Origin of the sequence: Lysinibacillus sp. RS10, from assembly GCF_041956855.1 — a bacterium.
Taxonomy (GTDB): Bacteria; Bacillota; Bacilli; order Bacillales_A; family Planococcaceae; genus Lysinibacillus; species Lysinibacillus xylanilyticus_A.
The window spans coordinates 4,666,325-4,723,995 of the sequence record NZ_CP167122.1 but is presented as its reverse complement, the minus strand read 5'-3'; the positions used below and the strand labels follow the sequence as shown (position 1 = coordinate 4,723,995).

Annotated in this window: 44 protein-coding genes, 17 tRNA genes, 3 rRNA genes, 1 pseudogene and 3 riboswitches (2 of these 68 running past the window's edge); of the genes and pseudogenes, 51 read left to right on the top strand and 14 right to left on the bottom strand. The window is 38.8% G+C overall.

Annotated features, from left to right (window positions below; all coding sequences use genetic code 11):
- Window positions 1–283: the 3' portion of a phosphomethylpyrimidine synthase ThiC gene (gene thiC / locus ACB089_RS23645; protein WP_374964171.1), read on the top strand. The gene continues 1,496 nt to the left of window position 1, outside the view; only the last 283 of its 1,779 coding nucleotides appear in the window; the start codon falls outside the window, past its left edge; the stop codon is at window positions 281–283.
- Window positions 284–446: 163 nt separating this feature from the next.
- On the opposite strand, the gene ACB089_RS23640 is transcribed toward thiC, so the two are convergent.
- Together ACB089_RS23640 and ACB089_RS23635 are read right to left on the bottom strand one after the other, a co-directional pair.
- Window positions 447–1,952: a catalase gene (locus tag ACB089_RS23640; RefSeq protein ID WP_374964170.1), complete on the bottom strand. Its 1,506-nt coding sequence runs from the start codon at window positions 1,950–1,952 to the stop codon at window positions 447–449.
- Window positions 1,953–2,282: 330 nt separating this feature from the next.
- Complete coding sequence (locus tag ACB089_RS23635; RefSeq protein ID WP_374964169.1) at window positions 2,283–3,737, bottom strand: helix-turn-helix domain-containing protein; 1,455 nt, start codon at window positions 3,735–3,737, stop codon at window positions 2,283–2,285.
- Window positions 3,738–3,941: 204 nt separating this feature from the next.
- Here ACB089_RS23635 and hutH point away from each other — a divergent pair, with 204 nt between their 5' ends.
- From hutH to ltrA, 29 genes are all read left to right on the top strand, one after another.
- Window positions 3,942–5,456 (top strand): histidine ammonia-lyase, encoded by a 1,515-nt coding sequence (gene hutH / locus ACB089_RS23630; protein ID WP_374964168.1) that lies wholly within the window; start codon window positions 3,942–3,944, stop codon window positions 5,454–5,456.
- Between the two features lie 18 nt (window positions 5,457–5,474).
- Window positions 5,475–7,145 carry a urocanate hydratase gene (gene hutU / locus ACB089_RS23625; RefSeq protein ID WP_374964167.1) on the top strand — a complete coding sequence of 557 codons (1,671 nt, stop codon included), beginning with the start codon at window positions 5,475–5,477 and terminating at the stop codon, window positions 7,143–7,145.
- Window positions 7,142–8,428: an imidazolonepropionase gene (gene hutI / locus ACB089_RS23620; RefSeq protein ID WP_374964166.1), complete on the top strand. Its 1,287-nt coding sequence runs from the start codon at window positions 7,142–7,144 to the stop codon at window positions 8,426–8,428. Before hutU ends, hutI begins: the two co-directional genes overlap by 4 nt.
- A 312-nt stretch (window positions 8,429–8,740) precedes the next feature.
- A complete protein-coding gene (locus ACB089_RS23615) occupies window positions 8,741–9,541 on the top strand; it encodes an NUDIX domain-containing protein (protein ID WP_368638005.1) in 801 nt (266 codons plus the stop codon).
- 346 nt (window positions 9,542–9,887) lie between these two features.
- Window positions 9,888–10,439: a cysteine hydrolase family protein gene (locus tag ACB089_RS23610; RefSeq protein WP_374964165.1), complete on the top strand. Its 552-nt coding sequence runs from the start codon at window positions 9,888–9,890 to the stop codon at window positions 10,437–10,439.
- A 23-nt stretch (window positions 10,440–10,462) separates the two neighbouring features.
- A complete protein-coding gene (locus tag ACB089_RS23605; protein WP_374964164.1) occupies window positions 10,463–11,920 on the top strand; it encodes a nicotinate phosphoribosyltransferase in 1,458 nt (485 codons plus the stop codon).
- A gap of 25 nt (window positions 11,921–11,945) precedes the next feature.
- Window positions 11,946–12,560 (top strand): nicotinate-nucleotide adenylyltransferase, encoded by a 615-nt coding sequence (gene nadD / locus ACB089_RS23600; RefSeq protein ID WP_374964163.1) that lies wholly within the window; start codon window positions 11,946–11,948, stop codon window positions 12,558–12,560.
- 570 nt (window positions 12,561–13,130) lie between these two features.
- Window positions 13,131–14,984, top strand: coding sequence for an SLC13 family permease (locus tag ACB089_RS23595; RefSeq protein WP_374967624.1), 1,854 nt, complete (start codon window positions 13,131–13,133; stop codon window positions 14,982–14,984).
- 715 nt (window positions 14,985–15,699) lie between these two features.
- Window positions 15,700–17,251, top strand: a 16S ribosomal RNA gene (locus ACB089_RS23590).
- A 180-nt stretch (window positions 17,252–17,431) separates the two neighbouring features.
- Window positions 17,432–20,359: ribosomal RNA gene (locus tag ACB089_RS23585) — 23S ribosomal RNA — on the top strand.
- A 222-nt stretch (window positions 20,360–20,581) separates the two neighbouring features.
- Window positions 20,582–20,697 (top strand): 5S ribosomal RNA (gene rrf, locus ACB089_RS23580).
- The 16S, 23S and 5S rRNA genes sit together here with 17 tRNA genes alongside, the layout of an rRNA operon.
- 10 nt (window positions 20,698–20,707) lie before the next feature.
- Window positions 20,708–20,783, top strand: a tRNA-Val gene (locus ACB089_RS23575).
- Window positions 20,784–20,787: 4 nt separating this feature from the next.
- Window positions 20,788–20,863: transfer RNA gene (locus ACB089_RS23570), tRNA-Asp, on the top strand.
- An 11-nt stretch (window positions 20,864–20,874) separates the two neighbouring features.
- Window positions 20,875–20,950 (top strand) — tRNA-Thr (locus ACB089_RS23565).
- Between the two features lie 6 nt (window positions 20,951–20,956).
- Window positions 20,957–21,040 (top strand) — tRNA-Tyr (locus tag ACB089_RS23560).
- Window positions 21,041–21,053: 13 nt separating this feature from the next.
- Window positions 21,054–21,127 (top strand) — tRNA-Trp (locus tag ACB089_RS23555).
- 47 nt (window positions 21,128–21,174) lie between these two features.
- Window positions 21,175–21,250: transfer RNA gene (locus tag ACB089_RS23550), tRNA-His, on the top strand.
- Window positions 21,251–21,259: 9 nt separating this feature from the next.
- A tRNA-Gln gene (locus ACB089_RS23545) sits at window positions 21,260–21,334 on the top strand.
- Between the two features lie 15 nt (window positions 21,335–21,349).
- A tRNA-Lys gene (locus ACB089_RS23540) sits at window positions 21,350–21,422 on the top strand.
- A gap of 22 nt (window positions 21,423–21,444) precedes the next feature.
- Window positions 21,445–21,521, top strand: a tRNA-Arg gene (locus ACB089_RS23535).
- 10 nt (window positions 21,522–21,531) lie between these two features.
- Window positions 21,532–21,608: transfer RNA gene (locus tag ACB089_RS23530), tRNA-Pro, on the top strand.
- A 16-nt stretch (window positions 21,609–21,624) separates the two neighbouring features.
- Window positions 21,625–21,700, top strand: a tRNA-Ala gene (locus ACB089_RS23525).
- A gap of 14 nt (window positions 21,701–21,714) precedes the next feature.
- Window positions 21,715–21,807, top strand: a tRNA-Ser gene (locus ACB089_RS23520).
- A gap of 5 nt (window positions 21,808–21,812) precedes the next feature.
- Window positions 21,813–21,888, top strand: a tRNA-Phe gene (locus ACB089_RS23515).
- Between the two features lie 5 nt (window positions 21,889–21,893).
- Window positions 21,894–21,967 (top strand) — tRNA-Gly (locus ACB089_RS23510).
- A 6-nt stretch (window positions 21,968–21,973) separates the two neighbouring features.
- A tRNA-Ile gene (locus tag ACB089_RS23505) sits at window positions 21,974–22,050 on the top strand.
- A gap of 4 nt (window positions 22,051–22,054) precedes the next feature.
- A tRNA-Asn gene (locus ACB089_RS23500) sits at window positions 22,055–22,131 on the top strand.
- A 1-nt stretch (window position 22,132) separates the two neighbouring features.
- Window positions 22,133–22,204, top strand: a tRNA-Glu gene (locus ACB089_RS23495).
- Window positions 22,205–22,759: 555 nt separating this feature from the next.
- Window positions 22,760–24,025 (top strand): group II intron reverse transcriptase/maturase, encoded by a 1,266-nt coding sequence (gene ltrA / locus ACB089_RS23490; RefSeq protein ID WP_374964162.1) that lies wholly within the window; start codon window positions 22,760–22,762, stop codon window positions 24,023–24,025.
- Between the two features lie 178 nt (window positions 24,026–24,203).
- Here ltrA and ACB089_RS23485 read toward each other — a convergent pair whose 3' ends face one another.
- The 4 genes and pseudogenes from ACB089_RS23485 to ACB089_RS23470 form a co-directional block, all read right to left on the bottom strand.
- The gene (locus ACB089_RS23485) at window positions 24,204–25,337 is read right to left on the bottom strand and encodes an endospore germination permease (protein ID WP_374964161.1); all 1,134 of its coding nucleotides are present in this window, start codon (window positions 25,335–25,337) and stop codon (window positions 24,204–24,206) included.
- A 21-nt stretch (window positions 25,338–25,358) separates the two neighbouring features.
- Window positions 25,359–25,595, bottom strand: a complete 237-nt coding sequence (locus ACB089_RS23480; protein WP_374964160.1) for a hypothetical protein — start codon at window positions 25,593–25,595, stop codon at window positions 25,359–25,361.
- Between the two features lie 84 nt (window positions 25,596–25,679).
- A pseudogene (locus ACB089_RS23475) lies at window positions 25,680–27,231 on the bottom strand (spore germination protein).
- Window positions 27,232–27,647: 416 nt separating this feature from the next.
- Window positions 27,648–27,773 carry a YjcZ family sporulation protein gene (locus ACB089_RS23470; RefSeq protein WP_374964159.1) on the bottom strand — a complete coding sequence of 42 codons (126 nt, stop codon included), beginning with the start codon at window positions 27,771–27,773 and terminating at the stop codon, window positions 27,648–27,650.
- 252 nt (window positions 27,774–28,025) lie between these two features.
- On the opposite strand from ACB089_RS23470, the gene ACB089_RS23465 reads away from it, so the two are divergent.
- On the top strand, window positions 28,026–29,072 hold the full coding sequence (locus ACB089_RS23465; protein WP_374964158.1) for a nitric oxide synthase oxygenase: 1,047 nt from the start codon (window positions 28,026–28,028) through the stop codon (window positions 29,070–29,072).
- A 31-nt stretch (window positions 29,073–29,103) separates the two neighbouring features.
- Here the strand turns inward: ACB089_RS23465 and ACB089_RS23460 are convergent, their stop codons facing one another.
- Window positions 29,104–30,312: a CynX/NimT family MFS transporter gene (locus ACB089_RS23460; protein ID WP_374964157.1), complete on the bottom strand. Its 1,209-nt coding sequence runs from the start codon at window positions 30,310–30,312 to the stop codon at window positions 29,104–29,106.
- Between the two features lie 175 nt (window positions 30,313–30,487).
- A riboswitch (Lysine riboswitch) is annotated at window positions 30,488–30,665 on the top strand.
- 86 nt (window positions 30,666–30,751) lie between these two features.
- Between ACB089_RS23460 and ACB089_RS23455 the strand changes: the two genes are divergently transcribed.
- From ACB089_RS23455 to ACB089_RS23435, 5 genes are all read left to right on the top strand, one after another.
- The gene (locus ACB089_RS23455; RefSeq protein ID WP_374964156.1) at window positions 30,752–32,215 is read left to right on the top strand and encodes an amino acid permease; all 1,464 of its coding nucleotides are present in this window, start codon (window positions 30,752–30,754) and stop codon (window positions 32,213–32,215) included.
- 249 nt (window positions 32,216–32,464) lie between these two features.
- Window positions 32,465–33,157 (top strand): response regulator transcription factor, encoded by a 693-nt coding sequence (locus ACB089_RS23450; protein WP_374964155.1) that lies wholly within the window; start codon window positions 32,465–32,467, stop codon window positions 33,155–33,157.
- Window positions 33,158–33,161: 4 nt separating this feature from the next.
- The gene (locus tag ACB089_RS23445; protein ID WP_374964154.1) at window positions 33,162–34,097 is read left to right on the top strand and encodes a sensor histidine kinase; all 936 of its coding nucleotides are present in this window, start codon (window positions 33,162–33,164) and stop codon (window positions 34,095–34,097) included.
- 137 nt (window positions 34,098–34,234) lie between these two features.
- Window positions 34,235–35,158 carry an ABC transporter ATP-binding protein gene (locus ACB089_RS23440; protein ID WP_374964153.1) on the top strand — a complete coding sequence of 308 codons (924 nt, stop codon included), beginning with the start codon at window positions 34,235–34,237 and terminating at the stop codon, window positions 35,156–35,158.
- A complete protein-coding gene (locus tag ACB089_RS23435) occupies window positions 35,151–35,840 on the top strand; it encodes an ABC transporter permease (RefSeq protein ID WP_374964152.1) in 690 nt (229 codons plus the stop codon). The genes ACB089_RS23440 and ACB089_RS23435 overlap by 8 nt, the downstream gene beginning before the upstream one ends.
- A gap of 59 nt (window positions 35,841–35,899) precedes the next feature.
- Here ACB089_RS23435 and ACB089_RS23430 read toward each other — a convergent pair whose 3' ends face one another.
- Window positions 35,900–37,165, bottom strand: coding sequence for an Nramp family divalent metal transporter (locus tag ACB089_RS23430; RefSeq protein WP_374964151.1), 1,266 nt, complete (start codon window positions 37,163–37,165; stop codon window positions 35,900–35,902).
- A 480-nt stretch (window positions 37,166–37,645) separates the two neighbouring features.
- On the opposite strand from ACB089_RS23430, the gene ACB089_RS23425 reads away from it, so the two are divergent.
- From ACB089_RS23425 to ACB089_RS23390, 8 genes are all read left to right on the top strand, one after another.
- On the top strand, window positions 37,646–38,341 hold the full coding sequence (locus ACB089_RS23425; RefSeq protein ID WP_374964150.1) for a response regulator transcription factor: 696 nt from the start codon (window positions 37,646–37,648) through the stop codon (window positions 38,339–38,341).
- Window positions 38,331–39,626, top strand: coding sequence for an ATP-binding protein (locus ACB089_RS23420; RefSeq protein WP_374964149.1), 1,296 nt, complete (start codon window positions 38,331–38,333; stop codon window positions 39,624–39,626). Before ACB089_RS23425 ends, ACB089_RS23420 begins: the two co-directional genes overlap by 11 nt.
- Window positions 39,623–40,294 (top strand): PepSY domain-containing protein, encoded by a 672-nt coding sequence (locus ACB089_RS23415; protein WP_374964148.1) that lies wholly within the window; start codon window positions 39,623–39,625, stop codon window positions 40,292–40,294. The genes ACB089_RS23420 and ACB089_RS23415 overlap by 4 nt, the downstream gene beginning before the upstream one ends.
- A gap of 169 nt (window positions 40,295–40,463) precedes the next feature.
- Entirely contained in the window at window positions 40,464–40,991 is a 528-nt protein-coding gene (locus tag ACB089_RS23410; protein ID WP_374964147.1) for a PepSY domain-containing protein, read from the top strand.
- A 175-nt stretch (window positions 40,992–41,166) separates the two neighbouring features.
- Window positions 41,167–41,319: riboswitch (cyclic di-AMP (ydaO/yuaA leader) on the top strand.
- Between the two features lie 182 nt (window positions 41,320–41,501).
- Window positions 41,502–43,325 carry an APC family permease gene (locus ACB089_RS23405; RefSeq protein WP_374964146.1) on the top strand — a complete coding sequence of 608 codons (1,824 nt, stop codon included), beginning with the start codon at window positions 41,502–41,504 and terminating at the stop codon, window positions 43,323–43,325.
- Window positions 43,326–43,499: 174 nt separating this feature from the next.
- Window positions 43,500–43,601, top strand: a riboswitch (purine riboswitch).
- Window positions 43,602–43,734: 133 nt separating this feature from the next.
- Entirely contained in the window at window positions 43,735–44,319 is a 585-nt protein-coding gene (locus ACB089_RS23400) for a xanthine phosphoribosyltransferase (RefSeq protein ID WP_068985849.1), read from the top strand.
- Entirely contained in the window at window positions 44,319–45,617 is a 1,299-nt protein-coding gene (locus ACB089_RS23395; protein ID WP_368638423.1) for a nucleobase:cation symporter-2 family protein, read from the top strand. Before ACB089_RS23400 ends, ACB089_RS23395 begins: the two co-directional genes overlap by 1 nt.
- 301 nt (window positions 45,618–45,918) lie before the next feature.
- Entirely contained in the window at window positions 45,919–46,164 is a 246-nt protein-coding gene (locus tag ACB089_RS23390) for a hypothetical protein (RefSeq protein ID WP_374964145.1), read from the top strand.
- Between the two features lie 304 nt (window positions 46,165–46,468).
- Here the strand turns inward: ACB089_RS23390 and ACB089_RS23385 are convergent, their stop codons facing one another.
- Window positions 46,469–47,155, bottom strand: a complete 687-nt coding sequence (locus ACB089_RS23385) for a zf-HC2 domain-containing protein (protein ID WP_374964144.1) — start codon at window positions 47,153–47,155, stop codon at window positions 46,469–46,471.
- 2 nt (window positions 47,156–47,157) lie between these two features.
- Window positions 47,158–47,637, bottom strand: coding sequence for an RNA polymerase sigma factor (locus tag ACB089_RS23380; RefSeq protein WP_374964143.1), 480 nt, complete (start codon window positions 47,635–47,637; stop codon window positions 47,158–47,160).
- Window positions 47,638–47,876: 239 nt separating this feature from the next.
- On the opposite strand from ACB089_RS23380, the gene ACB089_RS23375 reads away from it, so the two are divergent.
- Both ACB089_RS23375 and ACB089_RS23370 read left to right on the top strand, forming a co-directional pair.
- Entirely contained in the window at window positions 47,877–48,293 is a 417-nt protein-coding gene (locus tag ACB089_RS23375; protein ID WP_374964142.1) for a hypothetical protein, read from the top strand.
- A 313-nt stretch (window positions 48,294–48,606) separates the two neighbouring features.
- On the top strand, window positions 48,607–49,128 hold the full coding sequence (locus ACB089_RS23370; RefSeq protein WP_368638424.1) for a DUF2179 domain-containing protein: 522 nt from the start codon (window positions 48,607–48,609) through the stop codon (window positions 49,126–49,128).
- Window positions 49,129–49,174: 46 nt separating this feature from the next.
- Here ACB089_RS23370 and ACB089_RS23365 read toward each other — a convergent pair whose 3' ends face one another.
- On the bottom strand, window positions 49,175–50,464 hold the full coding sequence (locus tag ACB089_RS23365) for a DUF2252 domain-containing protein (RefSeq protein WP_374964141.1): 1,290 nt from the start codon (window positions 50,462–50,464) through the stop codon (window positions 49,175–49,177).
- A gap of 219 nt (window positions 50,465–50,683) precedes the next feature.
- Here ACB089_RS23365 and ACB089_RS23360 point away from each other — a divergent pair, with 219 nt between their 5' ends.
- Window positions 50,684–51,253 (top strand): YitT family protein, encoded by a 570-nt coding sequence (locus ACB089_RS23360; RefSeq protein ID WP_374964140.1) that lies wholly within the window; start codon window positions 50,684–50,686, stop codon window positions 51,251–51,253.
- A gap of 42 nt (window positions 51,254–51,295) precedes the next feature.
- Here ACB089_RS23360 and ACB089_RS23355 read toward each other — a convergent pair whose 3' ends face one another.
- The 3 genes from ACB089_RS23355 to ACB089_RS23345 all read right to left on the bottom strand — a co-directional run bounded on the left by ACB089_RS23355 (window position 51,296) and on the right by ACB089_RS23345 (window position 53,717).
- Entirely contained in the window at window positions 51,296–52,177 is an 882-nt protein-coding gene (locus tag ACB089_RS23355) for a DMT family transporter (RefSeq protein ID WP_374964139.1), read from the bottom strand.
- 103 nt (window positions 52,178–52,280) lie between these two features.
- Window positions 52,281–53,441, bottom strand: coding sequence for a PucR family transcriptional regulator (locus tag ACB089_RS23350; protein ID WP_374964138.1), 1,161 nt, complete (start codon window positions 53,439–53,441; stop codon window positions 52,281–52,283).
- 21 nt (window positions 53,442–53,462) lie between these two features.
- On the bottom strand, window positions 53,463–53,717 hold the full coding sequence (locus ACB089_RS23345) for a hypothetical protein (RefSeq protein WP_374964137.1): 255 nt from the start codon (window positions 53,715–53,717) through the stop codon (window positions 53,463–53,465).
- A 179-nt stretch (window positions 53,718–53,896) separates the two neighbouring features.
- Here ACB089_RS23345 and ACB089_RS23340 point away from each other — a divergent pair, with 179 nt between their 5' ends.
- From ACB089_RS23340 to ACB089_RS23325, 4 genes are all read left to right on the top strand, one after another.
- On the top strand, window positions 53,897–54,796 hold the full coding sequence (locus tag ACB089_RS23340) for an EAL domain-containing protein (RefSeq protein ID WP_374964136.1): 900 nt from the start codon (window positions 53,897–53,899) through the stop codon (window positions 54,794–54,796).
- Window positions 54,756–55,712: a GGDEF domain-containing protein gene (locus ACB089_RS23335; protein WP_374964135.1), complete on the top strand. Its 957-nt coding sequence runs from the start codon at window positions 54,756–54,758 to the stop codon at window positions 55,710–55,712. The genes ACB089_RS23340 and ACB089_RS23335 overlap by 41 nt, the downstream gene beginning before the upstream one ends.
- A gap of 496 nt (window positions 55,713–56,208) precedes the next feature.
- Entirely contained in the window at window positions 56,209–57,537 is a 1,329-nt protein-coding gene (locus tag ACB089_RS23330; protein WP_374967623.1) for an L-cystine transporter, read from the top strand.
- 98 nt (window positions 57,538–57,635) lie between these two features.
- Window positions 57,636–57,671 carry the beginning of a hypothetical protein gene (locus tag ACB089_RS23325; protein WP_374964134.1) on the top strand. 156 nt of this gene lie beyond the right edge of the window, so only the first 36 of its 192 coding nucleotides appear in the window; the start codon lies at window positions 57,636–57,638; its stop codon lies beyond the right edge, outside the window.

The window sequence follows — 57,671 nt, the reverse complement described above, 5'->3', positions numbered from 1 at the left end:
ATTATCTAAAGCACGCTTCGAATTCCGCTGGCGCGATCAATTCAACTTAGCGCTAGATCCAGAGCGAGCAGTAGAATATCATGATGAAACATTACCTGCAGAAGGGGCGAAAACAGCGCACTTCTGTTCAATGTGTGGACCTAAGTTTTGTAGTATGAGAATCTCGCAGGATATTCGTAATTATGCAAAGGATAAAGATATGAATACTACGGAAGCTATTCATAAAGGTATGCAGGAAAAGGCAGAGGAATTTAAAAAGGCGGGCAGTCAGATTTATCAATAATTCAAAGCGTAAGGCTTGTGTCTATTTTTTAGGCACAAGCCTTTCTTAATCATTAAAACGTAAAAAAACTCCATGTGAAGTTGCTCTTCGCATGGAGTAAAAAGTTGGATTTGGATATCAATAATAAGTGGAAAAAAATCAATTAAGCCTAGGCTGAAATAAATTAAACGTTAGTTGGTTGTTTTACGTATGGGTTTGAAAGATCCATACCTTCTAATGAAAGACCCATCGCTTTTGCTACACCTTCACCATATGCTGGATCAGCTAAATAGCAGTGAAGGATGTGACGACGTTTGATGAACTCCTCAACTGACGCCATATCGTTAGCTGTAGTTTCGAATAGGCGTTGTTGCTCTTCTGCAGTCATTAGACGGAATAATTTACCTGGCTGCTCGAAGTAATTGTTGTCATCTTCACGGAAGTCGTGGATACCAGCATGACCGTCAATACGTAAGTCAGGTTCTTTATGGTCTAAATTATGCTCCCATTCGCCGTAGCTATTTGGTTCATAGCCCAAAGTTGAACCAAGGTTGCCGTCGAAACGCATAGCACCATCGCGGTGGAATGAGCGGAATGGGCATTTTGGTGCGTTTACAGGAAGCGAGTGGTGGTTTACACCTAAGCGGTAGCGATGTGCATCAGCATACGCGAAGATACGACCTTGTAACATTTTGTCTGGAGAGAAGCTAATACCAGGAACAATGTTAGATGGTGCAAACGCTGCTTGCTCAACTTCTGCAAAGTAATTGTCTGGATTTTTGTTTAACTCGAATTCACCAACAGGAATTAGTGGGAAGTCTTTTTTATACCATACTTTTGTTAAGTCAAATGGGTTATATGGTAATTCACGCGCTTGTTCTTCTGTCATTACTTGAATGTACATTTTCCATTTAGGGAAGTCGCCTTTTTCGATTGACTCATATAGATCGCGTTGTGAAGATTCACGGTCATTACCGATCAATTCCGCTGCCTCATCACCAGTTAAGTTTTGAATACTTTGCTCTGTACGGAAGTGGAATTTAACCCATACGCGCTCGTTTTCAGCATTAATGAAGCTATAAGTGTGAGAGCCGAAACCATGCATATGGCGGTAGCCAGCTGGGATACCACGGTCAGACATAACTATTGTTACTTGGTGAAGTGCTTCTGGTAATAAAGTCCAGAAATCCCAGTTTGAATTTGCGTTTTTCATATTTGTACGTGGATCACGTTTTACCACGTGGTTTAAATCTGTAAAGTGTAATGGATCACGGAAGAAGAAGACAGGTGTATTATTACCAACTAAATCCCAGTTGCCCTCTTCTGTATAGAATTTAAGCGCAAATCCACGAATATCACGCTCAGCATCTGCTGCACCGCGCTCACCCGCAACTGTTGAGAAGCGTGCGAACATTTCTGTTTTTTTCCCAACCTCTGAGAAGATTTTAGCTTTTGTATATTTAGTAATATCATGAGTTACAGTGAAAGTACCGAATGCACCTGAGCCTTTAGCGTGCATACGACGTTCAGGAATCACTTCACGGTTGAAGTTTGCTAATTTTTCAACTAACCATACATCTTGAAGTAATAGAGGACCACGAGGACCTGCTGACATTGAGTCATGGTTGCTTACTACGGGTGCACCACCTGCTGTTGTGAAGCGGCGGCTACGATCATTTGCGTTTGTCATATTAGTTTACCTCCTGAAGAAAAGATGAGAGTTGAACTCTTCATGAATTACTATAACAAATATAAAATAGAATTGCTAGTAAATTATAATGATTATTGTTAAAGAATTTTTACATTAAGATATAAACTTTAAATATATGTGTAAAATTATTAATATATGCATAGATTTTTGTGATATTTAAGCTTTTCTAAAACGTTATAAAGAAATAAAAAGATAAATGCTTCTATATTATGGCGACTAAAGGTAAATAGAAATAAAGAGAATCCTTGTGTTAAATCCTTTCAAATTGAAAAAATTTCTGCTAATTGAAAAATTCTAACGTACTTCTTTTCAAGCTTTACGATAACGGTTAGGAGTAATTCCTATTTGCTGTTTAAAAATTTTAATGAAGTAATTAGAATCATCAAAACCATTTAGTTGGGCAATTTCGCTAATAGCAAAATCGGTTTCTAAAAGCATTTTTGTAGCATTATGAATACGAACCTGCTGTAGATAGCGCTTAAAAGGCAATCCTTGTTTCTTTGAAAAGATGGTACTTAAATAATTGGGGCTAATCCCTAATTTATGGGCAACGAATGGTAAAGATAACCCGTTATCCTGAAATTGTTGATCGATAATTTCTATTGCCAGTTCTACATAGTCGGCTCGTTTCTCCAATCGTGCCTCACGAGCCAATTCAATAAGTCTTTGAGTAAACGAAATAATGCTATTTAGAATGGTATAAAATATCGGATGCTCGATGATTAAATGAAAAAGCTGGCGATAATTTTGCTCAATTGCGGCTTTCTCATGTAATTTATATTTCAGCATAAAGCGGCGAATTTGTGCTAATACACTCGTTAGATGAATACGTAAGTCATCTTGCTCATAATAAATTCCTTCATTAGATAGTCGATATAAAAATGCTTTGACGGCTTCAAGATTTCCGTCCTCTAAACTACTTATCAGTAATTGTTGCTCCTCTGATGTTAACAAAGGATCGAGAGGCTGTGTTTCAAACTGTTTACTCGCATAGAAAATGTGTCCAAAGCCTTCGTAAAAACTTTGATAAAGGGCACGCTCTGTTAATGTATACATATTCTTTATCGTTGTAGGTTCTCCATCATAAATCCCGATATTTAAAGAGCTATTGTGTGACAGCCACCATTCCTTCATTAGTGTCCGAACATCCTTTTCAACAATCTTTAAATCATCCGTTTGAAATAAGCAGACGATTCTATCTGATAAAGGATAAATCTTCATATGATAAAAAATAGGTGTTTGCTGGAGCCAGTTGAACAGCTTATTAAACATTTCTGAATGCTCAGGCTCGATCATGGTGAAATGTATATTTGTTTCTATTGAACTTGTCTTACTATCTAAAAATAATCGATAGTAAAAAGATTCATCAGAAGTTTCTTGATAAGCTACCTTTGGCTTTGGTGTACGAAGAGAAATAGCAGTGAGTTTTTGCTTTAATATTTCTAAATCAATTGGTTTAACAAAAAGATGTGCGACCTGTAAATCAATTGCCCTCAATGCATTTTTAAATAATGGCTCCGTTGTCATAGCTAGAATAGTTCCCGATTGTTTTTGCAAAACACGATAAAGTGCAGTTAAACGATTATTTGAAATTAGGTCGATGTTCAGCAGTATTACCTCAGGCTCGAATTGCTGGATACTTTGAGGCGCCTCATTGATAGCTGTACACATTTCAATCGTTACATCTCCAGGAAAATACGTATGTAAAAACCAACGAATACCTGTAAGTTCAGTAGGATCTCGATCAATTAATAACACCCTCATGACAATTAATCTCCTTAAAAAAATCTAGTTTCGTAAAAAAATACGATTATATTATTAAAAATAACAAAAAATCTGAAATAAATCATGTTTTTTCTTTTAAAATTCTCTATTTTCTGAAAAAGGTAGTTAGTACAATGTAAATAGAGTAATCGCTATTATAAAAAGCATTTTTTACATAGCACAGAAGGAATGGGAGGATATCATATGAAGTCGATCATCGAGCTGGATGGCAATACATTAACGAGACAACAAATCGAAGAAATTGTAAAAGGTCGTGCTACGGTTGCGCTATCTACTGAAAGTGTGGAGCGTATTTGCTTAAGTAGAGAACGAATAGAAAAGCGTTTAGCTGAAGGGCAAACAATTTATGGTGTGAATACAGGGTTTGGAAAATTAAGCAATATAAAAATTGAAGAGGAAGACATTGAGCTTTTACAACTAAACTTATTGCGCTCAGATGCAACAGGTGTTGGTGCTCCATTTCCAACAGATGTTGTGCGTGCAATGATGGTTTTACGTGCCAATGCTTTAGCGCGTGGTTTTTCAGGGATTCGTCAGGAAACGGTGCAACTACTCGTGGATTTTATAAATAAGGGAGTGCACCCGATTGTACCATCTCAAGGCTCGGTTGGAGCAAGTGGGGATTTAGCACCGTTATCACATTTGGCTTTAGTGCTAGTAGGTGAAGGTAAGGCTGAGTTTAACGGAGAGATTATGAGCGGTAGTGAGGCTTTAGAGCAAGCAGGGCTAACGCCAGTTCGACTCCAGGCTAAGGAAGGGCTAGCGCTTGTTAACGGTACACAAGCAATGACAGGGATTGGTGTTTTAACGGTGAACGAGGCAGAGCGTATTGGGCTTGCGGCAGATATGGCAGCGAGTTTAACGCTTGAGGCGCTAAAAGGGATTACATCAGCGTTTGACCCAGCACTTTTAGCAGTAAGACCACATCCGGAATTAGAGCTTGTAGGCGGGCGAATTCGTAAGTGGCTTGAGGGAAGTAAACGTGTGACGAAGCAAGGTGAGATACGGATGCAGGATGCCTATTCATTACGTTGTATTCCGCAAGTGCATGGTGCTTCCTGGCAATCATTTTTCTATGCTCAGGACCGCGTGCAAACTGAGATGAATGCAACGACAGATAATCCGATTGTTTTAGAAAATGGAGAAGTGTTATCAGGAGGGCATTTCCACGGTCAGCCGATTGCATTAGCGATGGACTTCTTAAAAGTTGGTGTAAGTGAGTGGGCTAATATTTCAGAGCGACGTACAGAGCGTATGGTTAATCCGTATCTTAATGAAGGTTTGCCGCCATTTTTAGCGACAAATCCTGGTATTGAATGTGGACTAATGATTGCACAATATACAGCGGCATCTATTGTTTCTGAAAATAAAGTGTTGGCACATCCTTCTAGTGTGGATTCTATACCGACGTCAGGCAACCAAGAGGATCATGTAAGCATGGGTACGACATCTGCTCGACAAGTGCGTCAAATCGTCCACAATGCTGCTCGTGTCATAGCGATAGAGATGATCTGTGCATCACAGGCTATTCATCTAGATAAGGCAGAAGAGCAACTATCACCAACAACATATAAGTATTTGAAAAAGGTACGAGAATTTTGCCCACCGCTTTTATCGGATCAGCCGATTGGAGATGAAATTGAAGCATTAGCGGAATATTTATTAGAAAGTGATGATTTAGTGGAATTATCAAATTAAAACAAAGGGGATGGCAATATGAAAACAACAACTACAATTCATGCGCCAAGGGGAACGGTGCTTTCGTGTAAAGGATGGACACAGGAAGCTGCGATGCGTATGTTAATGAATAATTTAGATCCTGAAGTAGCTGAAAATCCTGATGAGCTGATTGTCTATGGTGGAATCGGTAAAGCGGCACGTAATTGGGAGAGCTATGAGCAAATTATTAAGTCATTAAAAGAATTAGAGAATGATGAAACACTTCTAATTCAATCAGGAAAGCCAGTTGCTGTATTCCGTACACATGAACATGCACCACGTGTATTAATCGCGAATTCTAATTTAGTGCCGGCGTGGGCAAATTGGGAGCATTTTTATGAGCTAGAGGAACGCGATTTAATGATGTATGGTCAAATGACTGCTGGTAGCTGGATTTATATTGGTGCACAGGGAATTTTACAAGGAACGTATCTATCATTCGTAGAGGCAGGTAAAAAAGTATTTGGCACAACTGACTTACGCGGAAAATTCATCCTTACAGGTGGTATGGGTGGTATGAGCGGTGCACAGCCTTTAGCTGGGAAAATGGCTGGTGCTGTCATTTTAGTAGTCGAAGTGGAGCGTGCTCGAATTGAACGAAAAATAAAAGAGGGCTACTGTGATTATATTGTAGAGACAGTTGATGAAGCGATTGAATTAGTCAATAAACTCCGTGACAAAAAAGAGCCTGCATCCATCGGTCTTGTGGGCAACTGTGCAGATGTTAATCGTGAGCTATTGAACCGAGGTATTATTCCTGATTTTGTAACAGATCAAACATCTGCCCATGATCCGATAAATGGCTATGTACCGAATGGTATGACGTTTGAAGAAGCGCTAGAACTTCGTAAAAAAGATGTAAAAACGTATGAGCGAAGAGCAAAAGAAACAATGGCTGAACATGTTCGTACAATGCTTGAATTCCAACAAGCAGGCGCAGAAGTATTTGATTACGGAAATAATATTCGCGCTTATGCCAAAGAGATGGGTGTAACAAATGCCTTTGACTTCCCAGGCTTTGTTCCAGCGTATATTCGTCCGTTATTCTGTGAGGGGAAAGGGCCATTCCGTTGGGCTGCACTTTCCGGTGACCCTGAGGACATTTATAAAACAGATGCACTTGCAAAAGAAATGTTTGCCCATGATGAAGGTCTAGTAAATTGGATTGATATGGCGCAAAAGATGGTGAAATGGCAAGGTTTACCGGCTCGTATATGCTGGTTAGGTTATGGTGACCGTCATCGTTTTGCACTGAAGGTGAACGAGATGGTTGCTAATGGTGAGCTATCAGCACCGATTGTTTTTGGGCGAGATCATTTAGATTCTGGCTCTGTTGCATCACCAAACCGTGAAACGGAGGGGATGCTTGATGGCTCTGATGCAGTATCAGACTGGCCAATTCTAAATGCACTTGTCAATACAGCAAGTGGTGCAAGCTGGGTAAGTGTTCATCACGGTGGTGGTGTAGGTATGGGTTACTCACAGCATGCAGGTCAGGTGTTAGTAGCGGATGGATCGAAGCTTGCTGCTGAGAAAATTGTACGAGTGTTAGTTTCGGATCCAGGAATGGGTGTTGCACGTCACGCGGACGCTGGCTATGAAATTGCCATTAATACAGCCAAGAATAAAGGTGTGCATATACCAATGCTAAAGGATGATGCTAAGTGACGATTTTAATTAAAAATGCGAATGAAGTGGTTACGCTAAAAAATACTATACAAGGTCCTCGTATAAAAGAACAAATGCGTCAAATTGCAGTAGTGGAAAAAGGCAGCGTATTAATAGAAGGAAATCGCATTGTAGCAGTTGGGGCTTATGAACAGCTAGAAGCGGATTTCCCTGATTTAGTTAGGGTAGCAGAGGTTATTGATGCTTCCGGTAAAATTGTTATGCCGGGTCTCGTAGATTGTCATACGCATTTAGTTCATGGAGGTACACGTGAGCAAGAATTTAATATGCGTCTCAATGGTTCCACATATATGGAAATCATGAATGCAGGTGGTGGGATTCATGCCACGACAAAGCGAACACGAGAAACTAGCTTTGAGGATCTATATGAAAAAACGATGCATCACTTAGACGTGTTTTTAAAGCATGGTGTCACAACAGTTGAAGCAAAATCTGGCTACGGCTTGGATTGGGAAACAGAAAAGAAGCAGCTCGAGGTAGCAAAAAAATTGCAAGCTACACATGACATTGATGTCGTTAGTACCTTTATGGGGGCTCATGCAGTGCCTCGTGACTATAAAGGACGTGAGGATGAGTTTGTAGATGTAGTGATTCATGACATGCTGCCGCAAGTGGCCAAGTTAGAGCTTGCAGAATTTAATGATGTTTTTTGTGAAAAAGGTGTATTTACTCCAGAACAGTCGCAACGTATTTTAGAGGCTGGAAAAGCGCATGGATTAACAGCGAAAATTCATGCTGATGAAATTGAGCCCTATAAGGGAGCGGAGCTTGCTGCGGAAGTAGGGGCGATTTCAGCTGAGCATTTGCTAGTTGCTTCTGATGAAGGTATACAGAAAATGGCGGAAGCTGGCACGATTGCCGTGTTGTTACCTGGAACAGCATTCTTCTTACGAGCTCCATTTGCAAGGGGGCGTCTAATGATTGATGAAGGGGTACCTGTAGCCATTTCAACTGACTTTAATCCTGGCTCATCTCCAACGATGAGTCTGCCCTTTATCATGAATTTAGCTTGTATGCATATGGGTATGACACTAGAAGAAGTGTTAACGGCGACAACCATTAATGCAGCATACGCACTGAACCGAGGCCATCAAATTGGCTCACTTGAAACGGGCAAACAAGCTGACATTATTATATTGGATGTTGCCAATTACAAGCAGCTACAATATTTCTATGGCATGAACCATACGAATACAGTTATTAAAGATGGGCGAGTTGTTGTACAAGATGGTATTCTCTTGAAAAATCAACTAGTAAATTAAATAATCAAAGGCATAAATAAGGCAGTAAATGCTTTTATTTATGCTTTTTTTAATTCAATTACACTTCTTAAAAATTTTTTATTAAAAGAGTTGAAATGATTGGAAAGAACAGTTATCATACTAATAAATAGTAATTCTCGAATTACAAATTACTAAAACGATTTAAATTAATGCAAGGATAGATGAAATGAATCCTGGAAGAATATCCGCGGAAGTGAAGCAAATACCCGCGCGTTCCCGGAGAGTCATTATGCTTCATATGCATCTTGATCATTAATTTTGCAAAATATTGTTTCAAAGGAGTTACATTCAATGACAAAATATCGTTCACAAGAAGAAGTTCTTGCGAATTATGATTCTTCTAAATATCTAACACCTGATGGCTATACGTCAGATATTGCGATTTTTACAATAACATCTGAAAAAGTAGAAGAAAAAGCACCGCCGATGATGACGCTTAAAATCATGTTGATTAAACGAGCTGATAAAGATAATGAGGGGAACCCTAATATCGAAGGAGGAAAATGGGCGCTTCCAGGAGGATTTGTAGATGCGACTCGAAAGGAAACCGCATATATCGCTGCTAAAAGAGAGTTAAAAGAAGAAACCAATGTAGAGGGGTTACATGTTAAACACTTTGGTGTCTACGATGAAATAGATCGCGATCCTCGTGGTTGGATGATTTCAAACGCCTTTTATGCCATTGTTCCGGAAGTATATATCGATCAACGCCAAGCAAATGATGATGCGGCGGAGGTAGAGCTGTTCGATTTAAATGAAGTGTTTAAACTCGAGTTAGCTTTTGATCATCGAAAGATTATTACTGATGCGTTGGATTTTATTAAGAAAGATATGATTCAAACAACGGTTGCTAAAAATTTTTTGCCAGAAGAATTTACTTTATCTGAATTACAAAGAGTTTTGTTGACAGTGGGAGATGATCCGCGCATTTCAAATGATTCTGTGTTCTTCACAAAAGCACCTAAATTGCCTTTTATTGATAAAGTAGTAGATGAAGAAGGAAAACCAAAGAAAACGAAAAGAAATTCATATAGACCGTCACAATTATATACTTTCAATAACTTTGAAATTGTAGAGTCGATTTATCATTAGGAAAGCACCTGTCTTTCCTGATAATTTTTAACTTCTTTCAGTAGGTGTCTAAACTCCAGCTGAAATAGAGGAACTCAGGCTAAAATCTTCACATCCTGTGAAAACGCCTGAGTGACCAACATCGTGTTGTTGTTGTTGCTGACGCTACGTTGGCACTGCGCTTTCGCACAGATAAAACCCTTTTGCTGACGCTACGTTGGCACTGCGCTGTCGCACAAAAAACATCTGTTGGCCTAAAGCCTCCAGCCGATGTCATGGATCCGGACGCAATTATGCCGAGGCATAATTGCTATAAAAGTAATTTGTAATTTTTTAATTACTAATTAAAGAAGTGGAGTGTTGGAATATGCCGAAACGTGCATTGATTAATATTGATTATACAGTGGATTTTGTAGCATCAGATGGAGCTCTAACTTGCGGGAAACCGGGGCAACTATTGGAAGAGGTAAATACACAATTAACAAAGGAATTTATCTCAAAAGACGATTTTGTGGTTTTTGCCATTGATGTTCACGAAAAAGATGATTGCTATCACCCAGAAACAAAGCTTTTTCCTCCTCATAATATTAGAGATACAAAGGGGAGAGAACTATATGGCTCCTTAAAAGAATTATATGAAGAAAATAAACATTTAAATCATGTCTACTATTTGGATAAAACAAGATATTCTGCTTTTGCTGGGACGGATTTAGAGATTAAATTGCGTGAAAGAGGAATTACTGAATTGCATTTAATAGGTGTATGTACAGACATTTGTGTTCTTCATACAGCTGTGGATGCTTATAACAAAGGATTTAACATCGTTATTCATGAAAATGCTGTTGCGTCTTTTAACCAAGCTGGACATGAATGGGCGTTAGGACATTTCAAACATTCACTCGGAGCCACTATTATTTGATTTTATGAATGGGGGAAAAGGGAATGAAATATACAGACGATAGCTTCATGTTACACACGGATTTATATCAAATTAATATGGTCGAAACGTACTGGCGAGATGGTATCCAAAATCGCACAGCGGTGTTTGAACTGTATTTTCGAAAGCTTCCGTTCGGTAATGGCTATGCGATATTCGCAGGCTTACAAAAGATCATGGAGTTTATTAAAAGCTTTGGGTTTTCGGATAGTGATATTCAATATTTACGTGAGGAAGGAAAATATTCAGAGGAATTTCTTAAATATCTTCAAAATCTCAAATTTACGGGTACCATTTCTGCTATGAAGGAAGGTGAATTGGTATTTGCGAATGAGCCCATTTTACGAATTGAGGCATCATTAGCGGAAGCTCAATTAATTGAAACACCTATACTAAATATCGTGAATTACCAAACCCTTATTGCAACGAAGGCTTCACGTATTAAACAAGTGATAGGAAAGGATACGGCGATGGAATTTGGTACACGTCGTGCTCATGAATTTGATGCAGCTATTTGGGGAACTCGTGCTGCTTATATTGGTGGATTTTCTGCTACAAGTAATGTAAGAGCTGGGAAGTTATTTGGCATCCCTGTGTCAGGTACTCATGCACATGCGATGATACAGGCTTACCGTGATGAATATACGGCATTTACAAAGTATGCAAGTACACATAAAGATTGTGTTTTCTTAGTAGATACGTATGATACATTGCGTTCGGGTGTTCCTACCGCTATTCGTGTAGCAAAGGAATTTGGAGATAAAATCAATTTTGTAGGAATCCGTTTGGACAGTGGAGACTTAGCGTATCTCTCAAAAAAGGCAAGGGAAATGCTAGATGAAGCTGGCTTCACGGAAGCGAAAATTATAGCATCTAATGATTTGGATGAATATACCATTATGAATTTAAAGTCTCAAGGAGCTGAAATTGATGCTTGGGGAATCGGAACAAAGCTCATTACTGCTTACGATCAAGCTGCACTTGGTGGGGTATACAAATTAGTATCGATTGAAAATGAAAACGGTGAAATGGTAGATACTATTAAAATTTCTGCAAATCCCGAAAAAGTAACAACGCCAGGACGCAAACGTATCTATCGAATCATTAACAAAGGGAATGGTCATGCTGAAGGAGATTATATAGCGTTAGACTATGAAAATCCCCAACAAGAAGAACGCTTGAAAATGTTTCACCCTGTTCATACTTATATCAGCAAATTTGTTACGAATTTTGCAGCTAAAGAATTACATGAAGACATTGTAGTGGATGGCTCTATCCTTTACAAGGAACCAACGCTTAGGGAAATTCAAGCATATGTAGAAGAAAATTTACATCTACTATGGGGTGAGTACAAACGGACGATGAATCCAGAAGAGTACCCTGTAGATTTAAGTCAAGCATGCTGGGATAACAAAATGAAAAGCATTAAGGAAATTAAAGAAAAAATCACAAAGTCTGTATGAGAGAAGTTAAGGGGAGGGTTATATAATGGCGAGAATAGGTATTTATGGTTCGTCTTTTGATCCAATTACAAATGTTCATCTTTGGACGGCAAGCACAGTGGCACACCGTTGCAAATTAGATAAGGTCATTTTTTTACCTTGCTCCAATAAACGTAAGGATAAAGAGATAAAAACAAAGGATGCTCATCGGTGGAATATGCTACAGCTGGCTATTGCTAAGGATAAGCGTTTTGTTGCAGATTCATATGAGATGGAGCAAGAAGGTTGGAATATTTACACATATGACACGATGAAATATTTTAGAGAACAGCACCCCAATGATGAAATTCATTTTATTATGGGAGCGGATTTATTAGTTGATATTGGGGCAGGGTTGTGGAAACAGGGAGAATTGTTAGTAGCTGAAAATAAATTTATTGTAATGGCAAGGCATGGCATTGATATGTTATCAACGATCAGTCGTTCCCCTATTTTGAGGAATAATGATGATGGAAGATTTCATTTAATCGACAAAGGCTTAGCAATGGAAATTAGCTCTACCTATATTCGAGAAGAATTCGCAATGGGCGGCGAGCCGAAATATCTATTGCCTGGCGCTTGTTATGACTACATTAAAGAGCATAACCTTTATCAAAAGTAATCATATAGATTCAATTCATGACAATAGATACCCTTTGGAGTGTGGGTTAATTACCACACTTATTTTTATTTGGTTCGTTACCAAAAGTGGTGGATGACATTTCTTAAAACGTATGCCATGTATATAGGTTGATTGAAGCGGCTCAGCGGACGACCCTAGGAAAGCGCCCGGTCGGAACGGAAATCACCCCCTCGTTATGTGGTAAGTCTTTTATTTCGAAAAGACGGTGAACTTTCTCATATGTAGCTCTTGGTAAGATATAATAAAAATAAGTGATATAGCAAACAAGCAAGATGTTACAAGTACAAAAGGTTTGATTTTCATCAGGCGTGTTGATTAGGAAAAAATAGGTTTATTATTGAGCGATGAAAGGATTTTTTTGTTGCTATCATATTCCCATTTCAACTGATTGTAGTGTAGGGCTACTCGACTCCCTCGGGAAAGCGAGTGGCCCGTAGCGAAAATCAGAGCCTTCTCATTAATTATAATGGATAAAAATAGTTAAAAAACACACCTGATTTTGTATATCACCATTAGTAAAGCATAATGATTAATGTTAGAAAGGAATTCTTGGATGTGCAGCTTACATTAACATTTCTTATTTTAGGAGCGACAATTTTTGCGTTTGTGACCAATAAAGTACGAGCAGACCTCGTTGCGATTGTGTCACTCCTAGCATTTGTTATTACGGATATTTTAACACCCGCAGAGGCACTAGCTGGTTTTTCAAACTCTGTAGTATTAATGATCGCGGGGTTATTTGTCGTGGGTGCAGGGATTTTACGCACAGGGCTTGCCGGGATGGCAGGTCAATTATTACTGAAATGGTCAGGCAATAGTGAGCTGAAATTATTTGTATTACTACTCATTATTGTAGGTTCTGTCGGTGCATTTATGAGTAATACAGGTACGGTAGCTTTGATGATGCCAATAGTCGTTAGTATTGCGATTAGTATGAAGGTAAGCCCGTCAAAATTCTTACTCCCACTCTCATACGTTGCAAGTCTTTCTGGGCTTATGACACTTATTGCTTCTCCGACAAATTTAATTGTTAGTCAGCTATTGGTCGATCGCGGCTACAATAAACTAGGCTTTTTCGAAGTGACACCTATTGGTATTGTAGGGATGATCACTGGTATTACCTATTTAGTACTCGTACGAAATATCCTATTACCAAATGATAAAAACCGTACACAAACTAATGCTGGTTATAAACTTTCTCCAAAGAAAATTATTAAGCAATATGATTTGAACAATCGTTTGTTCAAAATATTTGTACCGGAGGACTCCCCGATTATTGACACAACATTGGCAGAGTTAAAACTTCCAGCCACATATGCGCTCTGTATAATGAAAATTCATCGGAAAGCACAGGAGGGCATCAATTTATTGCCTATGACATATCAAGAAATGGCAGGACCGACAAGTGTCATACATGGCAAGGACGAACTATATATCCAAGGTGAGGAAGAGGATGTTCGTCGCTTTACTACAGATTATCATCTACAGATGCAGGAGTTAGCTGAAGGAGAGGCTGATGAATTGGTATCGAAGCATCTTGGCATTGCAGAGGTATTATTAACACCAAATTCTAGCTTTATTAATGAAACCGTTAGCTCTCTTGGATTCCGAGAAAAATATAATCTAAACATTATCGGCATTAATCGCAGAGGTGGCTATAAGCTTCAAGATATGATTACACATAAATTGAAATTCGGAGATGCCATTTTAGTGCAGGGAGCATGGGATGAAATTCTAATACTAGCAAGGGAGACTCAGGATGTCGTTGTTGTTGGTCAGCCGAAGGAGCATGCGAGTGTTGCAGCAGCCACTGGTAAAGCCGGTATTGCTGGTGCTATTATGCTTTTAATGATTTTGTTAATGGCTTTTGAAGTTTTTCCTGCAGTTATATCCGTTATGATTGGTGCTGTACTTATGATCTTGACAGGATGTTTACGTAACATGGAGGATGCATACAGCAATATGAATTTTGAAAGTATTGTACTTGTAGCAGCAATGCTTCCTATGGCGACAGCATTAGAGAAAACAGGTGGAATGGCTATCTTATCTGATGGTATTATCAATGCGCTCGGTGATTATGGACCTTATGGGGTATTAATTGGAGTTTATATTTTAACAGTTATCTTTGGTCAGTTCATTAGTAATACGGCCACTGCTGTATTATTTGCACCAATCGCTATGAATGCAGCGATTGCAATGGAAGTTAGTCCGACGACATTCATGATTGCTGTTGCTGTGGCCGCGAGTATGGCGTTTGTCACACCGATTGCTTCCCCAACGAATGCACTTGTGATGACAGCTGGTGGTTATAAATTTATGGATTTTGTAAAGATCGGAATACCATTGCAAATTGTCATGTTTATTGTCATGATGTTAGCAATTCCATTTTTCTTTCCGTTTTAAAAACTCGGTTTCTATACCGAGTTTTTTTGTTCAATTTTTTTAATATCTATTATTTTTTTTACTAAGGTTATGATAGAATTCTAGTTTAGGCAAGAATTTAAAATTGAATTTGCTTGAGATGAAGAGTTTAACTTCTTTCAGCAAATGTCGTTTGTAGCGAAAGCAAAGAGTCAGATACAGAAGTCTCCCACCTCTATAGGTGGTGAGATGAATGCAATTTTAAGTCACTTTTCAGCGGGTGTCCAAACATCCGCTGAAAGAAGTTAAAGCTTCCGGCGGATGTCAAGGAATCGGAAAGGAGTTCTTTGTGCAAGCACAAAGCCGATTCCGGACGCAATTATGCCGAGGCATAATTGATTACTATATTTTTTTGCGAGCATTATATAGGAAGTTTTTCGATGAAGTAAAAAAGTATAAAGTTTTTTTTAGGGAAAGTGTTGACCTTTTTAAAATAAGAGTGTAGTATTATACAAGTCGTTAAGACAACTGCTGAAAAACAATTAAATTAAATAAATTAGTTGTTGACATCTAGTTGATAGCGTGATATTATATAAGAGTTGCTGTTGCGAAACGGTAACGAAATGAACCTTGAAAACTGAACAAGCAAAACGTAATCAATAAAGTTTTAAGTAATTAACTTTCGTTAATGAACAAAACAAAATTTTGGACATCAAACATGATGCCAGCAAAACAATTTGAGCTAATCAAATTTCTTTTTATGGAGAGTTTGATCCTGGCTCAGGACGAACGCTGGCGGCGTGCCTAATACATGCAAGTCGAGCGAACAGAGAAGGAGCTTGCTCCTTTGACGTTAGCGGCGGACGGGTGAGTAACACGTGGGCAACCTACCTTATAGTTTGGGATAACTCCGGGAAACCGGGGCTAATACCGAATAATCTATTTTACTTCATGGTGAAATACTGAAAGACGGTTTCGGCTGTCGCTATAAGATGGGCCCGCGGCGCATTAGCTAGTTGGTGAGGTAACGGCTCACCAAGGCGACGATGCGTAGCCGACCTGAGAGGGTGATCGGCCACACTGGGACTGAGACACGGCCCAGACTCCTACGGGAGGCAGCAGTAGGGAATCTTCCACAATGGGCGAAAGCCTGATGGAGCAACGCCGCGTGAGTGAAGAAGGTTTTCGGATCGTAAAACTCTGTTGTAAGGGAAGAACAAGTACAGTAGTAACTGGCTGTACCTTGACGGTACCTTATTAGAAAGCCACGGCTAACTACGTGCCAGCAGCCGCGGTAATACGTAGGTGGCAAGCGTTGTCCGGAATTATTGGGCGTAAAGCGCGCGCAGGCGGTCCTTTAAGTCTGATGTGAAAGCCCACGGCTCAACCGTGGAGGGTCATTGGAAACTGGGGGACTTGAGTGCAGAAGAGGAAAGTGGAATTCCAAGTGTAGCGGTGAAATGCGTAGAGATTTGGAGGAACACCAGTGGCGAAGGCGACTTTCTGGTCTGTAACTGACGCTGAGGCGCGAAAGCGTGGGGAGCAAACAGGATTAGATACCCTGGTAGTCCACGCCGTAAACGATGAGTGCTAAGTGTTAGGGGGTTTCCGCCCCTTAGTGCTGCAGCTAACGCATTAAGCACTCCGCCTGGGGAGTACGGTCGCAAGACTGAAACTCAAAGGAATTGACGGGGGCCCGCACAAGCGGTGGAGCATGTGGTTTAATTCGAAGCAACGCGAAGAACCTTACCAGGTCTTGACATCCCGTTGACCACTGTAGAGATATAGTTTTCCCTTCGGGGACAACGGTGACAGGTGGTGCATGGTTGTCGTCAGCTCGTGTCGTGAGATGTTGGGTTAAGTCCCGCAACGAGCGCAACCCTTGATCTTAGTTGCCATCATTTAGTTGGGCACTCTAAGGTGACTGCCGGTGACAAACCGGAGGAAGGTGGGGATGACGTCAAATCATCATGCCCCTTATGACCTGGGCTACACACGTGCTACAATGGACGATACAAACGGTTGCCAACTCGCGAGAGGGAGCTAATCCGATAAAGTCGTTCTCAGTTCGGATTGTAGGCTGCAACTCGCCTACATGAAGCCGGAATCGCTAGTAATCGCGGATCAGCATGCCGCGGTGAATACGTTCCCGGGCCTTGTACACACCGCCCGTCACACCACGAGAGTTTGTAACACCCGAAGTCGGTGGGGTAACCTTTTGGAGCCAGCCGCCGAAGGTGGGATAGATGATTGGGGTGAAGTCGTAACAAGGTAGCCGTATCGGAAGGTGCGGCTGGATCACCTCCTTTCTAAGGATATTTTTGGAATACAAACCTAGGGTTTGTAAGATTACGTTTTGCGTTCAGTTTTGAAGGTTCATTCTTCTGAATGAAATACTTCAAAACTTGTTCTTTGAAAACTGGATAAAACGACATTGAAATTGTAACAAACACATTTATTTTTTAAGTTTTTTATAGGCTTAATAACTTGGTTAAGTTATTAAGGGCGCACGGCGAATGCCTTGGCACTAGGAGCCGAAGAAGGACGGCACTAACACCGATATGCTTCGGGGAGCTGTAAGTGAGCTTTGATCCGGAGATTTCCGAATGGGGGAACCCACTACGTTTAATCGCGTAGTATCTTGACGTGAATTCATAGCGTCTTGAAGGCAGACCCAGGGAACTGAAACATCTAAGTACCTGGAGGAAGAGAAAGAAAAATCGATTCCCTGAGTAGCGGCGAGCGAAACGGGAAGAGCCCAAACCAAGAGGCTTGCCTCTTGGGGTTGTAGGACACTCAATACGGAGTTACAAAAGAGCGAGTTAGATGAAGCGACTTGGAAAGGTCCGCCAGAGCAGGTAAAAGCCCTGTAGTCGAAAGTTCGTTCTCTCCTGAGTGGATCCTGAGTACGGCGGAACACGTGAAATTCCGTCGGAATCCGGGAGGACCATCTCCCAAGGCTAAATACTACCTAGTGACCGATAGTGAACCAGTACCGTGAGGGAAAGGTGAAAAGCACCCCGGAAGGGGAGTGAAAGAGATCCTGAAACCGTGTGCCTACAAGTAGTTAGAGCCCGTTAATGGGTGATAGCGTGCCTTTTGTAGAATGAACCGGCGAGTTACGATTACGTGCAAGGTTAAGCTTTAGAAGGCGGAGCCGCAGCGAAAGCGAGTCTGAATAGGGCGAATTAGTACGTGGTCGTAGACCCGAAACCAGGTGATCTACCCATGTCCAGGGTGAAGGTGAGGTAACACTTACTGGAGGCCCGAACCCACGCACGTTGAAAAGTGCGGGGATGAGGTGTGGGTAGCGGAGAAATTCCAATCGAACTTGGAGATAGCTGGTTCTCTCCGAAATAGCTTTAGGGCTAGCCTCGTGATGAGAATACTGGAGGTAGAGCACTGTTTGGACTAGGGGGCCATCCCGGTTTACCGAATTCAGACAAACTCCGAATGCCAGATATTTATACACGGGAGTCAGACTGCGAGTGATAAGATCCGTAGTCAAAAGGGAAACAGCCCAGACCACCAGCTAAGGTCCCAAAGTAATCGTTAAGTGGAAAAGGATGTGGCGTTGCACAGACAACCAGGATGTTGGCTTAGAAGCAGCCATCATTTAAAGAGTGCGTAATAGCTCACTGGTCGAGTGACGCTGCGCCGAAAATGTATCGGGGCTAAACGATTCACCGAAGCTGTGGATTGACATCTATGATGTCAGTGGTAGGAGAGCGTTCTAAGTGCGTTGAAGTCAGACCGGAAGGACTGGTGGAGCGCTTAGAAGTGAGAATGCCGGTATGAGTAGCGAAAGACGGGTGAGAATCCCGTCCACCGTATGACTAAGGTTTCCTGAGGAAGGCTCGTCCGCTCAGGGTTAGTCGGGACCTAAGCCGAGGCCGATAGGCGTAGGCGATGGACAACAGGTTGATATTCCTGTACCACCTCCTCACCGTTTGAGAAATGGGGGGACGCAGTAGGATAGGGTAAGCGCGCCGTTGGTTGTGCGCGTCCAAGCAGTAAGGCGTGTGTGTAGGCAAATCCGCACACTGTAACGTTGAGCTGTGATGGCGAGTCCGTATGGACGAAGTTCCTGATTTCACACTGCCAAGAAAAGCCTCTATCGAGGTGAGAGGTGCCCGTACCGCAAACCGACACAGGTAGTCGAGGAGAGAATCCTAAGGTGTGCGAGAGAACTCTCGTTAAGGAACTCGGCAAAATGACCCCGTAACTTCGGGAGAAGGGGTGCTCTTGAGCGTGCAAGCGCATGAGAGCCGCAGTGAATAGGCCCAGGCGACTGTTTAGCAAAAACACAGGTCTCTGCAAAACCGTAAGGTGACGTATAGGGGCTGACGCCTGCCCGGTGCTGGAAGGTTAAGAGGAGTGGTTAGCGCAAGCGAAGCTGCGAATTGAAGCCCCAGTAAACGGCGGCCGTAACTATAACGGTCCTAAGGTAGCGAAATTCCTTGTCGGGTAAGTTCCGACCCGCACGAAAGGCGTAACGATCTGGGCACTGTCTCAACGAGAGACTCGGTGAAATTATAGTACCTGTGAAGATGCAGGTTACCCGCGACAGGACGGAAAGACCCCGTGGAGCTTTACTGTAGCCTGATATTGAATTTTGGTACAACTTGTACAGGATAGGTAGGAGCCAGAGATCTCGGAGCGCCAGCTTCGAAGGAGGCGTCGGTGGGATACTACCCTGGTTGTATTGAAATTCTAACCCATGCCCCTTAGCGGGGCAGGAGACAGTGTCAGGCGGACAGTTTGACTGGGGCGGTCGCCTCCTAAAAGGTAACGGAGGCGCCCAAAGGTTCCCTCAGAATGGTTGGAAATCATTCGTAGAGTGTAAAGGCACAAGGGAGCTTGACTGCGAGACCTACAAGTCGAGCAGGGTCGAAAGACGGGCTTAGTGATCCGGTGGTTCCGCATGGAAGGGCCATCGCTCAACGGATAAAAGCTACCCCGGGGATAACAGGCTTATCTCCCCCAAGAGTCCACATCGACGGGGAGGTTTGGCACCTCGATGTCGGCTCATCGCATCCTGGGGCTGTAGTCGGTCCCAAGGGTTGGGCTGTTCGCCCATTAAAGCGGTACGCGAGCTGGGTTCAGAACGTCGTGAGACAGTTCGGTCCCTATCCGTCGTGGGCGTAGGAAATTTGAGAGGAGCTGTCCTTAGTACGAGAGGACCGGGATGGACACACCGCTGGTGTACCAGTTGTCTTGCCAAAGGCATCGCTGGGTAGCTATGTGTGGACGGGATAAGTGCTGAAAGCATCTAAGCATGAAGCCCCCCTCAAGATGAGATTTCCCATTACGCAAGTAAGTAAGATCCCTCAAAGACGATGAGGTAGATAGGTTCGAGGTGGAAGTGTGGTGACACATGGAGCTGACGAATACTAATCGATCGAGGACTTAACCAAAACGTTTGAAACATTCAATGCACGTTTATCCAGTTTTGAAAGAATAATTTCTTTCAACCAAGGGTTTCAAGATACGATGTATATTGAAAGCCGAAGAGAGCTTCAAGACACAAGTAGTACAAGGAAGCAAACGAGTGAATGAGGGAGCGTACCTCTGTACGTGACCGATTGAGCGAGAGAAGCTGACGCAGTAATACGCCGTGTATTGGAGGTCGAAAATAGTCTAGTGATGATGGCAAAGAGGTCACACCCGTTCCCATACCGAACACGGAAGTTAAGCTCTTTAGCGCCGATGGTAGTTGGGGGCTTCCCCCTGTGAGAGTAGGACGTCGCTAGGCATTATACCCAGGAGGATTAGCTCAGCTGGGAGAGCACCTGCCTTACAAGCAGGGGGTCGGCGGTTCGAGCCCGTCATCCTCCACCATTATGGTCCCGTGGTGTAGCGGTTAACATGCCTGCCTGTCACGCAGGAGATCGCCGGTTCGATCCCGGTCGGGACCGCCATTTTTTTTTTTGCCGGTGTAGCTCAGTTGGTAGAGCAACTGACTTGTAATCAGTAGGTCGTGGGTTCGACTCCTATCGCCGGCACCATCCATTGGAGGGGTAGCGAAGTGGCTAAACGCGGCGGACTGTAAATCCGCTCCTTAGGGTTCGGCGGTTCGAATCCGTCCCCCTCCACCAGTTTTAATATAATAGGGGCATAGTTCAACGGTAGAATAGAGGTCTCCAAAACCTTTGGTGTGGGTTCGATTCCTACTGCCCCTGCCAGGTTTCGAGGTACTCGTTATCAAGAACTGCTGTGTTTACATATAGTGGCGATTGTGGCGAAGTGGTTAACGCACCGGATTGTGGTTCCGGCATTCGTGGGTTCGATTCCCATCAGTCGCCCCATTTAATAATTGGGGTATAGCCAAGCGGTAAGGCAACGGATTTTGATTCCGTCATGCCTAGGTTCGAATCCTAGTACCCCAGCCATTTATTTCTTAGTTTGAGCCATTAGCTCAGTTGGTAGAGCATCTGACTTTTAATCAGAGGGTCGAAGGTTCGAGTCCTTCATGGCTCATCAAGTTTTTATACAAAATTATGCGCCCGTAGCTCAATTGGATAGAGCGTCTGACTACGGATCAGAAGGTTATGGGTTCGACTCCTGTCGGGCGCGCCAAAAAAAGTAACGGAATGTAGCTCAGCTTGGTAGAGCACTTGGTTTGGGACCAAGGGGTCGTAGGTTCGAATCCTGTCATTCCGACCAGTTTTACTTAATTTTTGGGGCCTTAGCTCAGCTGGGAGAGCGCCTGCCTTGCACGCAGGAGGTCAGCGGTTCGATCCCGCTAGGCTCCACCATTTCTAAATATTTTGGAGGTATACCCAAGTCTGGCTGAAGGGATCGGTCTTGAAAACCGACAGGCGGGTAACACCGCGCGGGGGTTCGAATCCCTCTACCTCCTCCATTTCCGGGTCAGTAGCTCAGTTGGTAGAGCATTAGATTGAAGCTCTAAGTGTCGGCGGTTCGATTCCGTCCTGACCCACCATATTTGCGGGTGTAGTTTAATGGTAAAACCTCAGCCTTCCAAGCTGATGTCGTGAGTTCGATTCTCATCACCCGCTCCAAATAATGGGCCTATAGCTCAGCTGGTTAGAGCGCACGCCTGATAAGCGTGAGGTCGATGGTTCGAGTCCATTTAGGCCCACCATTATTCCGAAGTAGCTCAGTTGGTAGTAGCACCTGACTGTTAATCAGGTTGTCGCAGGTTCGAGTCCTGCCTTCGGAGCCACGGCCCCTTGGTCAAGTGGTTAAGACACCGCCCTTTCACGGCGGTAACACGGGTTCGAATCCCGTAGGGGTCATCAAGCATGTTGCACATTTGTGCAACATGCTTTTTTTAGTGTGCCGGGCATGTCCGTCAACTAGGTGATGAAAGTTCACTGTGGGCGTTGGGATATGCGAACCACTAGCCAAGTGCAAGGGTGTCCATGGCGACGTGGAATCTGAAGGAAGCAGGAGGCAAAACCTTGGTCCGAGGTATACGAATCACATTCGAGGTTGTTCTGACTGGACGAGATTGCTAAACAAATCAAAATCCAAAATATCCACGGGAGTCAGTGCAATAAATGTGGCGGATAGATGAGGTGAAAGTGGACGGACTTACCCCGGGAGATCTGATGAATACCTGGAAACAGAACCTATTTAGCGATAGATAGCTGAATCATCAGAAGTCAGCAGAAGCCATAGTACCAATAAGGGGAAGGGCTGAACGAAAGGAGTGAACATGGAAGGGCACATTATATGACAGTGAAGACACAGCCAATCATAAGACTTTACGTTGCCTTGAAACGCAGAACGTGAATCGCGCAACGAAAAGAGTGGAACTGTTCATATGCATACCTATACCATGAGAACATATGGATTCAAATGGACTAATTTATTTAATAACAGACCGAGATAATCTAAACGAAGCTTTTAAGAAGGTACGTAGAAATAAAGGTGCTGCTGGAGTCGATGCGAAAGATATAGAAGCAACACGCCAATACTTAAAAGAAAATAAAGAAAAGATTATTCGTCAAATCCAAACAGGGCAATATACACCGCAACCGGTAAGACGGGTAGAAATTCCAAAAGGAAACGGTAATACGAGAAAATTAGGGATTCCAACTGTAACAGACCGCGTCATTCAACAAGCAGTCGTTCAAATCTTAACACCAATCATCGACCCAATTTTCAGTGACTATAGTTATGGTTTTCGGCCAAATAAAAGTGCTCATCAAGCAATTGCACAAGCGCAATCTTATATGGATGAAGGCTACAAATTCGTGGTCGACATGGACCTTGAGAAATTCTTTGACCGCGTTCAACACGATAAACTGATGTCCCTAGTTGCGGGATATATTAAGGATAAGCCAACTTTAAAGTTAATCCGTAAATTTCTCAACGCTGGTACTATGGCAAATGGCGTTGTAGTACATAGCCAAGAAGGCACGCCGCAAGGTGGTCCACTGAGTCCACTACTTAGTAATATTCTTCTCCATGAACTAGATAAAGAGCTTGATAAAAGAGGTCACAGATTCGTTCGTTACGCGGATGATTGTAATATCTATGTCAAAAGTTTAAAAGCAGGAGAGCGTGTAAAAGTAGGGATGACAACATTTATCGAAAAGAAACTAAAGCTTAAGGTAAATGAGGAGAAATCCGCAGTGGGAAAGCCGAGCGCACGGATATTCTTAGGAGTGAGTTTCTATCGAAACAAACGACAAACAAGGATATACGTGCCAAAGAAAAGTAAACAGAAATTTGAAGATAAAATCCGCCGCCTCACGAATCGTAATCGGAGCATGCGAATGGATGAAAGAATTAAATACCTCAACTATCTGATTCAGGGGTGGGGTAATTACTTTAAAATCGGAGAGCTTGGTAAATACGCTAAAAAGATGGATGCCCATATACGCCGAAGACTGCGAGCGTGTCGATGGAAAGAATGGAAGAAAACCACAACGAAGTGTCGCAACCTTAAGAAACTTGGTATCCGACCGAACGACGCCTATAGAATGGCAAATACAAGAAAGGGATATTGGCGAACATCTAATAGTCCAATCATAGATAGAGCCCTAAATAATAAATACTGGGAGAAACAAAATTTAAAAAGTCTCTCCCAAGTCATTTTAAAACCATAAAACTTTTGAACCGCCGTATACGGAGCCGTATGTACGGTGGTGGGAGAGGTCGGAGGTTAATCACCTCCTCCTACTCGATTGATTGTCATAGTTTTTGTATGTAAAAGAGGCTCAGCTGGGATTAAAATGCAAAACTGCACACCCAATGTATTAGTTGGATTAATATTGAGTGTACGGTCTAGGTTGTTCCGGCATCTTCATTTTTTGATTTTCCATTTTCAGGGTTCTTAATGTTTCTCAGTTTCGCGACAATAAGTAATAACAAAGGAAGAAAAAGGGAAAATATTCCAATATATAAGGGCCAAGTTTCTTGATTATATTTGCTAGAATGCATGTTATTTGGATGTACTATTTGAGAAAGTGCAACTGTAATCATCCCAAGTGGGAGAATTAATCGTCTGTGATCATTAATTTTAAGTATTTCTCCTAACCCCTTTACCGTTGCGTAAAAATACATGAAGGCTCTGACGAATATTGTAACCATCCAAATAAAAGCCATAATAACTTCAATACGTTGCAGGAAATTACCAATCGAAATTCTTTGCGCTAGCGTGTAACTAGGGAAGGTTCTAAGAGATGTATTTGTTACCCCCAATACTAAAATTGATAATGCTATAATAATTGTTAAAATTAATCCTCCTATTAATGTGCCAATATAAAACCCTTTCTTACCAGATGTATAGTTATTGATAGCTGATGGAAAAACCATTAATATAACGACTAATGGAAAAGAAAATAGACCCATAAAGTGTAAAATGCTATATATAAGAGGTTGTGCTGAAACTTCTAAAATTGGTTGTACATTTTTAATCTCTATTTCAGGGGTTATAAATAACACAAAAATAATAAATATGAACAGAAAAGCAGGGAATAGTATTTCTAATGTACGCGCAAAAACTTCTATTCCTGAATAAGCTGCAAAAAGTATAATAAGGTTAAATAATATTGAAAATACAACTGGTGGCGTCTCTGGCATTACCTCTGTCTGAAGAAAATTTCCAATAAAATATAGTAGCTCGCCAGATGATAACAACGTTAAAATGACAAATCCAATGGTAACAATTTTCCCTAAAAAACTCCCCAATATTTTTTCTGTAATCTCTACAAAGGATAGAGTGGGCATCTTTTTTACTAAAGCCATAAACAGTGTTAGGATAGGTATACTTAATAAGGTACCTATAATGGCTACAATCCAAGCATCTTGTTTTACTTCAGTTGCTATACTTGCAGGAATAATTAAAATGCTTGTCCCTACGGTAAAGAGAATTACAATTATTGTGAATTGACGTGAACTTATCAATTGCTTTTCCATAATATTCCCCCTTTCTTAAGATTATTTTTTTAATAACGTTGTTTTTAAAAAATCACTAACTGGATGGAAAATATACATAATTATATCCAGCGGACTAAATTGTATTGCTTTTAAACTTATAGCAATATTTAAGACTACACCGATCGTTAGCAAAAGGGAAAATGTCCAAACGGTTTTAGTATCTCCTTTTTTTAAACTTGGCAACTCAAAAAAAATAATACAAGCTGTAATAATTAATATTACTAACACCATAGCCATATAGATTACTCCTTTAATTGTGCGTTCTGCATAGTCTCTAAACCTTGAGTTTTCACATTGACCTTGACAGTAGTTTTTTAATAGTTAATGAGCAGGTCGTTTCTTATTTTGTAATTGCTTATGTCCTCTAACATTATTAGTTTGGCTAATTAATCGCGGACGAGTTAACAAAGATCGGCGTGGAAAAACGATTAGTGCATCTTTTTGATCCTTTGGAATTATTGGTGCAAAAGGGCTCATATAAGGTACACCAAAGGAACGTAAACTACATAAATGCATAATAAGAAACATCATTCCTATAAACACTCCAAATAACCCGAACATTGCTGCTAATCCCATTAAAGGAAAGCGTAAAATCCGTATGGAATTAGATAATCCATATGCAGGAAAAAGGAAGCTACATATCGCTGTTAATGCTACAATTATAACCATTGACGCTGAAACGATACCTGCTTGTACAGCGGCTTGTCCAATAATCAATGTTCCTACAATCGATATTGCAGGCCCTATCATTCTTGGCATACGAAGCCCTGCCTCCCTAAGTACTTCAAATGCAATCTCCATAATTAGAGCCTCTACAAACGCAGGAAATGGTACACCTTCTCGCTGTGAATAAATATTGATGAGCAAAGATGTGGGTATCATTTCGTGGTGAAAAGTCGTAAGGGAAATGTAGAGAGAAGGAGCAACTAAGGCAAGACTAATCCCTAAAAACCTAATGATACGAATAAATGAGCTGATAAATGAATGTTGATAATAATCCTCTGCAGATTGCATGAAGGATGTAAATAATGCAGGTACAATTAAAACAAAGGGAGTACCATCTACTAAAATAGCAATTTTACCTTCTAATAATTCTCCTGCAATGACATCTGGACGTTCCGAATTATAAACAGTAGGAAATAGCGAGAATTTTGGGTCTTGAATTAGCGCTTCAATATAGCCACTTTCTAAAATGCCATCAATATCAATTCGATCCAATCGTTCAAAAACTTCTTGTACAATTTTTTCGTTTTGCAATTCCATTTATATACATAACGGCAACATCTGTTTGAGTAACTTCACCAATAATCCTAGATTTTATCCAAAGGTTTGGGCTTTTAATTTTACGTCGAATTAAAGCGGTATTAGTTCTCAAAGTCTCTGTAAATGATTCCCGAGGGCCTCTAATGACAGATTCTGTTGAAGGTTCTGTTACTGCTCTATCCTTCGAACTTTTTGTACTTGTAGCAATCCCTTTTGCAAGACCATCTAGTAATATAACGGTGTCTCCATTTAAAATGGCACTAAACAAAGCAGTAAAATCAACAATATCGTTAACATGTCCAACTGTTAAACAGTAATTCTTTAAATGTTGATTTAATTCATTGATTGTTGTTTCGGAAGTCTCCATTAAATCAGATAAGAGAGGCTCTACGATAAAATCAGAAATAACGGTTTTATCAGCTAAACCATCCGTGTGAATAATGGCGATTGATTGTTCCTTTAATTTCCCTATTAATGTTTCCCGTATAATAAGGTCACTACTGTTTCCGAAAGCTTCTTTTATAGTAGTAATATTTTTAGATAGTTTTGTGTTTAGTAGTCCTTTTTGAATAAAATTATGGGAGATGTTAGTATTCTCGAAATCATTCACCTCAAATCTCCTCCTCAATAAGTTTTGAAACTATTAAGAGGATGTACAAATTTATATTTAATTAAACGTAAAATTTTAGTTATTAAGAAAAAATCTTTTATCATATGTATAGTTAGATTGAGATACTATATTAGGAGAAATGATTAGCAAATTTGAACAAAGTATTTCAAATAATAGGGTAGGTTAGAAAACTAAAAGGTGGATTTTTAGGCATTTCATAAGAGGTGCTTTTTATTATGCTCGCAAAGTTAGTGGATGTGCCGAATATACTTTGTGGGTTTATAGAGGGATGAATTCTTAGAAAGAAGAAAAATTAAAGGGGTCACGCGGAGGTTGTGACCCTTATTAATTTGAAGGTGTAAAGGATAAGTTTGTATTATCCTAATCGTTATGAGCATTAGAGGTGTTATCGGGTATTAATAACATTTTGACATAAAGCTAGCTCCGACAATAATCAGAAGAATGAATAGAACAACGATTAGAGCAAATGATGAACCAGACCCAGACCCAGATCCATAACCATTACCATAGTCTTGAGACATAATAATTCCCCTCCTCTCTAAAATCTATAATATGAATATTTGTTAACAGGATTCGCGACATTCATCCACTAAAAAATAAAAAAAGTTCATTTGCATAAGCTACACTTTTGGTATCTGATGAAATCACATGAAGACCATCTATAAATTTGAACAAAGTATTTCATATATGAAATATGTATGTTTTCCAGAAGATATTTTCGTGGTGATTATCGTTCTATTCCTCTAATATGAGGGTAGATGGAGGAGTTCGACATGAATTTACATGAGATACAGCGGTTTTTAGAACTTTATCAAGTAGAACAAAATGAGTCTAAAACATGGCTAGAAAATAAATTACAGCAGATTAAAACAGCAGGAGAATATATACCGACAACGGAGGAATTAACCTTTGGCGCACGAGTGGCATGGCGTAATAGTAATAAGTGTATTGGCCGTTTGTTTTGGCAATCACTGCATGTTATAGATGCCCGTGATATTTTAAAGGAAGAGGCCGTGTTCACTGCTTTGCTTGAGCATATACAATATGCAACAAATGACGGGAAAATTCGTCCAACAATAACCGTTTTTGCACCAGGGCGAGTACGCATATGGAATCACCAGCTAATCCGTTATGCGGGCTATGAAACGGAATCTGGAATCATTGGTGATCGACATTCCGTTGAGTTTACAAAAATTTGTGAATCACTTGGCTGGAAAGGTGAGAAAACAGCATTTGATGTGCTTCCACTTGTTGTGCAGGTAGATGGAAGAGAGCCGCAAATGTTTACAATCCCTGATGAATATGTACTTGAGGTCCCGATTCGTCATCCTGAAGCTCCTCAAGTCGAGGATCTAGGATTAAAATGGTATGCAGTGCCAATGATTTCGAGCATGCGCTTCCAAATGGCAGGTATCGATTTTCAGGCGGCTCCATTCAATGGATGGTATATGGGCACTGAAATCGGGGCACGTAATTTAGCTGATCATGAGCGTTATAATATGCTGCCCGCTATAGCAGAAATTTTTAACCTCGATACAACAAAACAGGCTTCTCTATGGCGTGATCGTGCATTAGTTGAGCTTAATATTGCGGTTCTGCATTCATTTAAAGAAGATGGTGTGAGCATTGTAGATCACCATACCGCAGCTCAACAGTTTAAATTGTTCGAAGAGGCGGAAACTACAGTAGGGCGTGAAGTTACAGGGAATTGGACGTGGTTGATCCCACCGTTATCTCCAGCAACAACCCATATTTTCCATAAGCCGTATGTTAATGTGTACAATACACCGAACTATTTTTATCAGAAACCACATTATTAATCGAAAAAAGGCAGCACATGAGCTGCCTTTTTTAATTTACATATTCATTTTTAGAAGCCCTAAAAGAACATAAGGAAAGTATCAATACTACGACAACAAAGAGCCAGCCTACGATGTTCCAGCCACCGAATAAATCATGCAAGTATCCGAATAGGATTGGACCGATTGCGGCGAATAAATATCCTAAGGATTGTGCAAAGCCTGATAAATCAGCTGCTTCAAAAGCGGTACGGGTACGTAGTGTAAAGAACATCATTGCTAATGCGAATGAAGCACCCCCTGCTAAGCCTAGTAGCACCATCCACAGTATTGCGAGGCTTGTCCATTCCATTACTAATCCAATAAAGCCAACTATGTAAAATGACGTAAACATGAATACAAGGGGGCGTTGAGACGTCATTTTACTAGCGATAATAGGTATAGCTAAAGCCATCGGGACTTGTGAAAATTGCATGATGGAGAACATCCAGCCGGCACGATCTGCGGCTAAGCCTTGTGCTATGTATATTTCAGGAATCCAGGCAGCAGTTGTATAGAATAATAATGACTGTAACCCCATAGCACCTGTTACAGCCCAAGTAACAGGTGATTTCCATAAAGGTGTACGTTCTTTTGTAATCTTAAAAGTAGACTCAGGCTTATTAAATTTCAACTGTGGAATCCAAATTAAAATGGTTAATACCACAAGTACAAGCGAGATGGCCAGTGCACCTTGCCAGCCAAGTGATGAATTGGCGATAGGATAGCTAATGCCAGCACCAAGCCCAGCTGTCAAATTCATCGACATTGTGAAAAATGCCATAAGTAAACCTATGTGATAGGGAAACTTCAATTTAAGCAATCCTGGAATAAGTACGTTACCGAATGCAATAGCGATACCAATTAGCACAGTACCAAACACGAGTAAAGTAGTTGTGCCAAGGGAGCGTAGTATAATTCCTAATGCTAAAAGAATAGTGGATAAAAATAATGTTAATTCTAGCCCCAATTTACGTGCGACATTAGGGGCAAATGGTGATATGATTGCGAATGCTAGCAATGGGATTGTTGTTAGAAAGCCCGCGAGTACATTGGATATGCTGAGATCTTCACGGATAAAGGAAATAATGGGCCCAACAACTGTTAGTGGCATTCGTAATGTCGAGGCAATACAAATGACGCCGATAACTAATAATAAGGTTGTTCCTCTCCAGCTGATTTCCCTGCTAGGATAAGTAGTCGAATGTTCATCAGTAGTCAAATAAATCCCTCCTGTTAGAACAATTATAATCGAACTACTATGCCATTGTATTAAATTATTTAAAGTGATGGAAAATTCGAAAAAAACGGAACATTAATCGGGTTATTGAAATGTCAAAGGTCGTATGTTAAACTAATACACATCATAAATTTAATAATTATATGCCTCAAGTTTGTATTGAGGTAGAGGTCGCGGTATTTAAGAGTATACTAATGGAAATGACAAGCATTAGAGATGTTAGTGGAAAGGAAATATCGCCGAAGTGTGAGGGGACTTGAAAACCTCATGCTGGGGCTGTCTCCGAAAGGAACAGAACTGTCACGTTTGGAACAACGTGTTGAGCTATCGTTTTTGAAAGAACTGAGGATTAACTTAGCCATCACTGCGTTCATGTGATGGCATTTTTTTTGCCTCTTTAAAGAAGGAAGGAAGCTAAATCGTGAGTGAAATAAAAGTGAATCAGCTCGGCAATAAAGCGCCGAAGCTGAAAAAAGAATTAAAAAGCCGTCATATTACTATGATTTCATTAGGCGGTACAATCGGTACAGGGTTGTTTTTAGCTAGTGGTGGTGCCATTGCGCAAGCAGGCCCTGGCGGAGCACTTCTCGCCTATGCATTAATTGGTATTATGGTGTACTTTTTAATGACGAGCTTAGGCGAAATGGCGGCTTATATGCCATCATCGGGCTCATTTAGTACGTATGCTACAAAATTTGTAGATCCGGCTTTAGGTTTTGCACTTGGCTGGAACTACTGGTACAACTGGGCAATTACAATTGCGGCAGAAATTTCTGCTGTATCATTAATAATGAAATATTGGTTCCCGGATAGCTCATCAGCACTTTGGACTGCTTTATTTATCGTTATCGTTTTAACGTTCAATCTACTATCGGTAAAAAGCTATGGTGAAAGTGAATATTGGTTTGCAATGATCAAGGTTGTCACTGTAATCATCTTTATTATCGTCAGTTTCTTAATGATTTTTGGTATTTTAGGTGGACAAGCTCCTGTAGGCTTTACGAATTTCTTTATTAGTGATGGACCGTTCCACGGTGGTTTCCTTGCTACATTTGGTATTTTCTTAGCTGCGGGATTCTCGTTCCAGGGGACAGAGCTACTAGGAATAACGGCAGGGGAAACGGATGACCCTGGTAAAAATATTCCGAAAGCTGTTAAGTCTGTTTTCTGGCGAATTCTTTTATTCTATATTTTAGCGATTGCTGCAATTGGGATGCTGATTCCATTTACAGATGAACGTTTGTTGTCTGAGGATATCGCTGTATCACCATTTACACTAGTATTTGACCGTTTAGGAATTGCCTTTGCAGCGTCAATGATGAATGCCGTGATTTTAACGGCTATGCTGTCAGCAGGGAATTCAGGGCTCTATGCATCTTCTCGTATGCTGTGGCAATTAGCAGTAGATGGCCATGCACCAAAAATTTTCACTAAACTAAGCCGTCGAGGTATTCCAATTTACGCATTATTGGCGACATTATCTGTAGGCTCCCTAGCATTTTTAGCTTCATTCTTTGGTGACGGTGTAGTCTATATGTGGCTTCTAAATGCCTCTGGGATGTCTGGCTTCATTGCCTGGCTAGGAATTGCATATAGCCATTATCGTTTCCGTCGAGCGTTCGAGGCACAAGGCTTGGATCCGAAATTGTTGCCATATAGAGCAAAGCTATTCCCATTCGGTCCACTATTTGCCTTTACAGTTTGTATGATTGTTGTGATCGGTCAAAACTACACAGCCTTTATGGGTGACAAAATTGATTGGTACGGAGTATTTGTTTCATATATTGGTATTCCACTGTTCTTACTGTTATGGCTTGGCTATAAAATCAAGCATAAAACAAAAGTGCTTCCACTAGAGGAATGTGATTTAAGAGTAGAACAATAAAATAAAACTGCCCTGTGAGTCATAGAAAATGACTTGCAAGGCAGTTTTTTTTTTCTCGATTGACCCCAGTTTTGGTGTCTAACCTTAATATGGTAGACTGTTATAGAAATGAATCATCCCCAAATTTTAGGAATGACATTTGTTAAAATGTATGCCATGTATATAAGTTGATTGGAGTAGAGGCTGGACGACTCCTTGGGGATCAGCGATAGAGGATAGACGCTTTATGTTAGGAAGAGGTGCATGAAAGTGCAGAAGCATATTTTACTAGTAGAAGATGACGAAGCCATTCGTGAAATGGTAGAAAGCTATTTAACAATGGAGGGGTTCCTGGTTACCTCTGTAGTAAATGGGGAAGAGGCATTACAAAATTGTTTAAACAATCCCTATGATTTAGTGATCTTAGATATTATGATACCGAAACTTAATGGATTAGAAGTATTAAAGATTATAAGAGAGCAAGCATCACTTCCAATTATCATTATGTCAGCCAAGGATAGTGATGTTGATAAAGCGTTGGGATTAGGATTAGGGGCAGATGATTATATTGCCAAGCCATTCTCTATGCTGGAATTTTCAGCACGTGTCAAAGCCGCAATTCGAAGAGCTACAAAATACTCCAGTCAAGTAGAGGAGAAGAAAGATACAGTAGAGATAGACAACTTATCAATCGACCTTGTTAATTTTTCAGCTGAGAAGAATGGACAACAAGTAAAGCTCACGTCAAAGGAATTTGCCATCTTAAAATTATTCGTAACAAATCGTAATCGAGTTTTTACAAAGCAGCAAATTTATCAACTAATCTGGAATGATGCTTACTATGGAGATGAAAACATTATTAATGTACATATAAGAAGATTACGCGAAAAAATTGAAGACGATCCATCCAACCCTCAATATATTAAAACGCTTTGGGGAATTGGCTATAAATTTGAAGGATAAACAGATGATTATATTTCTACTATTTATAATTGTATTGCTCCTAGGTATTATAATTTTTCAGGTGAGAGCAAAAAAACAACAAGACGCTACTATTCAATACATGCATCAAAAACTGCAAGCAATCGTTGATGAACAATCGAGCGAGAAGATTTTAGTATCGACAGCTAATCAAGAAATACAGCAACTACTTATTGCGATGAATACCTTGTTGGATCACAATCAAAAAGTACTAGCAACACATCGAAAAATGGAAAGCTCTATGAAAAAGATGTTGGCGAATATTTCGCATGATCTTAAAACACCTTTAACAGTTGTACTAGGTTATACTGAAATGCTGCAGCTTAAGAACTCACTTTGTGAAGAGGAGCGGCAACGATTGCTTACTGGTGTTCATTCGAAAACATTGGAAGTATTAAAAATAATCCATACATTTTTTGACTTGGCAAAATTGGAGGCTGGAGATACAGATTATCCAATGACTAAAATCAATGTCAGTGAAATTTGCCGTAAAAACATTTTATCATTTTACGATATGGTCACCTCTATGGGGCTAGAAATTGATCTTGCCATACCAGAGATATCCTTGAATGCACTCGGAAATGAGGAGGCATTAGATAGGGTTCTGAACAATTTACTGTCCAATGCTATTGCCTATGGGGCAGCAGGAAACGTAATCGGACTTTCAGTAAGAAATGATGATACTAACATCTTTATTGATGTATGGGATCGTGGTAAAGGAATTGACGAATATCATATTGATAATGTTTTTGAAAGAATGTATACGCTTGAGGATTCCAGAAATAAATCCTTCCAAGGTAGTGGTCTTGGCTTAACCATTACAAAACGTCTTGTAGAATTAATGGATGGCTCCATACAGCTCTCAAGTATCCCATATGAGAAGACCATTTTTACAGTTTCTTTCAAAAGAATGATGTATTGAACAGTCATGCTTGTAGAGCATTTTAATTGCTTTACAAGCTTTTCTTTTGTGCTTAAGAAATTTGTAAGAATCAAGTAATAAATTAGAGAGTTTTATTTTTTATAATAAGGTTAGCTAAATTTAAGGGAGAGATCTACATGACATATATTGTGAAAACAAATCAGCTTACAAAGGTGTATGAGGGAAAAGAAGCGGTTTCTTCCGTCAATATGCATGTGAAAAAGGGAGAAATTTATGGCTTTTTAGGTCCTAACGGAGCCGGAAAAACCACAGTCATGAAAATGCTGACAAATCTTACGAAGCCAACGAGTGGAGACATTGAAATCTTTGGTGAAAAACTAACGGATCAATCCTATGAAGTGCTGAAAAGGCTAGGTACGATTATTGAATATCCGATTTTCTATGAAAATTTAACAGCAAAGGAAACCTTAGAATTACATTGTGAGTATATGGGTTATTATGACAAGAAAGAAATTACTCATGTCCTAGATCTAGTGAAACTGACAAACACGGAGAAGAAACGTGTAAAAGACTTTTCTCTTGGGATGAAACAGCGGTTGGGTATCGCGCGTGCGATTATTACTAAGCCAGAATTACTTATTTTAGATGAGCCGATTAACGGACTAGATCCTGTTGGAATTAAAGAACTTCGAGAGCTATTCAAGATGCTTTGCAAAGAGTATGGAATTACAATTATTATTTCTAGTCACATTTTGGGTGAAATTGAACAAATGGCTGATACCATTGGCGTTATTAAGAATGGAAGATTAATCAATGAAGTCTCAATGGACGCTGTCAATCATAGTCAGGCAGATTATATTGAAGTGATTGTTAACGATGGAAGAAAAGCAGCCTTTATTATAGAAAAGGAATTACATATTACTAATTTCAAGCTAATGGACGACAACTCTATTCGAATTTATGAATCAACAGCTTCCCAAAAGGTGCTAACTAAAACATTGATTGAGCATGATATTGAAATTGAGGGCATTAGCAAAAAAACAAGCTCATTAGAGGATTATTTCTTGAAGTTAATCAATGGAGGTGTCGTTAATGCTTAATTTAATGCGTCTGGAAATAAAAAAGTATCATTTAGGTTCCTATGTAAAACGAGCTACCTTCGCAAATTTTGTGATATTAGGTGTCATGTTTATGCTTTTATTTATCACTAAAATAGAAGAAGATCCAGGTCTTGAAAATTATCAGACGGCACTAACCTTTATAGATTCAATGGTAAGAGCAGTATTTATCATTTTTGCATCTGTTTTAATCGCTAAACTTATTATTGGAGAATACAAATATAAAACGATCACTTTGGCATTTATGTATCCAATAAATAGAAAAAAATTGATTGCTTCAAAGCTAGCCATTGTTATTCTTTTTACTTTTAGTGCAATTATCTTATCAAATGCTTTAGTAACGACGATTTTTTGTGTTATTACAGAAAGTTTTAAATTAATTCCGGATACATTAACGACTACTATAATCATGCAACATATTCCGTTTGTAATAATGAATGCAGTGGCAGCATCAGGCATGGCATTGATCCCATTGTATTTTGGTATGAGAAAATACTCCATTCCAACAACAATTTTATCATCAATTCTCATTGTATCGGTCGTTTCCTCGAATACAGGAAACTTTTCATTAAATGATATTATCTTCGTTCCAATAACATTAGCAATGATTGGCATCAGCGTTGCCTATTTAGCGATTCGAAATATTGAAAAGGTAGATATTTAAAGGGGTTTTTTAGCAAAAAATAGATGCCAGGCATTCAAAATGAGTGCCTGGCATTTTTTCTAACCAAATATCGTTTCCCATATTAAGTATATATTTAAAGCTACAACAAGCGCGACTATACACCAGCCTAAAATTGTTGTAATACGATGGTTGACCAGGCTTCCCATAATGTCCCGTTTACTTGTAAACATTACAAGTGGTATAAGGGCAAATGCAATACCAAAGGATAGAACAACTTGACTTAGAACAAGGGCATAGGTTGCGTTAACTCCAGATGCAATGATAACTAGTGGAGGTAACATTGTAATAGCTCTGCGCAAATAAAGCGGTATTTTTCTTCGGATGAAGCCTTGCATCACAACGTCACCTGCTAGTGTACCAACTGAAGAGCTTGCAAGACCTGCGATGAGAAGTCCAAGACCAAAGGATACTGCTGCCATTGGACCGAGCGCCTCTTTTAAACCGTTATAAGCGACATCTAGATCCTCCACTACTATACCTTGTGTATGGAATACTGCTGCAGCAATAATCAGCATACTCATATTGATGGCACCAGCAATAATCATCGCAATCACAATATCAATAAACTCAAAACGGAAAATACGTCTTTTTTCATTGTCATTACGTCCAACAATACGACTTTGTGTTAATGAAGAATGTAAATAAATAGCATGCGGCATAACTGTTGCTCCTAATATTCCTGTTGCGAGTAACAGGGAATCTACCCCTTCAAATTGCGGCGTGAACATCCCAATTGTCACTTCGCCCCAATTTGGCTGTGCTAAAAACGTTTGGAATGCAAAGGCTAGTACGACAATTAGCACCATGCCAGAAATACCTGCTTCAAATGCTCTAAAGCCTCTGCGTTGTAATTCTAAAATGGCAAATGAACCGACTGCTGTAATAAGTGCTGCAGGTAACATTGGAATATTAAATAACAAGTACAGCCCTAGTGCTGCCCCAATAAATTCTGCAAGATCTGTTGCGATAATCACCAATTCGGCCTGTATCCATAAAAATATAGATGTTTTTTTTGAAAAATGCTCTCGTGCTACCTCCGGCAAATTTTTACCAGTCGCAATACCAAGCTTTGCTGACAAAGATTGAATTAACACCGCCATCAAATTGGAAAAGACAATTACCCAAAGAAGTAAATACCCATATTGTGAACCAGCTGTTATGTTTGTCGCAAAGTTGCCTGGATCAATATAGGCAACTGCTGCGATAAAGGCTGGACCAAGAAACGGTAAAATTCGTCGCCAACCTGTTATATCTCCGTCTAAAACCGCCTCAGCAGACGGTTTTGTTATTCGTTTGTAAACCATGTTGTTCCCTCATTTCAAAAAGTATCGTAGAAGAAATAAAGTTTCCTGTAGGAAAATATTATATTACTATTTTATAACTTGAGCAAAAAAATGTGAAGACTTTTGCCTGTTTTTTGTAACGCAATATTTATTCTGCATTAACTGCGGGTAAAAGTTCGATTGGTTAGGGGCAACAGGATGTTGATCACACAAGCGTTTTCACAGGATGTGAAGGTTTTAGCTTGTGTTCCTCTATCCAGTGGGGATAAAGAAAACCCCACTGATTACAGTTTCACTTTATGTAGTTAAAATATGCACGAAACCAAGACTATCAGAAATTTTAAGTTAAGAAAATTTTGTTGAGATAATGCCTGTTGTTCCCCAAATGAGTAGGTTCGTTTTGGAGGTAGAAGCATATATTTTATTCTCATCATTTTCTAATTAGACTTTCACCCCTTGTATCGTTTACGATGAGAAGAAAATGATGAGGATTGATTCGGCATGACCAAGCGAATTTTAATAATAGAGGATGAAGAGAATATTGCAAGGGTCCTACAGTTAGAGCTTCAATTTGAGGGTTATAAGGCTGACACAGTACATACAGGCACAGATGGTTTGCTTAAATACCGTGAGCAGCAATGGGATTTAATCTTATTGGATGTTATGCTCCCTGAGATGAGCGGGATTGATGTGTTAAAGCGTATTCGTGCTACAGAATCACAGACGCCAGTAATTATGCTAACCGCAAAGAGTGAGGTTGAAGATAAGATAAAGGGTCTGGATCTTGGAGCGAATGATTATGTAACAAAGCCGTTTGATATTGAAGAATTACTTGCTCGCATTCGAAATGCTTTAAGATTTTCTCAAAGAAGTAACCACCAACAAGTTCAACCGACATTTGAGCAATTATCCATTAATGAGCAAACACGAGAGGTTGTTTATTATGGGGAAGGGGTTCAATTGACACCTCGTGAATACGATCTTCTTTTATATTTATTGAAACACCCAAAACAGGTATTATCGCGTGAGCAAATTTTAGAGGCTGTATGGGGATATGACTATTATGGGGATACGAACGTTGTGGATGTTTATATTCGTTATGTTCGACAAAAGCTTGAAGCTGCTAATGATACACCCATTATCCAAACGGTGCGTGGTGTTGGCTATGTGCTGAAGGAGCACAAACATGAGACTTAAAACAAAAATTCATATGCTAACGACTTTATTAATGCTTGTTATGTTAGTAGCAACGAATAGTGGAATTTATTTTTTGTATGAAAAGTTTGCTTATAATACCGAATATAAACAGCTCCAAGCACGAGCAAATGAGCTAAGTTCTACATTGAGTCAGTTAAATGAACAAACTAACTTACAGCAAGTTTTAAGAGCTTATATGCCAACAGATGGGGCAGTGTATATTTATGATGAGCAGCACGTAATCATGAAGGTTCAGGCTACACTGGAGATGCCTGATGTCCCATACATTAGCTTCACTATGCCAGCAATTTGGATAGACGGAACAGTTGTGCAAATAAAATTAAAGCAGTCAATGGAGGAAGTGGCAAGCACATTAGGTCTGCTGAAAGCGATATTGGTGGTTGTTTCAATTGTTGCAACAATTCCTATATTTTTAGCGAGTTTAGCACTTGGTCGCCTTATTCTATTGCCACTTGAACGCTTAAATAAAACGATGTTAAAAAGTGCAACTACTGGAAAGTACGAAAAAATTGATATTCCCGACAAAGGCCGGGATGAGTTAACAAATATAAATCGTACTTTTAACATAATGATGGAGAAGCTTGAACAGCATTATCAAAAGCAACAGCAATTTGTGTCAAATGCTTCCCATGAATTAAAAACGCCTATTACTGTGATTGAAAGCTATGCAAAATTACTATTGCGCAGAGGCTTTGACAATAAGGAGGTAGCGCAGGAATCGCTACAAGCCATTGTGAATGAATCATCGCGCATGCATGAAATGGTGCTGCAATTGCTGGAGTTAGCCAAAAACAAGGAACATCTTGACGTACATTTTGTTCAGTTAGAGCTTGCTCCATTCTTAAATAAGGTGGCCACGCAAATGCAACAGGCTTATCATCGCGGCTTCATCGTCGATGCTGAAATACCAAACCATATTTATAGCGATGAAAAAATGTTGAAACAGTTGCTCTTTATTTTACTTGATAATGCTCGGAAATATAGTGAGAGAGAAGTCCACATACATGCTACAGACATTTCTGAGTATGTTCTCATTACTATTCAAGATTTTGGGGTTGGGATTCCAGCTGAGCATATTCCTCATTTATTTGAGCGTTTTTATCGTGTGGCGGAGGACCGTAACCGTAAAACTGGAGGCTCAGGATTAGGGCTCGCTATTGCCCATGAACTTGCGGGGCAGCTTGGTATTACGATTGATGTTGAAAGTACAATTGGCGAGGGCTCAAGTTTTACCCTACGTGTACCAAAGGAGGGGCAACAATGAAAAAATGGCTATTGATCATTGGTGCCATCATCCTTCTTTGTAGTGGAACGCTATGGTTTGTTCAGTATCGCTTCTTTCATGTTGAGCCTCTTAGTAAAGAACAGGCAATTCATCATATTGAAACAATCTACAACGGTCATGTAACAAAGGCTAAAAATCAAGGAAATGAGTATGAAATGCTATTTACACGAGATGGTGCAACTTATATGGTGATGCTAGATGCAACTACACAGCAAATTACAGATTTAAAATTGAAGGAAGTGGAAAGTAAATTACCGTTAACAGAAGAGCAAATACGACATATGGTTGAAAAAGACTATGGGGATATTGAGAGTGTCGTGTTAGCAGATAACATTTACACCGTACGTGTTGAAAAAGAGGATCAACAAAGGGATCTCACACTCGATGCTTATACAGGTGATGTTTTGTCTAAAAAAGATGTTCAGCCAGTTGATCAACCAGAAATTGTCAATGTTATTTCTAAAGAGCAGGCAATGAAGATTGCTCTCCAACAACTAAATGGTGAGGTAGATTCCGTTGATTATAAGGAAACAGAGGATGGTGGCTTTTATTTAGTTGAAATTGAAACTAAGAATGAAGAAGCTGTTTTCCAAATACATGCAATATCTGGAAAGGTGATGTCCGTTACGTGGGATGAAGATCATTAAGTGATTCTCATGAAATTCTAATGTTTCTCTTATTGTCCTATCATCTTCGCTTGATAAGCTAAGAATAGATAAAGTACAACCCCGCTTAACTGTTTGGTTACCTCAGCGCTTGACTTGAGGGGTCTTTCAGCCAGTTGTATGCGGGATAAAACAAAGGAGAGATGAACAGATGAAGATGAAAAAAATCATTTTAATCCCAGCGTTAGTCGGTGTACTTGGCGTTGGAGCTGCTATTGGCTCAACAACTTTAATAACAGGTAACGCGCAAGAAAAAAAGGTATTAACAATGCAGGAAATTGAGAAAAAGGCACTAAAAGTTGTCAACGGTACCGTAACTGATATTGAGTTCGACCAGAATCAATACCGCTCAGTTTATGAGGTAGAGGTGTACACTGATACGGAAGAGTATGACTTAAAATTTGATGCCTATACAGGTGAGCTACTAAAGCAAAAGAAGGAACGTCGAGATCAAGATGATATGTATGACAAGATGACTGCTTCCACTACAACAACTAAAATCACAAAAGAGCAGGCTATTGAAAAGGCCTTAACAGAGGCAAAAGGTACAGTGACTAAAGTTAAACTTGATGATGGGATTTACGAAATCGAAGTCAGAAACGGACAGCATGAATACGAAGTTGAGGTTGACTCATCTACAGGTGAAATTATAGGCTTTGAACAAGATATTGAGGACTAAAGTGCATAAGCTATCTTAAAAGTGGGACAATACTTTTAAGATAGCTTTTTAGTTCTGCGAGTAATTACATACTACTTGAGAGAATATCTATGCTTTTCACTGATAATAATAAAAAATTTTCTTCTTTACTTTTTTTTAATACGAGCGTAATATGACATCATTATAAAAGTTTCAAATTTCTAAATCGCTGAAGCAACTAAACGCGGGGGACCCAATTTTTACGGATTGTATAACAATAATCCTTGGGGTGAATCTCTTCATTTTTGAAGGGTAGGGCTACTCAGGCCCGAATCCGACAGCTAACCTCGTAAGCGTTAAGAGCAGAAAAGTTGGAGCTTGGCAGACGAATGAGCGTCTACAAGTCGTATTTAGTGATGACTTGTAGACGTTTTTTTATCTTCATTCAAAAATGAAAATAAGCCCCGGTGGACTACACAGAAACCGATTATGCGAAGGTGTAATCGATTTAGAAATGCGAAACACATCCCATAAAACTAGAAGGTGTTGTATATGAAATCCTCATTCAAACGTTATGTTATCGGAAAACCGTTGAGATCCGATACATTAGGGGAGCAAAAGCTTAATAAAAGAAAGGCACTTGCCATACTGTCGTCCGATGCTTTGTCATCAGTAGCGTATGGACCTGAGCAAATTTTAATTGTGCTCATGACAGTAAGTACTGTTGCCTTTTGGTATTCTCTACCGATTGCTGCTGGGGTAGTTGTGTTACTGGCAGCACTTATTTTTTCGTATCGTCAAGTTATTTTTGCCTATCCACATGGTGGTGGTGCATACGTAGTTTCTCGGGAAAATTTAGGTGTCAATGCCGGTCTCGTCGCTGGTGGTTCATTGCTTGTCGATTACATTTTAACAGTTGCGGTAAGTGTTTCGGCCGGGACAGATGCGATTACTTCGGCATTTCCAAGTCTGCATCCTTATAACGTGTTTATTGCTGTGTTTTTTGTTATATGTTTAACGCTTTTAAATCTACGTGGTGTTACAGAATCTGCATCCATATTAGCGTATCCAGTATATTTGTTTGTAGCTGTCATGCTGATATTAATTGGAGTGGGGATTTATAATGTAGCAACAGGGCAAGTTCCAGCAGAGTTGAGTCCAAAGGTTGGTACACCCGTTGCAGGAATTAGTCTTTTTATATTATTAAAGGCATTTGCATCAGGAAGCTCAGCTTTGACTGGTGTAGAAGCCATTTCAAATGCTATTCCTAACTTTAAAGATCCAGGACCAAAAAATGCGTCTAAAACGTTACTTGCGATGGGCGGTATTTTAGCGGTACTATTTATCGGTATTGTGAGTCTAGCTTATTTTTATGGAATTGCTCCAAATGCAGAAGAAACAGTTGTTTCGCAAATTGCGGAGGCAAGTGTAGGACGCAATTTCTTTTACTATATAGTGCAGGGTACAACAGCAATGATTTTAGTACTCGCTGCAAATACAGGTTATTCAGCCTTTCCTTTACTAGCAGTCAATTTATCGAAGGACCGTTTTATCCCAAGAATGTTCCAAATCCGTGGCGATCGTCTCGGTTATTCAAATGGAATCTTGATGCTTGGTTTAGCTGCCATTGTCTTAATCATTTTATTTGATGGGGCAACAGAACATTTAATTCCACTTTATGCAGTTGGAGTTTTTATTCCGTTTACGTTAGCGCAGGCCGGAATGATGCGAAAATGGTGGCGTGAAAAGCCAAAAGGTTGGGTTGCAAAATTTGCAATAAATACGATTGGAGCGGTTATTTCCTTTATTGTTGCCATGATGTTTTTTGTGACGAAATTACCTCAAGTATGGCCAGTGTTTATCTTTTTACCAATGATTATTTTGATGTTTCACCGAATTAAAAAACATTATCAAGCAGTTGGTGAGCAGTTAAGGCTAAATAATGAGGAGCTACCCAATGTTGAAGGAAATGTTTTCATTGTCCCTGTCGCTGGTATTACGAAAGTAGTTGAAAACACTTTGCATTACGTACATTCATTAAAGGTCGACAAAATTATTGCCTTTTACGTAGCCTTCGATCAAGATGATGCAAAAGCTTTTGAAGAGAAATGGAAAGCTTGGCAGCCAGATGTTCGGCTTGTAACATACTATTCACCATATCGAAGTATTACACAGCCGTTGATGAAATTTATTAATAAGGTTGAACATCAGTGTGTGAAAACAGGACATCAAGTAACAGTTGTTATCCCACAATTTATACCGAAAAAAGGATGGCATCATATGTTACACAATCAATCGAGTCTATTAATTCGCGCTACGCTGTTATTTAACAAAAATGTCGTCATAATGACAGTGCCTTTCCATTTAACAAAATAATGACTAGCCTGCTGGAAAATTGTCTGATATAATCAGTACGTTGGTTGTAAAACACGAACATTTATAATTAAAATTTATTGAAATACCAGTAAATTCCGAAAAATTAATCTTTATTCAGTGAGTCATATAGCACATTGCCGAATGAAGTACTGATTTGAATAATTGCTATGTATTACAGCTTCATACTGTTTCACTCATATAATAGCGAGAATATGGCTCGCAAGTTTCTACCGATTTACCGTAAATAAATCGACTATGGGTAGCAATGCTTTAGAAGATCTCATATAAGATGATGATGTTTTCTATTTGTTTCGACGTTTTTACGCTGAATGCTTTGCTCCACTCGTAGATGAATGGATCAAGGTATTCAGCGTTTTTTATTAAATTAAGAAAGAGGGAAATAAAGGAAATGAAGTTATTACACGATAAAATTATGCAAGAAGGTAAAGTTTTATCTTCATCTGTATTAAAAGTAGATTCATTTTTAAATCATCAAATCGACCCAATGCTTATGAAGGAAATTGGTCATGAGTTTGCCAACCGTTTCTCTGATCAAGTTATTACAAAAATAGTAACGATCGAATCTTCAGGTATCGCACCATCTGTTATGCTAGGGCTTGAAATCGGCGCTCCTGTAGTGTTTGCGCGTAAACGTAAATCTTTAACTTTATCAGATAATCTTTTTTCTTCAAAAGTACATTCTTTCACAAAAAATGAAACAAATGATATTTCAGTATCACGCAATTTCTTAAATGAAGATGATAATGTCCTAATTATCGATGATTTTTTAGCTAATGGAGAAGCTGTCAAAGGCTTGCTCGATATTGCAGCACAAGCTGGTGCAAATGTGGTAGGCGTCGGCATTGTTATTGAAAAAGGCTTCCAAGATGGTGGGAAATTATTACGCCAGCAAGGGATTCGCGTGGAATCATTAGCAATTGTAGAATCTCTTGAGGATGGCAAAGTTACATTTGCTGCGGAGGCTAATGCGTAATGAATGCCTTTAAATCGACTGCGCTAGCGATTCAACATTTACTTGCGATGTATGCAGGAGCCATTTTAGTGCCATTGATTATCGGTGGGGCAATCGGCTTTGATTCAACACAAATGACGTATTTAGTGGCGATTGACATTATGATGTGTGGGATCGCAACACTTTTACAAGTGTATTATGGTAAATTTATCGGTATTGGTTTGCCAGTTGTCCTAGGTTGTACATTTACAGCAGTAAGTCCAATAATTGCAATCGGTACAAATCCTGAGCAAGGTATTACTGATATTTATGGTTCAATTATTGCATCAGGTGTAATCATTATGATTATTGCCGGCTTCTTCGGAAAGCTAGTAAAATTCTTCCCGCCTGTTGTGACAGGTTCGGTAGTGTCGATTATCGGTATCTCTTTATTACCAGTAGCTTTAAACAATATGGCGGGTGGACTAGGTGCAAAAGATTTCGCATCTGGCTCGAATATAGCTTTAGCGTTTATTACACTCGTTATTATTTTAGTCGTTTATCGTTTTTCTACAGGGTTCGTCCGCGCAATCTCCATTTTAATTGGACTAGTTGCTGGGACAATCTTAGGTGCATTCATGGGTAAAGTTGATTTTAGCCCAGTTTCAGATGCAGACGCGTTACACATGGTTCAACCATTCTACTTTGGTATGCCTACATTTGATGCTACCGCGATTATTACAATGACACTCGTAGGAATGGTTTCTTTAGTAGAATCAACAGGAGTCTATTTTGCGCTAAGTGATATTTGCAATAAAAAGCTAGACTCAAAAGATTTAGCTCGTGGGTATCGTTCAGAAGGTCTTGCTTCGGTTATTGGTGGTATTTTCAATGCCTTCCCATACACAACATTCTCACAAAACGTGGGACTTACACGTATGTCAGGCGTAAAAGATCGTAAAGTCATTTACATCACAGGTGGTTTACTAGTAGCACTTGGCTTCCTACCTAAAATCGCAGCATTAACAACAATTATCCCAACACCAGTACTTGGTGCGGCGATGCTAGCGATGTTCGGTATGGTCATTACACAAGGTATGGGCATGCTAGTACCTGTTATGAATGAATCAGCGGAAAATGCGATGATTGCTGCTGTTGCAGTTAGTCTTGGTGTCGGTGTATCGGTTGTACCAGGAATTTTTGATGCACTTCCAGAAAGCATTTCTCTTCTAACATCTAACGGTATCGTCTGTGGTTCGGTTACAGCGATTATCCTTAATATTTTATTCAACATGATCGGGCCAAAGCATAAGGTAGACCCGATGCATGGGGAAGTTTAAAGGGAAAAATTAAATAACATTCATCTAAATACCCCACATATTTTGATGAAAAGAACGTTGTCACCTACTTTTATCTATTGATATAGATAAAAGTAGGTGGCATTTTTTTTGCGGAAAACAGGCTATTTAATGAGGGGCGATTTTAATAAATGATAATGTATCTCTTACTTTAAGAAGAAAATTGGTTTTATTAATCTATTCAGGAATGTTGATGTAGTTTAATCCGCTTTTACCCAGTGAATTGATTGTATGAATTTTGTTAGTATTGCTTATGTAATTAACAAGGAGTTGGCTGACAAAATTGACTGCAATAATAATGATTACATTGATGATATTGGCTGGGCTTGTACTAATGTATTTAGCAATCTACACAAAGAATGAAGATATTGAAGATTTAACTTTTTTTGGTGCGACAGATTTAATTCTCGCGGTGTTTACTTTAGTTTTTAATCTATCACCAGTTGGATTAAAAAGAATATTACTATTTTTATTTGGATTGCTATGGTCAGGTTTATTTTTATTTATCTTTATGACAGGGGGATATTAACGGGGGCATTGGATGAAGAAGATTCAAACAGTTTTAATATCACTTTACTATTTATTGTAAAGTTGTTGGGCTTTTTTATTTTAAATGTCCTATATTGAATCCAAATGGCACTTGTTAGTTAATTGTGTCGGTACTTTTTACGTTTTGAACCTTTTGAAAGAAAAAAGACCGTCTATTGACAGTCCTATTCTTAAATTAAAGCACCTCGTTAGCCATCCATGCAGGGCAATAAACAGCTTCACTACAGAAAATGAAAGATGATTAAGTTCTTTCATGGGTGTTTAAAAACAAAAAATCCTTACTTTTAATTAAAGTGAAACATATTTTCTATTTCTTCGCTTGATTTGGGCAAATCCATTCCCTTTTCCCAAATCAAAATTTTGTCTTTTGGAGTCCCATAATAAATCTTTTTTATTTCCTTGCCACGAACTAATTCTTGATCTTTAATGTCAATAAAATCATATCCCTTTTCCAAAACAGTTACTTGTTGTACCTCTTGCTTAATTATTGGCCGTAAAGGTGTGATATAAAAGTTTCCTTCATTATCCATATCATACTTTAACCTATTTAAACTATAACCATCATTGATCTCGGCATAATAGACGATTTTGCCATCTGCCATTTCACTAATGTTCTTAATCTCTACCACATCTGTTGAAACGCTTGTGATGTTCCATTGAAATAAACCAAAATATCCAAGTATGATAAGAGTAATAAATAATGCACTAATTATTCCGCCTTTAATAAATGATTTGGCTCTTGAACGGTTCCAGAAAGTAGATATATTTTTCACGACATTACGATCATTTACATTTTTATCGATTTCTTTTTTTGGTAATTTAATATCATCTTGTATTCTGTCTAACTCCATTTTGCAACTATCACACTCGACAAGGTGTTCTTCTATCATTCTTTTGCTATCGCTACTGCATACGTTGTCATAATACAATGGGAGCAAATCTTTAACTATTTCACATGATACTTTACTCAATTCTATTCCTCCTTCAGCAGTTCTTGAATTTTACGTTTGGCTCGATGAAATGTTACTCTTGCCCAACTTTCTGTTCTTTCGAAAAGTTCACTTATTTGTTTAAAGGAAAGTTCTCCAAATACTCTTAACGTGAACACTTCCTTATAAGGCTCCTCTAAACGATGCACCGCCTTGTGTAATTGAAAAGTCTCTTCCTTTTTAAAAAGCAGATTCTCAATATCATTCTCACTTGCTTGTTCAGATATTTCATACGTATCAAATCTCTTTTGTTTATCCACATAAGTAAAATAGGTGTTTTTAGCTATTTGACAAAGCCAAACATTAATTCTGCAATTGCCTTGAAATGTATCTATGCTTTTTAATGCCTTAAAAAACGTTTCCTGTGTAATGTCTTCTGCAATCTTTTCATTACGGCTTAATGATAAGACAAATAAGTAAACATCTCGGAAATATAGATTGTAAATTTCATCAAACTCTGTCACATTCATACCTCCTTTCCTAAATAAGACTACGTAAAGATAAATTCGTTACAAAAAATCATAAAAAATTAGAGAAGACATTATATTCTCCATATCTTATGTAACTATCTTACTTCGTTAATTGAATAAGGATCTGTTCTGCACTGCTTAAGATAGGACACAAAAATAAGTATTTTAACTAAATATGAGTAGAAACATAGTATGGTACGGCTTTGAATATTATAGTTTTGGAGGGGGTACTGATGAAAAAAATAACTTGTACAATTTTATTTAGTTTTGGTGTTTTTTTAATTCCTAGTTCAATTTTAGCAAAAGACACTAATTCAGAAATGGTTGCAGCTAAAGAGAATGTAATTCAGAAGTTTGAAGCAGATAACGGAGATTTAAAAGAAATCCTGAAACGTGAGATTACTAAAGCAGTGGAAAAATATAATGCAGTTTCAGCCTCAGCAATATCCACTAACTCTGCTGGTATTGAAGTTTTTAAATATGAAACAGATACAGAAAAAGTAGATATAGAGAAAAGCTACAGTGCCATTGCGGTAATATTACCTGATTCTGCTGGAAATACAGTTTATAAATTCGAGTCTCTTAATGGAGATATATCTTTAGAAGAGGTTCAAAAACATTTAATTTCAGTAATAGAGAAAAAATATTGAATCAAAAGAGGTTAATCCTTTTTGTTTAGAGTATCGTTTTAATTTTGTATCTGCTATTACGACTTAATTTAAATCTGAAAAGTAGACTCTGTATAGATTATCTTTACCTGCAAATTAATTTTTTTACTGTTCGAACTACCAAAAGTCAACACATATAGTCGTCTACTTTAGAAGGAGAGGGCATTTTTTTATGAGGTGTTTGAAATCTAGTCGTCGGGGAATATATAAGTAACAATATTTTTAATAGAATGCAAATCAATATCTCAACATACACTGATAGTATATAAAACTACTTCTGAAAGGTCTCTGACAAATGCAAAGTATATTTCTGATTTTAATACTTCAATTAGTGTATGTACCTTTTTTAACGTTACGGACAATATTTTTAGTAAAGAATATTACTGTCCTTGCTGCCATATTCGGTATGCTGGAAATGTTAGTGTATGTATTTGGCCTTTCACTTGTTTTTAACGGGGAACAAAGTATTTTAGCCATGATTGTTTATGCATTTGGTTTCGGTTTAGGCATTTTTTTAGGTGCAAAAATCGAACGGAAACTGGCGATTGGCTACGTTTATACGACTATCAATACGCAGAATAAAAACGAAGAGCTCGTGAATTTCCTCCGTAATGAAGGCTTTGCAGTGACTATTTATATCGGCGAAGGTCGAGATAGCAATCGTTATAAATACGAAATATTAACTAAGAGAAATCGTGAGATGGAGCTGTTCCAAATTGTAGAGCAATTTGAACCAAATGCCTTTATTATTTCTTACGAGCCTAAATCATTCAAAGGTGGATTTTTACTCAATCGAATGAAGGCAAAGCAAAAATAAAAAGGACTTCCGCTTTATGGCAGAAGTCCTTTGTTCTTTCCACAGGTCAATTAAAACGCTCTTTGACCAACTCTTTAAACAACTCGAAATCCGAATAGACTATTTCTTTGTAGCGCATTGCCTGTAAAATCGCGCTTTCAACAAATACGTTACGCTCCTTACCGATAGCTTTTAATATTTCATTTTCACTATGGTAGGTGAAAACATCGGAGTAGTCGATATCGGCACGTGCATGGTTTTTGGCAGCAATTTGTCCCATCGTCGATGTTGTTGCAAAATAATCCTCTATATCCTTGTAGTTTTTAGGCTTCACCTTTTTCTTATAAGGGGAACGCTCACGGATATAGTATTCTTGTCCCTCCATCGTGACATAGGCTAAATGAGGGTCCTCTAAATGATGCATAGCCTTTTGAGTACCTACTACACGTGCTCCTTGGTGCACATAAGTTTCCCAGAATGTCTCATTGTACGGAAGGAAATATGCGGGGATTGCCGTGCGCACTTCCTTCATTTCAAGAACTAAATCGCTTACTCCCTGTGCATTTGTTTCGTCCTCTACTAAAATATAATAGCGCTTTAAGCCGATGGATGCTGTCCCTGAACCGTATTTAATGGCGATATCTTTAATCTTATAGTTGGGTAGCACAGTAGAGATTGCGGCATATTCTTCTGAAGTGACAGGCTGTACTTCTTCATTCCATAGGAAAACACGCTGTTCTTCATCGTTAATGTACGTTATATCCTGTACAAACTGTGAATGCTGACGTTTCTCTAATTTTTTCAAAACCTTTTTGATTGGTCCCTTTGTATTATCCTTTGTAAATGTTAATGTCAGTGGATCATCTTGTTTACGCTGAAACCGTTTTAATTGACTGACATAGCTATGTAGGAAATGATGAATGGCCTTTTCTTGAGCTTCATGATCTAAGCCTTGCTCCTCAAGATATAAAGCAATACTAACACTCATGCGACTAACATCATACAGGTAAGAGCCAACATAGCCTTCATCAAAATCATTAATATCGAACACGATGTCGCCTGTTTCATTTTGAAATGCACCGAAGTTGTCCATATGCATGTCTCCCTGTATCCAAGTAGGCATGACATCAGATGTATGGAAAATAGAAGGGGATTTCGTGACATCAAAATAAAATAAATAGGCACTTCCTCGGAAAAAACGGAAAGGACTATCTAGCATTGTACGATATTTTTCTATACGTTGCTCCTCAGTTAATCTCATACGTTGACCATCAAATTCCTCGAAAATCGTCTCTAACAGTGTTCTTCTTAAAATTGTTCGTGTGTCCTTCACTTGTTCTAATAAAGTATGCTCCATAGCACATTCTCCTTTCGTTCATCTAGTGATTTTACATGAATATACGGAAAATACAGGAATAAAGTTTCACCCGAAAAACCAAATAGAGCTTTAGAGAAATTTATCGAGCGGACTCGATAAAAAAAGTAGGGTTGACTTTTGACCAAGCCGTATTTGATAACATGTTCGATTCCATATTATCATACTATAAATACATGCTCAGTCTCGGAGGGGGGTTGTATGTATTTTTTTACGAAAGGCTTGATTATTCTCATAGGAAGTACTGCGGTTTCGCTAGGAATTAATCTTTTTTTAACGCCCTATCAAATTTTGGATGGGGGCGTTGTAGGGATAGCGCTTATTTTACACTATTTGTATAAGCTTAAAATAGGTTTAATGATCATCATTATTAGCATTCCGGTTTTTATCATTGCTTGGTATAAATACAGAGCATATTTTTACAATAGCATTCACGGATTAATTGCATCTTCTCTTATTATTGACTTACTAAAGCCCGTTCGGAATCTTGTTCAAATCGATGCTATTTATAGTGCCATATTTGGAGGGATACTGATGGGATTTGGTATTGGCTTGATGCTTAGATTTCAGACAAGCACTGGTGGCACAGATTTGATTGCACAGTTTTTGTGTGATAAAACAGGGATTAATGTTGGGATACTTATTTTTATGATTGATTCGATCGTCATTGTGGTAGGGAGTTTGCTTTTATCTTCCAGTACATTAATGCTGTCAATTATTACAGTTTTAGTAGTAGGGATTACCACCAGTATTATGACTAGTCATGCATAATAAAAAATAGCTTCAGCGTGACTGAAACTATTTTGAAATCCATTATCGAGAGCTCTTCATCATTCGTTTTTTAGGATGTGCAGGCTTTACTTCGGCAATTAATATGGCGAGTAAAATCAGTACTGCCCCTACAACCATGCGACTTGTTAATACCTCATGTAAGAAAATTACGGATAGTACCATGCCGAAGAATGATTCTGTCGACAGGATAATAGCTGCCTTTGTAGCAGACGTATATTGATTCGCAACATTTTGAAAAAGATAGGCAAGAGTAGTTGAAAAAATTCCTAAATAAATAATTGAATAGATTGCTTCTTTTTCAAGGTTGGTTGGGATGTCGCCTTGACTGACAACGACTAAGACACCTAAAAATGCTGCTGTGATAAATTGAATAATCGTAAGGGTGATGGCATCTTCCTTTTGTACAAAAAGATTTGTACAAAAAATATCAAAGGCAAAGGCGACAGCGCAAGCTAAGGAAAGTGCGTCTCCGATATTCATTGTCAGTGATCCTTGTAATGATAAAAAACCGATTCCAACAATCGCTATGATTGAACCGATAATTTCGTAGCCATCTATACGGCGCTTGTAAACTGCTAACGCAATTAAGGGAACAATAATGACATTTACAGCGGTTAAAAATGCATTTTTAGATGGTGTTGTATATTGTAACCCCACTGTCTGAAGGGCAAAGGCAACATACAAAATGGTCCCTAACAAAACACCTTTCCAGATCACTGATTTTGAAGCTTTTTTTAATCTGTATCCAAATAAGACTGTCAGTATAATCGAAGCTAATAAAAATCTACCTGCCATTACTTGATAAGCTGTTAAATATTCCAATGCAATAGCCGTTATTACAAATCCGCTACCCCAAACGATTGCGGTGACTAATAGCATACCATCAGCTATGTATTGTTTCATCATTCTTCCTCCTAACTACAATAGAATAGCATGAAATGGAAGAAAATAATTTGATGTTAATTCTAAATATTCGGGCGTTTTTTTGTACTTATTCCAATGCTGATCATTCAACATCTATTTTGCTATGTAATAAGTACAATTTAACGGCTGCAGCTATACGTTCGTAAAAAACATAATCATTTTCCAAAGGAGCTACTAGTTGACGTATTTTTGACAAACGATAACGGATTGTGTTTGGATGACAAAAATGTGCGACGGCTACTTCCTTTATATTTCCTTGTTTTACAACGTAGGTGATGGCTGTGTTCATTAAATCTGGATCAGCCTTTTCCTCAAGTAGGGGACCGAGATAGCTATTTACATAGTTCATAGTAAAATGAGGGTCCTTGCAATGTAATTCAATTAACAAACAATCGGAAGCGAGATTTTCATAATGACAGATAGGAGACAATTCAATTTCAGCCATGATGCGTGCATAGAAGGCTTCCCGAACAGCAATAGGGAGTTCTACTTGTGTTACATGACAACAACTATAGCCAAAGGTCAATGAATCAGTTGAGATTGCATACATGGTTAACCATTCATTGAGAAGTTTTTCAAATTGAAATTCTTGCGATGGATGGGTCATTAAAACAAAGAGGCTCTTTTTATAGGTACAAATCATACCCGATTTCAAAAGAGGCTCTAAGTGAAAAAGAGAGTGCATCCATTGACTATTTTTAAGCTCTTGCGTTTGAATATTAGCAACAAATACATATTTTTCAAAGGGCTTATTTACTTGCTGTAAAATGGACTTTATTTGTTCAGCTGTAACATCTTCTTCCATTAAACGTCGCATAATCGTTTCTAAAAAGAATGTATAATCCTGTGTTTTTGCATAGGCCATCGTTTCTAAAATAATTTTTTCGAAGAATTCATCTCCACCAAATCGTAATATCGGAAAATTTTGCTCATCTGCATACACTAGAACTTCCTCTGGTAAGTCCTCATAGATGACAGGTTTATAAGCTAAAGCACTGGCCCCTAGCTCAATAAGATTTTTCACGGCATTCCATAGATATTCTGGCTTGTGCTTTGCAAATAATAAACTGCTTAGAACCACACTGTTCGGTGTGAAAATCGTTTCTCTCACAGTTTGAATATCAGGCGAAAATTCAAAGTCTAGAATTTCGACATTGTGAACGGGTTTATGTAAACCATTGTGACCAGCGACAACTGTAAAATCTTTTGTCATGGGCAGTTGTAAAAAGTTCTCTACGTTCATTAGGATATCAAGCAACCTTTCTTATGATTGAGCTTCTATTCTTATTATAAAAGTACTTGTCAGTAAAATACCATTAGTATTGCTAAAAGAAGCATCGTGCATCGCTGATAAGGCACAACGAATCGCTGATAAATCCGCAAGATCGCTAATAAAACACAACGAATCGCTGATAAACCAGCCAAAATCGCTGATAAAACACAACGAATCGCTGATAAATCCGCAAGATCGCTGATAAAACACAACGAATCGCTGATAAAACAACCAATCTCCATTCAACTGCCTTCTCCACATCCTGAATTTATACCGACTCTACCAAGTGATCAAAAATGATTACTTTTATACACTATTGAAAAGAAAATCTAGTGCTAGAGCCCTCTATTTTTACATACTATTAACAAAGTATTTACAATAAAAGGGTACAATAGATCGTAATAACCAAATTAAGAGGTGCTAGTATGGAGTCTGTTGTGAGACAAGGCATAAAAACAAGTAATTTATTTTCCTATTTCAAGCATTTATATGGGCAGCATCAAAACAATACTTTATATATAAAACGTTTAAAAGCGTTGAAGCAAATTATTCAGGACAAGAATTTGGATACATATTTTCAACCTATCGTCGATTTACAGACGAGGCAAACGGTGGGTTTTGAGGCGCTGAATCGTCCGTGGCTTTCAGAATTATTTAATAGTGTCGATCAGTTTTATGAATTTGTTGGACAAACGGACTGCGTATTTTTATTTGAGTGCTTTTGTCGTAATCTTTCATTGCAGCGCTTCCAAGAACGACTGCACGAAGATTGGGTAAACAGAGGCTTTTTAGTATTTGTTAATATACATCCGAATGTCTTACTTGATAAGAACTACCATAGTGGTGAAACCTTACAATTATTAAAAGAGCTTGGTATTAAACCACAACAGGTAGTATTTGAGCTAACTGAACGCAGTGCCGTAGTAGATTTTGTGGAGTTTGAACGTGTGTTATCACATTATCGAACACAGGGTTATCGAATTGCAGTGGATGATGTGGGTTCAGGCTACAATAGTTTAAAAACGCTTGTTTATTTAAAACCAGAATTTATTAAACTAGACCGTTCTTTAATACAATTTATTGATAAAAACAGCGAGCAACAGCAGCTTGTTACATTGCTCATGAGATACGCAGAGCAGGCTGAGACAAAAATTATTGCAGAGGGTATTGAACGTCAGGAAGAACTAAACTATTTACATAATATTGGTATTCACTACGCGCAAGGTTATGCGATAGGGAAACCCGCAAAGGAAATACATTTGGGGAAAATAAGGATGGATGACCATGAAAATAGGGGAAGTCATAGAAAGCGTTCCTTGTATTGATGAATTTGTGAAAAATAAAGAAGTGGATTTGCTTTTTACAAACGATCCATCATTACGTAGTGTTGTTGTTGTTCGAGATGACAAACCAATTGGGCATATTACACGCACACATTTTTATCAAAAAATTGGTACACGTTATGGCTATAATTTATTTATGGGACGGCAAAATCAACTTATTATGAAAGAGAATCCTTTAATTATAGATCGTCATACACCTATAACAGAAGCCAGCACGGAAGCGATGCAACGACGACCAGAGGATTTATATGATGATGTGATTGTAACAAGAAATGGCTTATATTATGGTGTCGTAAGTATTCGGGAATTACTATTAAAGCTTGTAGAAACACAAGTGGCTATTGCAAGCTTTTTGAATCCGTTAAGCAGTCTTCCAGGCAATAAATTAATTGATGAAAAACTCGAAGAAGCATTACAGCTACCACGATACAGTTTAATATATTTTGATTTAGATCATTTTAAATCCTACAATGACACGTATGGTTTTAATAAAGGGGATAAAATTTTACTATATTTAACAGATATTTTGAAAAGAAATATAGTGGGTACAGAAGAATTTTTAGGGCATATTGGTGGAGATGATTTCGTTGCTATTCTTCCACATTATGAGGCTAACTCAATTTGTCAAAGAATTATTGATGAGTTTGATGCATTCATTTTGAGCTTTTATGAACTAGAAGATTTAGGACAATTACAGATTCATAATAGGGTTGGTACACTTGAGCCTTTCACATGCACTTCACTATCCATCGCGGTTATAACAAATCAATATCAGCAATTTGAATCTGTTGATCAATTGTCAGATGCGGTGACGCGTGTGAAAAAACAATGTAAAAAAATTTCAGGAAGCTCTTATCTAGTTAATGATCATGAAAAAGAAACCTATCTCGTTCACTAAACGAAGTAGTTTTTTTATCTTTTAGTAAGTACTCCACAAAAGCATCTCCGTATTTACTGCTGCTTGCATCGTCACCAATTCTAGCGTTGTCGACTAAAATATAAATACGACCTAAATGAGTAATGGTTTTAATAATCATTACTTGAATCTCTTCTTCTGCAGTAACATCTACTTCACATCGAATGTATTAGCGGTGTCCTTGTTTAATGCATCCTCATTAAAGTCAGCAATTACAACTCTTGCTCCTTCCTTAATGAAAAAAGTCTACTGTTAAATTTAAATAATTATATTTCGTTTTTGGGGCATAATCATAAGAAATAACAGCTTTCATTATAAGAAAATATTAATCTAAACAAAACATACTTGATTTATAGGGATTATAGGTATATAATTCGATTTACATTAAACAAACTGGTTAGGGGGCTTTCCATTGTCTACATTACAAATCGTTCTTAACGTAGCCGTTTTACTTGTGTTCGTTGGGATTTTATATTTTATGAATAAAAAACACGTTAAGTTTTCAAATCGTGTTTTTACAGCTTTAGGTTTAGGTATTGCACTTGGTCTTGGACTGCATTTAATTTATGGTATTGATTCTGAAGTTTTAGCTAAAACAACAAGTTGGTACAATATTATTGGTACTGGTTATGTTAAATTGCTACAAATGGTTGCGATGCCATTAATTTTCATTTCAATCTTAATAGCCTTTACGAAAATGAAAGTTGGCAAAAACTTTGGGAAAATGGCAGCACTTATTTTGGCGATTTTAATCGGTACAACTGCTGTTTCAGCTGCGGTTGGTATTTTTTCAGCAACAGTTTTTGATTTAGATGCTTCCCACATTATACAAGGGTCAGCTGAAACTGAGCGTGGAGCATATTTAGAGGAAAAAACTTCTGGATTAACTGCGCCGGATTTACCAACGCAAATTATTGAGTTATTCCCAGCAAATCCATTTTTAGATTTAACAGGTGCTCGTTCGACTTCAACGATTGCTGTTGTTATTTTTTCAGCATTCTTAGGTTTTGCGTACTTACGTGTAGCACGTAAAGATGAAGCTACTGCAGCCACTATTAAAAAGGGCTTGGATGCAATCTATGCATTAGTAATGGGTGTTGTAACAATTGTCTTACGTTTAACACCATATGGTATTTTAGCCATTATGGCTCGTACAGTGGCAACATCTGATTTCGGGGCAATTTATAATTTAGGTAAGTTTGTTATTGCGTCTTATGTAGCGTTATTCATTGTGTTTATAGTACACTTATTAATCCTTACATTAAGTGGTTTAAATCCATTTACGTATTTAAAAAAATCTGCAGAAACATTATTGTTCGCTTTCACTTCACGTTCAAGTGCAGGTACTTTACCGATGAATATTAAAACGCAAACAGGTCGTCTTGGTGTACCTGAAGGGATCGCGAATTTCTCGGGCTCATTCGGTTTATCTATTGGTCAAAATGGCTGTGCCGGTGTTTATCCAGCGATGCTAGCGATTATGATTGCACCTACAGTAGGCATTAATCCGCTTGATCCAGTATTCATTATTACTGTGATTGCAGTCGTAGCAATCAGTTCATTTGGTGTAGCTGGTGTTGGTGGGGGTGCAACATTCGCGGCAATTCTTGTATTATCAGCACTTGATCTACCGATTGCACTTGCAGGTGTATTAATCTCCGTTGAGCCGTTAATCGACATGGGGCGTACTGCTCTAAATGTAAGTGGTTCAATGATGGCAGGTGTGACAACAGCACGTGTCACAAAAGAATTGGATACGGAAATGTACAATAATAAAGAATTAGGAGCTCAAGTAGCGGACCTATAAACAAAAAAAGAGTTACTCTCGTTTGAGAGTAGCTCTTTTTTTGACAGCAAACCAATTCCCAATCAATTATGCCGAGGCATTGGGCCAGCAGATGTTTTTTGTGCGAAAGCGAAGCGTCAGCAACAGATGTTTTT

Bases quoted from the DNA above. Each gene is read 5' to 3' on its own strand.
- ACB089_RS23640 (WP_374964170.1), bottom strand. From the start codon at position 1,952: ATGACAAACGCAAATGATCGTAGCCGCCGCTTCACAACAGCAGGTGGT.
- ACB089_RS23635 (WP_374964169.1), bottom strand. From the start codon at position 3,737: ATGAGGGTGTTATTAATTGATCGAGATCCTACTGAACTTACAGGTATT.
- hutH (WP_374964168.1), top strand. From the start codon at position 3,942: ATGAAGTCGATCATCGAGCTGGATGGCAATACATTAACGAGACAACAA.
- hutU (WP_374964167.1), top strand. From the start codon at position 5,475: ATGAAAACAACAACTACAATTCATGCGCCAAGGGGAACGGTGCTTTCG.
- ACB089_RS23615 (WP_368638005.1), top strand. From the start codon at position 8,741: ATGACAAAATATCGTTCACAAGAAGAAGTTCTTGCGAATTATGATTCT.
- ACB089_RS23610 (WP_374964165.1), top strand. From the start codon at position 9,888: ATGCCGAAACGTGCATTGATTAATATTGATTATACAGTGGATTTTGTA.
- ACB089_RS23605 (WP_374964164.1), top strand. From the start codon at position 10,463: ATGAAATATACAGACGATAGCTTCATGTTACACACGGATTTATATCAA.
- nadD (WP_374964163.1), top strand. From the start codon at position 11,946: ATGGCGAGAATAGGTATTTATGGTTCGTCTTTTGATCCAATTACAAAT.
- ltrA (WP_374964162.1), top strand. From the start codon at position 22,760: ATGGATTCAAATGGACTAATTTATTTAATAACAGACCGAGATAATCTA.
- ACB089_RS23485 (WP_374964161.1), bottom strand. From the start codon at position 25,337: ATGGAAAAGCAATTGATAAGTTCACGTCAATTCACAATAATTGTAATT.
- ACB089_RS23480 (WP_374964160.1), bottom strand. From the start codon at position 25,595: ATGGCTATGGTGTTAGTAATATTAATTATTACAGCTTGTATTATTTTT.
- ACB089_RS23470 (WP_374964159.1), bottom strand. From the start codon at position 27,773: ATGTCTCAAGACTATGGTAATGGTTATGGATCTGGGTCTGGGTCTGGT.
- ACB089_RS23465 (WP_374964158.1), top strand. From the start codon at position 28,026: ATGAATTTACATGAGATACAGCGGTTTTTAGAACTTTATCAAGTAGAA.
- ACB089_RS23445 (WP_374964154.1), top strand. From the start codon at position 33,162: ATGATTATATTTCTACTATTTATAATTGTATTGCTCCTAGGTATTATA.
- ACB089_RS23440 (WP_374964153.1), top strand. From the start codon at position 34,235: ATGACATATATTGTGAAAACAAATCAGCTTACAAAGGTGTATGAGGGA.
- ACB089_RS23435 (WP_374964152.1), top strand. From the start codon at position 35,151: ATGCTTAATTTAATGCGTCTGGAAATAAAAAAGTATCATTTAGGTTCC.
- ACB089_RS23430 (WP_374964151.1), bottom strand. From the start codon at position 37,165: ATGGTTTACAAACGAATAACAAAACCGTCTGCTGAGGCGGTTTTAGAC.
- ACB089_RS23425 (WP_374964150.1), top strand. From the start codon at position 37,646: ATGACCAAGCGAATTTTAATAATAGAGGATGAAGAGAATATTGCAAGG.
- ACB089_RS23420 (WP_374964149.1), top strand. From the start codon at position 38,331: ATGAGACTTAAAACAAAAATTCATATGCTAACGACTTTATTAATGCTT.
- ACB089_RS23415 (WP_374964148.1), top strand. From the start codon at position 39,623: ATGAAAAAATGGCTATTGATCATTGGTGCCATCATCCTTCTTTGTAGT.
- ACB089_RS23410 (WP_374964147.1), top strand. From the start codon at position 40,464: ATGAAGATGAAAAAAATCATTTTAATCCCAGCGTTAGTCGGTGTACTT.
- ACB089_RS23405 (WP_374964146.1), top strand. From the start codon at position 41,502: ATGAAATCCTCATTCAAACGTTATGTTATCGGAAAACCGTTGAGATCC.
- ACB089_RS23400 (WP_068985849.1), top strand. From the start codon at position 43,735: ATGAAGTTATTACACGATAAAATTATGCAAGAAGGTAAAGTTTTATCT.
- ACB089_RS23395 (WP_368638423.1), top strand. From the start codon at position 44,319: ATGAATGCCTTTAAATCGACTGCGCTAGCGATTCAACATTTACTTGCG.
- ACB089_RS23375 (WP_374964142.1), top strand. From the start codon at position 47,877: ATGAAAAAAATAACTTGTACAATTTTATTTAGTTTTGGTGTTTTTTTA.
- ACB089_RS23370 (WP_368638424.1), top strand. From the start codon at position 48,607: ATGCAAAGTATATTTCTGATTTTAATACTTCAATTAGTGTATGTACCT.
- ACB089_RS23365 (WP_374964141.1), bottom strand. From the start codon at position 50,464: ATGGAGCATACTTTATTAGAACAAGTGAAGGACACACGAACAATTTTA.
- ACB089_RS23360 (WP_374964140.1), top strand. From the start codon at position 50,684: ATGTATTTTTTTACGAAAGGCTTGATTATTCTCATAGGAAGTACTGCG.
- ACB089_RS23355 (WP_374964139.1), bottom strand. From the start codon at position 52,177: ATGAAACAATACATAGCTGATGGTATGCTATTAGTCACCGCAATCGTT.
- ACB089_RS23350 (WP_374964138.1), bottom strand. From the start codon at position 53,441: ATGAACGTAGAGAACTTTTTACAACTGCCCATGACAAAAGATTTTACA.
- ACB089_RS23340 (WP_374964136.1), top strand. From the start codon at position 53,897: ATGGAGTCTGTTGTGAGACAAGGCATAAAAACAAGTAATTTATTTTCC.
- ACB089_RS23335 (WP_374964135.1), top strand. From the start codon at position 54,756: ATGAAAATAGGGGAAGTCATAGAAAGCGTTCCTTGTATTGATGAATTT.
- ACB089_RS23330 (WP_374967623.1), top strand. From the start codon at position 56,209: ATGAATAAAAAACACGTTAAGTTTTCAAATCGTGTTTTTACAGCTTTA.